Raw genomic sequence first — 56,572 nt, 5'->3', positions numbered from 1 at the left:
ATATACCACATAAAGAGGTTCTGTCTGGAAAACACAATGTATAAGATTAATGTCTTGCTGTGATCCAAAAATAGATTCTGAATACATACATTACCTGCTGATATGAGTAATTTTAAATATCAAATTTAAACATCAAACTATGAAAAAAGTATTACTCGTTATTCTTGTAGCATTTATTATCATCCAGTTTTTTCCGATCGATAAAACCAATCCTGCCCCTACTCCGGGGATGGATTTTATTAAAATTAAAAATACCCCGCCCGAAGTTGCTTCAATCCTGAACCGTTCCTGCTACGACTGCCACTCCAACGAAACGCGTTATCCATGGTATTCCAACATCGCTCCTTCTTCGTGGATCTTAAAAAACCATATTGATGAAGGACGTAAAGAACTCAATTTCTCCACTTTTGCTGTCTATGAACCAAAAAGACAGGCACATAAATTGCAGGAATGTATAGAAATGGTGGAGAAAAAAGAAATGCCTCTGCCATCTTATTTTATCGGCCATCAGGATGCCAAGCTGACTGATGAACAAAGAAAGATCCTGACGGATTATTTTAAACGGGAAAAACAGGAAACAGAGCGAAAAATGGCGCTTTAAAAATAAAGATATGGAAGGGAACTGGCAGGATAAGCATATTGTATTTTTCGACGGAGACTGTGGAGTCTGCAATTTCTGGGTACAGTGGATTCTGGAAAGGGATAAGAAAGACCAGTTCAGGTTTGCTTCCCTTCAGTCGGATTTCGGACAGGAATTTTTATCTGAGAGAGGTCTGGATACGAAGGTTTTCAACACCATGTATCTCTGGAAACCGAACCAATATTATCTGGAAAAATCCGCGGCCGTTCTGAAAATAGCCAATCTTTTAGGCGGAATTTACAAGCTTTCAGCCATTGGAAAAATCATTCCGAAATTTCTCAGTGATAAGATTTATGATAAAGTTTCGGAAAACAGGATGAAACTGGCAAACCAGAAATGCTACCTGCCGACTCCTGAAGAACGGAAAAAGTTTATACAGGTTTAATGGTGGGAAGCGGGAAGATAACAACAGGAAGCTTTTCCAATATTATGGCTTATCATTTTAAAAATCAGACAATATATTATCAAGTAAACAGAAGACTGCTCTTTGAAAGCAGTCTTCTGTTTTTATGATTGGATACCAATTACTGGTTTAAAGACCAGATCGAATAGGAATTGGGCGGGCATTGGATTTTCACCCATTTGTCGCCCTGCGTCGTTGGATACCACGAGGAATTTCCGGTAAAATCTTTGATCTGCTGGCTGGTCCAGTTGGTCTGAATCCATCGTTCCTGCCAGCTGGAAGAGCTGTTGATGTAGACTATCAGACCCGGATTCCCGTTATAGCCGTTTCTCCGGGCAATGTATTCATCATTATCGGTGTATAAAATCGAAGTCGTTCCCGTAGCTTTGTTGTTGTGAATCCAGATGAGGTTGTTCAGCCTTTCTTTATTCAGCCATTCTTCATAATCCCTGTAGAAAATGGTAGGATACCCTTCGTGGGTCAGAATGTAAGCATACGCCGGCATTTTGTTATAAATGATATCCGTATCATGGTTGGCAACAAAAGTTACCGCTTTAAAAGGGTTTCTTTTCCACATCATATCATCGTTCAGGACATTAAGGTTTCCGTTATCAAAGGCTTCATCCATTTTATAATAGGCTGCAAAATCGAATACCGAACTGTTGGCGTTGTTTGCCCAGGATTCCAGGGTATTGACGTTGGAATCCCATAATTCTCCGACTGAAAAGCCGCCGACACCGGAATTCCAGCTGTTGACGACCCAGGCGCCGAAGCCTTTAACATAATCGAACCGCCAGCCGTCAAATTTCATTACGTTCTTATAATACTTGCCTACAGAATCGTCCCTGCCCCACAGCCAGTCCTGCACATACGGGTTGGCGTGGCATAAATCGGGAAAGCCTCCGAAGGCCCCTTCGTCATTATTCCCGTAAGCATTTTTATAGAAATCATTGTAGCTTCTCTGAAATTTCCCTGAAGCGACTCCTGAAAAATTGGTCCAGGTATTGGAACCGACGTACGGATTGTATTCCGACTGTCCGCCGCTGTTGTGGTTAATCACGATATCGGCATACACCTGCATATTTTCCGCATGGGCCTTGGTAATCAGCGCCTCAAGTTCTGCTCTGGATCCGAAACGGGTCTCGATACTTCCGTTCTGGTTATAATTTCCGAAATCGTAATAGTCCGTCGGGTCATATCCCATGGAATAGGCACCGTTCTGTGCTTTGGAAGCCGGAGGAAGCCAGACGGCACCGATTCCCGCGTTCGACCAGTCGGTGAGTTTTCCTTTAACGGTATTCCACCAGTTGCCGCCATCCGGAACATCCCAGTAGAAACCCTGCATCAGCACGCTCCCGCCCTGCCCCGCAACGAATTTTCCTGTAGAGGAAGAAGATCCTGTACTGAAAGGACGCCCGTCGTGATGGGTAACATTTACAATCTGATCATGAACACCCGGGTCTTTTTGATCCCCGGCAACCATCTCGTCACTGGTCCGGCAGGAATGAATCAGCACCAGCCCAAGTACTGAAAGCAGGTAAGGTATTTTTTTCATAGGATAAAATTTTAATTATTAATGTGTTAACTAATTTACATTTTTATTGATATAAATTCCATCATCAGAGAAATATTTTTTGGTATTGCTATGAAACCCATGGTAAATGCCACCGGAAAAGATTCATTAAAAAATCATAAACTTTTAAGATTTTCAGCACAATTTTTCTATTAATCCATATATTTGCAGACTATGGAATACAATACCCAAAAAACTCAGCTTCATTTGCCGGAATATGGCAGAATTATACAACAGTTGGTTGAACGTTGCAAAGAGATTCCTTCAAGAGAGGAAAGAAACGAAATGGCAATGGCAATCATTGATTTTATGGGTCAGAGAAACCCTCAGCTGCGAGACGAAGAAAATTATAAACATAAACTTTGGGACCATCTGTATATTTTAGCCGATCATAACCTTGATGTGGATGCTCCCTACCCTTTTCCTACCAAGGAAGAGCTTGAGGAAAAGCCGAAAAAAATGGAATATCCCAAACTGCAGGGTGATTTTAAATTTTACGGAAAAAGTATTCTTCAACTGATTGAAAAAGCAATCGAACTTGAGCAGGGAGATGAAAAAGAAGCCCTGATCGAGGTAATTGCCAACAATATGAAGAAATCCTATAATGTATATAATAAGGAACATGTAACGGATGATGTGATTTTCCGCCATCTGAAGGAACTTTCGGAAAACAGGCTGGACCTTACCGGAATCGATACGCTTGAAAAAAGTAAGATCTACTATACCACGAATAACAACAACCGGAATAACCAAAACAACAACCGGAACAACCAGAACAACAACCGGAACAACCAGAACAACAAGAGACGACACAATAACAACAATAACAATCATAATAAAAACAGAAAGTAAGCATGAGTGGAACATTTCAGATACGAGGAGGAAAAAGACTGCAAGGTGAAATTACTCCACAAGGGGCAAAAAATGAAGCCCTCCAGATTCTGTGTGCCGTTTTATTGACTGATGAGGAAGTAAGGATTAAAAATATTCCCGATATCCACGACGTTAATCGATTAATTGAGATTTTGGGCGACTTCGGAGTAAAGGTTACGAAGAATGCGCACGGCGATTATACTTTCAAAGCCGACAAGGTAAATTTTGATTACATCAAATCCAGCGAATTTAAAAAAGACGGAGCCAAACTGAGAGGATCTATCATGCTGATGGGCCCGATGCTGGCAAGATACGGCGAAGCCTATATGCCGACTCCGGGAGGTGACAAAATCGGAAGGCGACGACTGGATACCCATTTCCAGGGCCTTGTAGAGCTTGGTGCGGAATTTCATTATGATGAAGAAGAATATTTTTATTCGTTAAAGGCCAAAGAGCTGAACGGGAAATTCATTCTTCTGGAAGAAGCTTCCGTAACGGGAACGGCCAATATTGTAATGGCAGCTGCCCTGGCCAAAGGAAAAACAAGGATTTACAACGCCGCATGCGAACCTTATCTTCAGCAGCTTTGTAAAATGCTGAACCGTATGGGAGCCAACATCACCGGGATCGGATCTAATCTGCTGACCGTTGAAGGAGTAGACTACCTGCACGGAACCGAACATACCATGCTTCCTGACATGGTGGAGATCGGATCGTGGATCGGTCTTGCCGCCATGACCAAATCTGAAATCACCATTAAAAATGTGAACTGGAACCAGCTGGGTGTTATTCCGAATACTTTCAGAAAACTTGGAATTGAGCTTGAACAAAGTAATGATGACATTTTTATTCCTGCCCAGGAACATTATAAAATCCAGAAGTTTATTGACGGATCTATCCTCACGATCTCTGATGCCCCGTGGCCGGGATTTACACCGGACCTGCTGTCGATCATCCTGGTTGTTGCTACCCAGGCCAGAGGCAGCCTTCTCATTCATCAGAAAATGTTTGAGTCAAGACTGTTCTTTGTAGATAAACTGATTGATATGGGGGCACAGATCATTCTTTGCGACCCGCACCGGGCAACCGTAATCGGATTAAACCAGGAAACCCCGCTAAGAGGTACCACGATGGTTTCCCCGGACATCAGAGCAGGAAATGCCCTTCTGATCGCCGCCCTTTCCGCCGAAGGAAAATCCATTATCCACAACATCGAACAGATCGACAGAGGATATGAAAATATTGATGGCCGACTGAAAGCCATCGGTGCCGATATTGAAAGAATCTGATGATATCTGATTATACTTAAAACCGCCTTTAAGGCGGTTTTTTTATTTTACGTGAATTCGAATTTATTCAACTTACAGTCAGATATTTAATCAATTCAAAAAATTCTTCGTAGGATAAATTAACCAGTCAAATTTCCGTTAGGATTTTATCGTATCCTGTAATAAGCCCTTCTTTCAGGACTTTAAGACCATACCAATTTGATTGCTTTCAATTTATATCCAGTCTCTTATTTAATTAAAATAAAATTAAGGCGGTTTTATTCAGGATTTTAGACAGAATGACTTTTTGATAGACTAATAAATATGCGGTTTGATCAACTTTGATCCTTTTTTTGACAGAAGAAACTTCCGGCATCCGGCATTCCTCTTCCAGCCTTTTTATCCGAATTCTACTTCGCGTTTACGTTAAAATAAAACGGCCGTCATGAACCGACGGCCGCTTTCTGTAATTAAAACCAATATGAACTCACTTAAAAATATTTCCGGCAGGTATAGGCCACCGTGGTATTCAAAAGCTTATTTTTATTCAGGTAAAATTCCAGCTGTTCAAAATCATCCGGATAGACATTGATGTACAACTGAACCGTTCCGAAATTCCTTCCGTTCACATATTCTACATTTGCCGACAACACTTTATGACAGATCCCGAACTGATGGTAAATCGCATTCATCAGCTGTTCGAACTTTATTTTTCCGTTCAGTTCTATTTCCAGTACCAGTTCTTTCTTAGAAAGGTTTAGCGTATTCTGCAAAACCTGAATTCCGGGAGCAGGGATTATCATATTTAACATTTTAAAGTTGGACATACATTAAGAGATTCCGTTTCTTCAACGCTTAGCTATGACAAAAATATAAAAAATTATTAGTCTACAAAATTAGTAGGGTAATAATTTTCAATTTTAACATTTTAATTTTAAGAATAGAAATTCAGGAAGATCTAAAAATAGCGTGAACCGTAGTAGAATTCGGATGAAACAGCCGGAGGAGTGATGATGGATGCCGGAAGCTCTTTCTGTCGGTTGCTTTAAATAATGTGAGTCCGACCGTATCATCATCATATTCAGCCGATTATTTAATTCAAAAATAAAAATGAAAGTGATTCAGTTGGGATTTTAAATAATACTCATTTTGCCGGAACAAATACACGGTTTATGCTTCTGATAGGATTTTATCCTATTCTGTACTAAGCCGTCCTCTCAGGACTTTAAAAATAAGAGAAACTAGTTCCTGATTGAAAAAAAAGCCGGTTATTCAGGATTGAATAAGAACTCCTCTGATAAAAGCGATAACCTATTCAGTTTGATGATCAGGACCTTTGATCCTATGTCTGACAAGAGAAACTTCCGGCATCCGGCTTCCCTCTTCAAGCCTTTATTTACGGTTTGTACCTCGAATTCACGTTAAAATAGTACTCCCGAATTTACATTAGAACATATCGTCGGTAAACAGGAAGCATATAATATTACTAATTATTAATTGCCCTACCCATCATTTCAGTTCCATGATCCGGTCCAGTTTATCGGAGGCTGCCAGACCGTTGGGATTGCAGCCGGGTTCTCCTTCCGGGACTTTCAGGTTTTTTTTCTGATAAAATTCTTCCCAGAAGGCATTGGTTTTTCCGGTTTTCGGATCGATGAAAGTCATGGGTTCCAATTTGAAAATACGGTTATCCCTAAATGCCCTTTCAACAAAATCTGAGCAGTAATACGAATTTTCATCCAGGATATAATTAAAATTGTAGGGTTTCCCCAGCATGGAATTGGCTTTACGTACAGCAGCAGGAACAGCCTTCTTATACTGAGGTTTCAGGCGGTAAACCATTACCCGCTGTCCGTCATTCTTCCGGTCTTTCAGAAAATCCTTCAGGCTCTGTTTCTGCGAACCCCTTTTTGGTGCGGCATGAAGCACGAAGTTACCGGCCCTGTTTTTTTCCAGCATCCCGATGTGGTCAAAAGAAGCATTTTCCTGTTTGCGGGTCACATTATTGATGGCTCCGGAAAGCCCGGTTTCTTTAGCGGTTACAAACAACAGATCGCCGTTTTCGAGCCCGGAAACCGGTGTGCTTCTGCAGCTGGTCATCAGATTGAACAAGAGAACAGCAACAGCCAGGTGCCGCAGAAAATCATTTCTTTTTAAGATTCGTTTCATAAATATCAATCCACTCTTCAACAGTCATTTTTTTACTCAGTTCCGCTAACAGTTCCAGCGGAATATCATCCATCTTTTTGAAGCGGATGCAGGATTTCCCCATATCCGGCTTTCTTTTTGAATATTTCGGATAGGCTGTCACAAACCAGTCCAGCAATTCGGGCTTCGCATACATTCCCATATGATAAAGCGCAATAAAGTTTTTCTGGGAAGCAAGACTGATGAAAGGCAAAGGTAAGCCCGGTGTACAATGATAGCCTGCAGGATAGGTTTCCAGAGGAACCGCCCAACCGATCATTCCATAACTCATACCCTGGCAAAACCCGTCGGGAAGATTATCGTTAATCGCGTCAAAAATTTTCCTGAAAATCTCCTGCCGGTTTCCGGGAATCCGTGAGAGGTAGTCATCAATGGAAGCGGATGTTATCTGCATTATCGTAGTTTTTAATCATTGTCCAAATTAACAAAATTTAAATGAAACCTGATTTTATTCAGGCAAAAAAAACAGCTGAACTTGTGGTCCAGCTGTTTATCAGATCTATAGGAATCTGAATTATTTCTTGATGGCTTTTGCCGTTGACCGGGAACCGTCTTTATAAGTTACCGATACCAGGTATACGCCTGCATTCAGTTCGGTTAAATGCAATTCGTTTCCAGGATTTTCAAGCGTCTTCACCACTCTTCCTGAAACGTCTGCTACAGAAACCGATTTGATTTCCTTTGTATCGGAGATATAAAGAACATCTGTAAACGGATTCGGATAGACTTTGATTTCATTTTTCTTTACAGCGGTTTCAGCGGTTGCCAAGGCACCGGTTACTTCAAATTTAAAATCAATAAACTCTCCTCTTGTTATCGCTCCGCATGAATTGGAAGGTGCTGAAGTATTGAAGTCGGTTAGTACTCTCATTCTGTAAACTCCCGGTGCCGTTCCGGCCGGTACCGCAATGGATCCTGAAGTAGAGGTTACATAACCGGTAGTAACAAACACTCTTTCTGTTGTTTCAAAGGTAAGATTATTGTTCCAGTCTACCCAGACTGCAAATCCGCACGTAGGACCTCCTGCCGTAAAAGATACCGCAGTACTTGATCCCGCAGCGTTGGATATTTTGTTATTTGTTGAGGTTAAATTCTGGTATCCGCCGGCTGCGCCCGCAGTTGATGTGTATGCCATATTGGTAACAGCCCCTGTAGAACTGAAAGCCGATACCCAGGAATTCTGGTTGGAAGACGAAGGCAAACAATATCCTGTTCTTATCGTCAAAGGATCGGTCCATATACTGGTATCGCTGCCGATGCATTTTGATCTGACAAATATGTAGTAATTGGTATCAGGCGTTAAATTCATCAGTGTTGCAGAAGTACCTGTAGCCGATACGGAATTGGTGGCATCTAAAACAGTCGCAGATGTTGGAGGTGTACTGCTTGTGCTGTAATAGACATTATATCCATTGGCAGGGGCCGGATTAGGAGCCGTCCAGTTTACTGTTGCTGAGGTTGTCGTTACAGTGGAGGTGGTAACAGCGGTCGGCTCAAGACATGAAGGGATGCTTTGCACGGTAATATTATCGATATACATCCCCTGATTGATAGCAGCCATCCCATGTTTGAAAGCAAGCTGAAGATCTGAACCTGCAGGAATATTTACGGTATACATTCCGTAAGTAGCGGTCAGAGCCAAAGGAGATCCGATCGGTGTGAATGAAGCAGGATCCGTAGGGTTTGACAAAGTACCTACCGATAAAGTAGTAGTGGTTCCCGATGATGCCCTGGCATAAAATCTCACCCGCTTGGTACCGTCTGAAAGGCTCACGGTAGGAGGAGAAACCAGCATCTGGCCACCTGTAACACCGCTCGAGTTATATAAATAATAACTGTTAGGTGAAGAATATGGCGTTGATGCACTCACATATCCGTATCCTGCAAACGAAGCACTTTCCAGATAAGACCAGCAGCTCGGTGCGTTATTATTTGTTGAAGAGCCTGTAGTGGTGGCATCGAAATTCTCCGTATAAGGAACCGTGAAGGTTGAACATGCCGTCTTGAAGGTTCCCCCGAAAGACCATACGCTCTGGCTTGTCGCAGTACTGCAATTGGTTCTTACCCAGTAATAGTAGTTGGTGTTGGAAGTAAGACCTCCGATGGTCGTATTGGTACCGGTAACTCCTGCATAAGTAGGCGTTGTTGTGTTTGTAGGTGTTGTATTGGAGGTACTGTGATAAACATCATAGCTTACGACACTGCTGGTAGGCGCCGTCCAGGATACCAGTGCGGAAGTGGCCGTGATGCTGGCGGGTGCCTGCAGAACCGGAGGTGCACAGGTTGAATAGGCATCGGCTGAGAAGGCAAAAATATTCGGGAGACCGGAACCGGCAGTCTTTGTAACCGTCGCGCTCTGTATCGCTTTTGTCTGATTGGCAGCATCAATGGCCATCTCGAACTGATACAGCCTTGGATTCGTACCGCCTTCCGGTGAAGGGGAATCATCGCCGGTAGCAGGTGTTGCTCCGGGCTTTTTAATCCGGCCAATGCCCTGAATAGCGTAGTTGGTTCCACCATACCAGTCTGAAACACTGACGCCCGTGAATGTTTGTGATGTACCGTCCGTAAAGTTCACTACCACACTTACCGTTGAAGCACCGCTTCCGCTAACGGCAAGCATATACAGCTTGGTAGCTGCTTTTGGTGTTGTAAAGGCTAAAGTTCCCGCATCATTTACAGCAGCCAGCCTCAACGAGTTGTTAGCGCTTAAACTTGCCAGCTGATAACTCAGGCCCGGAGTAGCAGCTACTGCAGAACTGATAAGTCCATTTGTAGGAATCCCGTATGTAAGAGCAGTACTGGAAGAAGTCAGCTGAAAATCACGGGCAACAAATGCGTACGAAACACCGTCTACGTCATTATTGGTAGAAAGTGCCGAGGATCCTATGCCATTAGCAATCACATCTGCATTAAAACCTGAAGAAACAGGCATCTGCTGATAATTTTGTGCAGCCACGGAACAGGCTGCGAACAGAGCCATCGTATTGACAGCTCCAAAAAGTAATTTTAATTTCATATTTACTAAGTATTACAAATGTAAATTTATAAAAAAACCAATACAAAAACTAATTTAACTAAATTTTTATATTTAAATTTTAAAAACATTAAAAATTAAATATTTAGTCACTTTTTTTTGAAATAGTAATTCCATATAATAAAACTCTTATACCATCTATATATTCATCAATAATGCTTACCGATTGCCTATCCGGAAAAAAGGACTTCAATCTTTCTTTGAAAGCTTTATTTTAATATTGAAAAATTAAATCTTATTTTTGCCATACAAATTTTTTGAACAATGCCGAATATTTCAAACAGAGCACTACACATGCCGCCGTCGCCGGTAAGAAAACTGGTCCCTTTTGCCCTAAAGGCCAAACAGAGAGGAACCAAAGTCTATCACCTCAACATCGGGCAACCCGATATTGAAACCCCGGAAACGGCACTGAATGCTTTAAAGAATATCGATCTGAAAGTATTGGAATATGCGCTTTCCGAAGGAAACATCGAATACAGAAGAGCCCTTACGGAATATTACCATTCTCTGGATTTTACGGATCTTACACCGGATCATTTCATCGTCACCAACGGAGGGTCGGAAGCTTTGAATTTTGCCATCTCCACTTTATGTGACGATGGTGATGAGGTAATTATTCCTGAACCGTATTATGCCAATTACAACGGGTTTACCAGTACTTTTAATGTAAATGTAGTGGCAGTGCCTTCAACTATAGATACCGGCTTTGCCCTTCCTCCGATCGAAGAATTCGAGAAAAAAATAACGGCTAAAACCAGAGCCATCGTCATCTGTAATCCCGGAAACCCTACCGGTTATCTTTATACCCGGGAGGAACTTCATCAATTGGCGGAAATTGCTCTGAAGTACGACATTGTTGTGATTTCCGATGAAGTATACCGAGAATACGTATATGACGGAAAACAGCAGATCTCCATGCTGGCTTTCCCTGAGCTGGCGGAAAACTGCATCATCATTGATTCCGAGTCCAAAAGATATTCGATGTGCGGCGTGAGGATCGGCTGTATGATTACCCGTTCCAAAAAGATCCATGATGCGGCGATGCTTTTTGCACAGGCAAGATTAAGCCCTGTTTTATTGGGGCAGATTGCGGCAACGGCAGCCCATAAAAATGACGGTGCATACATCCGTTCTGTGAGGGAAGAATATACCCACCGGAGAAACGTCCTGGTCGATTCACTGAATGCGATCCCGGGGGTTATCTGCCCGAAGCCCAAAGGTGCCTTTTACTGCGTAGCGGAACTTCCGGTAGATGATACCGAAAAGTTTGCCCAGTGGCTTCTGGAAAGTTATTCCAATAACAATGAAACGATCATGGTAGCTCCTGCCGGAGGTTTCTACAGTGATCCCGAACTGGGTAAAAAGCAGGTACGGATTGCTTATGTTTTAAAAGAACAGGATCTAAAGAGAAGCGCAGCCATTCTTAAAGATGCACTCGAAAAATACAAAGCGGAATTCAGCCTTTAATATAAAAAAACGATAGATGTCAGCAATAAAATATCACGGTCTGAAAATTTTCTCATGCCTTATTTTATTGCTGATTTTTATTTCCTGCAACCCAAAAGAATCCTCATCTGCAAACGGAGATCCCAACGGAATCATTTCGATCAGCTATTCGGAAATCGGTGGACCTCTGGGAAACTACAGCATGGTAAAAGTAACCCAAGATTCCATCTATGCGGAACAGGGAGTTACCAGGAACAGGACCCACAAAGAGTGGAAGTCGGCCATCAGTCTGCAGACCTGGAAAAGACTGACCTCAAATATTGACGTCAAAACTCTTGACAGGATAAAAAGCTCTCCCAGCCAACAGTCCGTCGATGGAATTGATGAGACATTCCAGATCCGGACGCCGAAAAAATACCATGCGTATGTGAATGCTTTTGTAGACACGGCCCACTACGGACAGCTGAAAAAACTGAAAGACCAGATCCGCGCCCTTCTGCCAACAGAATACAATTAAATCATGCACGAAAATTTTTCACTACAGTCCTACAATACATTCGGGGTAGATGCAAAAGCAAGATACTTTACCGAAATACATACCGTTGAAGAATTAAAAGAAGCCCTGAATTTTTCAGGTACCAAAGGCCTTCCTCTTCTATTCCTCGGAGGCGGAAGCAACATCCTGTTTACCCGGGATTTCGATGGTCTGGTGATCCAATTGAACCTGAAAGGAATCTCTCTGCAGCCTTTGAATGAGAATGAAGTGCTGGTTACTGCAAAATCAGGAGAAAACTGGCATGAATTCGTCATGTCCTGTCTGGATAAAAATCTGGGCGGACTGGAAAATCTTTCGCTGATTCCCGGTAACGTAGGAACATCCCCAATGCAGAACATTGGTGCTTACGGCACCGAAATCAAGGATATTTTCGACAGCTGCACCGTACTGAATCTCAAAACACTGGAAACCGAAGTTTTTGATCTCGAAAAATGCAGTTTCGGCTACAGGGATTCCATATTTAAACAGGAAGGCAAAGGAAAATACATCATTCTGGACGTTACTTTCCGGCTTACCACCCGAATTCACCGCATCAGCACAGAATATGGTGCCATCAAAACCGAACTGGAAAAATCAGGGATTGAAAACCCGACGATTCAGGAAGTCTCTCAGGCTGTCATCAGCATCAGGCGGAGCAAACTCCCCGATCCGAAAGAAACCGGAAATGCAGGAAGCTTTTTCAAGAACCCGACGATTCCTCTTACACAGTTTGAATCTCTGAAGCTGCAATTTGAAACAATACCGGGTTATCCGAACGGTGATTCTGTAAAGGTTCCGGCCGGATGGCTGATCGAGCAATGCGGATGGAAAGGCAAACAGATCGGCAACGTTGCTTCCCATAAATTGCAGGCGCTGGTGATTGTCAATGCCACAGGCGAAGCTTCCGGAGAGGAAATCTTTAATTTTTCAACCCAAGTCATCAATTCCGTAAAAGAAAAATTCGGGATCGAGTTGGAAAGAGAGGTCAATATCATTTGAGAGTATGTTTAAATTTTAACTCAGAAAATTCTGTCATCACTCTTAATTTTCTGAATTAAAATAAACTTTGTTTGTTCTTCTTTAATATAATGATTTCAGTGAATTAAGTAAATGCAGCCGGACAGCTAATCCTTGATTTCCATCTGCTAAAAAGACCTTAATTCCTTAATGTTAAAAAACAAAGGCCTAATTTAGAGATGCTCTGATAAAAAATTCGTCGAAGTTCAGAACTTTGTCAAGCAGTATCAACTTAAAATACAAAATATGAAAATCGCTATCCTCGGTGCCGGAAATATGGGCCTGTCTTTTTCAAAATCATTTTTGAAGTATGAACTGATCAAACCGGAAAATCTCCACCTGATTACAAGAAACGAATCTAAATTCCCTAAAATTGCGGAAGAATTTCCTAAATCCAGAATTTCCGCTTTTGAAGACGTGCCGGAGCTGGATGCTGACCTGATCATCATTGCAGTAAAGCCGCAGGATTTTGCCCATGCCGCGGAAAATTTCAGGTTTCAGCTGAAAGAAAAACAGATGGTCTTATCGATTATGGCGGGAATTAAAATCGGAAAAATCCAGAAACTGCTTGGCCATCCGTTGGTTGTAAGGGCCATGCCCAATTCTCCTACCCTGCTCGGAATGGGAATTACCGGATATACTGCAGCGGAAGGAATTTCCTTCAGCCAGCTCATCCATATCGAAAGGCTGCTGAATTCAACAGGAAGATCCGTCTATCTGGAAGATGAAAATTTGCTGGACAGTGTAACCGCCCTCTCCGGAAGCGGACCGGCCTACTTTTATTACATCGTTGATGCCATGATCAAAGCAGGAACTGAAATGGGAATCGAGGAAAATTTATCTCGGCTTTTCGTTCAGCAGACGATGCTGGGCGCCTATCACCTGATCAACAATTCGGAAAAAAGCCTTGAGGAACTGATTCAAGATGTTGCTTCAAAAGGAGGAACCACCGAAGCAGCCCTGAAAACATTTAATGACAGCCGACTGAAAGAACTTCTCAAAAACGGAATTCTGAATGCGGAAAAAAGGGCAAAGGAATTGAATGGATAGTCAATGGTAAACGGGAACCTGAAGCCACATTACCATCTTTAAAATCCGTGCCATCTGCGGGAGAATTTCACCACAAAAGCCACAAAAGATCTTAATGCTGTATAAAAGTTGAATACTTCATGATTAAAAAAGCACTTAAAAGTTTAAAAATCTTTGATTTTTATCTGTATGCTCTAAAATATAGGCAAACCATGAAAACTCTTTGTGCCTGATGTGCTAAAATAAGGCATTGTTCTCCTTGAGATCCGTAGAAGATCCATTTGCCTTTTACAGCAATTCACTTCACAAAATACCCAAACCTCTTTTCAATATTTTTTTTAATTAAGAATCCTAAAAAGACCCCAAACGTATTCAGGATCACATCATCCACTTCAAAAATCCCCATCCTCGAAAAATACTGCAGGGCTTCTACAATGGTAATGGCCGAAACAAAGGCAAACAGCAGGTCCTGAAGATTATTCAGCTTTGGAAACAGCCATCCCAGAAAACCGAAAGGCATGAACATCACAATATTTCCTGCAACGATCATGAAAGCATCTTTCCACGAAATACAGCCTTTGATGAAGTTGACGGTAGAAACAATAGGCGCCACCGTGAGCAGATGGTCATCCATCTGCCTGCGGCCCATCCCGAAGAACATAAGGTATAGCAGAAACAGGGTATAAGGAACAATAATAATCTTATAAAATTTCTTTAACATCGTTTACAAATGTATTCATTTCAAAAACATTAAATTTGTATATTAAAACAAATTCATGAAATACGTTTTGCTTACGCTCATTTCGGCGATGCTGCTCTCCGTTTCCTGGCCCACCTACGGGGTTCCGTTTTTTATATTTTTTGCACTGGTCCCTCTTCTGTTGATGGAACACGGCGTATCCAAATTTTCAGATTACAAAAGGAAAAGCTGGGTGGTTTTCGGACTCTCCTACCTGTGTTTTGTTATCTGGAATGCCGTAACGACCGGCTGGCTGTACGGTTCCAGAAACCCTGACGGCAGCCACTCGATGATGGCGGTGCTTTTTCCTGTTCTCATCAATTCTTTACTATATGCTTTGGTTTTCCAATGCTATCACTGGTACAAAAATGCACAGGGAACCTATTGGGGACTGGCTTTTCTAGTGGCCATCTGGATGAGCTTCGAGAAATTCCACCTGGGTTGGGAACTTACCTGGCCGTGGCTGAATCTGGGAAATGTATTTTCGGATTATCCCAAGCTGATCCAATGGTACGATACCTTGGGTGCTACCGGCGGAAGCTTTTGGATCCTGCTGATAAACGTCCTGATTTTCTATACGGTAAGAATCTGGCAGGCCGGAAGAAAGAGAAAAGATTTAATTAAGAACACCTCCATCGTAGCGGCACTGATTATTCTGCCGATGATCATTTCGGTGGTGAAATATAACAGCTTCGACGAAAAGCCCATCGGTAACGTGAATGTTTTAATGCTTCAGCCGGACCTCGATCCTTATGCCGAAAAATATTCGCAGGACAGCCTGACGATTGAGAACGATCTGCTCAGCCTGGCCGAAAGAAGCTCAAAAGGAAAAATAGATTACTACATTGCTCCTGAGACCGCACTGCCGGGAAACGGATCCATTTCGGAAACCGCTTTTGAAAAGAGTGTCATCATCAATAACGTCAGAGGATTTCTTTCAAAACATCCCGGCTCTGTTTTCACGACAGGGATTTCTTCCCATCATTTCTATACTTCGGAAAACAACCTCCCGCAGGAGGCCTATCAGATCAATCCGGGACTTTGGGTAGAGCGTTTTAACTCGGCCATCCAGGTGACTCCGAATCAGAAAGTGGATGTTTACCACAAAGGAAAACTGGTTCCGGGCGTTGAAATATTTCCGTATATGAGCTATCTGAAACCGCTTCTTGGCGATGCCATGATCAACCTGGGCGGAACTGTAGCCTCCCTGGGAACCGATAAAGAACGGACTGCATTTTCCAACCCGTTCAACAAAGGCAAAGTAGCCCCGATTATCTGCTACGAAAGCATTTACGGTGAATTTACGGGCGAGTATGTAAAAAAAGGAGCTAATTTCCTGGCGATTATGACCAACGATTCCTGGTGGGGCGTTACGGAAGGCCACAAACAGCTTTTATCATACGCACGGCTGAGAGCCATTGAAACAAGAAGGGAAATCGCCCGTGCAGCCAACAGCGGTATTTCAGCGCATATCGATGCAAAAGGTGAAATGATGGAAGATACTTTTTACGGGGATAAAACAGCATTGTATGCCAAAGTAAACCTTTATGATGGGATGACTTTTTATACAAAAGCCGGCGATCTTCTTTCCAGGTTTTCCATTTTTGCTTTTGGGTTCCTGCTGTTTTATTTTTTAATTAAAAGGTTTCAGGAAAAAACGAAGAAATCCTGAGCATGTAAATTCAGCGGCCAAAGGAAAAGTATTCAATACCTGAGGCACTTACCTATATTAAATCCCATACTTCCGGCGGCGGCATGAATCCTAAAATCAGGATGATGACCGGTAAGTTATTTATAAATAATTTTGTAAAAGATTTGTCTATCTGAAAAATTCTTCGTTATTTTGCACTCTCAAATATTATAGTACAAATAAGAACATCGAGATATGTCAAGAATTTGCCAAATAACAGGAAAGCGTGCAATGGTTGGTAACAACGTTTCTCACGCTAATAACAAAACGAAGCGTCGTTTTGAAATTAACTTATTAGAGAAGAAATTTTACCTTCCGGAGCAGGATAAGCACGTAACACTGAAAGTATCAGCTCATGGATTGAGAGTGATTAACAAGATTGGAATCGAGGAAGCTATTGAAAGAGCGACTAGAAACGGATTGATTAAAAAGAACTAAATCATGGCAAAAAAAGGAAACAGAGTTCAAGTAATCCTTGAATGTACAGAGCATAAAGAAAGTGGTATGCCGGGAATGTCCAGATACATTTCTACAAAAAATAAAAAGAACACGACAGAGAGATTGGAATTGAAAAAATACAACTCTGTTCTTAAAAAGGTAACCGTACACAAAGAAATCAAGTAATTTATAAAATATAATTTACCATGGCAAAGAAAGTAGTAGCAACCCTACAGAGCGGACAGTCTAAAAAAATGACTAAAGTGGTGAAAATGGTGAAGTCTTCTAAATCAGGAGCTTACGTTTTCGAAGAAAAAGTAATGAATGCAGACGAAGTAGACGGTTATTTGAAGAAATAATCTCCGCTTTATTTACAATATAAAAAACTACTCATCTTTTGGGTAGTTTTTTTGTTATCTTTGCTTTTAATCTCGCCGGAAGTCCGGGACCGGAAGCTTGAAGACCATGCCGATTGTGCGCTTCAGGCCTTTTCCCGTCTTCCTTCATTAATTAAATTCCATAATTCATAAGATGAGTTGGTTTAAAAATATTTTTAAAAAAGAAGAAAAAGAAACGTTAGACAAGGGATTGGAAAAATCCAGCCAGGGTTTCTTTGAAAAAATGACGAAAGCCGTAGTCGGTAAAAGCAAAGTAGACGATGAAGTACTGGATAATCTGGAAGAAATACTTATCGCCTCCGACGTCGGTGCCTCCACCACCATCAAAATCATCGAAAGAATTGAAGAACGCGTTGCCCGGGATAAATACGTAGGTGTAAATGAACTGGATAAAATCCTCCGAGAGGAAATTTCGGGATTGCTCCTTGAAAATCCGCATGCCGGAACCGGAAATATCGATACTTCCAAAAAGCCTTACGTTATCATGGTGGTCGGCGTAAACGGCGTGGGAAAAACCACTACCATTGGTAAGCTGGCCCATCAGTTCAATACAGAAGGAAAAAAAGTCTTTCTGGGAGCAGCCGATACTTTCAGAGCGGCAGCCGTAGACCAATTGGTCATCTGGAGCCAGCGGGTAGGTGTACCGATCGTAAAACAGGAAATGGGCTCCGATCCGGCGTCCGTAGCTTTTGACACGGTACAGAGTGCCGTTGCACAGAATGCCGATGTTGTGATTATCGATACGGCCGGAAGGCTTCATAATAAAGTGAACCTGATGAACGAGCTTTCAAAAATCAAAAGGGTGATGCAGAAAGTAATTCCTGATGCGCCTCATGAGATTTTACTGGTTCTTGACGGATCTACCGGGCAGAATGCATTTGAGCAGGCCAAGCAGTTTACTGCAGCTACGGAAGTGAACGCCCTGGCTGTTACAAAACTCGACGGAACGGCGAAAGGAGGAGTGGTCATCGGCATCTCAGATCAGTTCCAGATTCCGGTAAAATATATCGGGGTCGGAGAAAAGATGCAGGACCTGCAGTTGTTTAATGGTACAGAGTTTGTAGATTCATTTTTCAAGAAAAGATGATGTCTATCATGTTTTCCCAATAATGAACCAAATTAATATTAACATTAAAAAATGCAACTATGGGATTTATTACATGGATTATTTTCGGACTATTAGCCGGTGCCATTGCTAAAGCAATCATGCCAGGAAAACAGGGAGGAGGAATGCTTATTACGATGATTTTGGGAATCATCGGAGCCTTTATCGGAGGATCAATCGGCGTTTACTTACTTCACTGGGGAGATGTAGATTCTTTCTGGAACTTCAGAAGCTGGATTCTGGCCATCGGAGGTGCTTTAATCGTTCTGTGGATCTATGGAATGATGACCAGGAGGGCTTAACCCGGTACAATAAAAAATTAAAACGGCGGATTTGAATTTCAAATCCGCCGTTTTTGCAATATAATTTAGTTTAGTTGATCTTAATCTGATAAGGCATTTCCATCTTTACTTCAGACTGCAGTTTTCTTTCCTCCACAATCTGTTGCAACAGCTGGTAATTCGCTTTTCCGATCTTATTCTGTACGACCCTTGCCGAAATATCATCCTCATTGAGGTCTTTAAAGATCTGCTCAAACGGAGTCATCCTTTTCGGATATGAAACCACGTTATAGGATTTCATACCGGCTTTCTGAGCGGCAAATTTCACCGCATCATTTAAAGTTCCCAGTTCATCTACCAGGCCGATCTGTTTTGCCCTTGTTCCGCTCCATACTCTTCCACCACCCACACTGTCGATCTGCTCAAAGCTTTTTTTCCTGTTCTGGGTTACGAAGTGTACGAATCTTTTGTAGGTTCCTTCCACGCTTTTGGTAATCATGCTCACACCATAGGGCGTTACTCCGTTTAATGAAGAGTAATATTGGGAATTGGCGTTGGTGGCGACAATGTCTGACCGGATTCCGTTTTTATTTGCAACATCCTTAAAATAAGGAATCACTCCGAAAACACCGATGGATCCCGTCAGGGTATTGGGCTCAGAATAGATTTTATCTGCAGCCATTGCAATATAATACCCTCCGGAAGCCGCATAATCTCCAAAGGAAATAACCAGTGGCTTTTTCTTCTTCAGCTGCTGCAGCTCAAATAGAATCTCATCGGAAGCATTGGCACTTCCTCCCGGAGAATTGATTCTGAAAACAACGGCTTTTACTTTATCATTCTCCTGAAGGTCTCTGATATATTTGATATATTTTTCCGAGTGGATATCATTATAATCATTTCCTCCGTTGATCGAACCGGAAGCATACAGAACCGCTACCCGATCTCCCGAACCTTCATCATCTGAATATGAAGCGATATATTTCCCTAACGAAATTTTATTCAGTTTATCATCTTCCTTTATATTCAGTTTCGAACGGATGATTTTGTCATATTCCGTTTTCTGGATTAATTTATCCGCCAGTTTATATTTCAGTCCTAAATCCGGAATCATCCCGTAAAGGCTGTCCACTACCGTTCTGAACTGCACCGTATCAATCTTCCGGGAAGCAGCTATTCTGGAAGATGTATTTTTCCAGATATCATTCAACAAAGTACTCAGCTGCTCTTTGTTTTCAGGAGAAATATCATTTCTCAGGAAAGGCTCCACTGCAGATTTGAACTTTCCGTGACGGATCACTTCGATGCCGATTCCGTATTTATCTGCAAAATCCTTGTAAAAAGCAACTTCTGTAGCCAGACCTTTCAGCTCGATCATGCCCGCCGGATTCAGGTAATACTGGTCTGCTACGGATCCTAAATAATAAGCAGACTGGGAAACGGCGTTCCCATAGGCGTACACGAATTTTCCGCTTTTCTTAAAATCCTGGATGGCATTCCTCAGGTCGTCGATCTGGGTAATTCCTGCATTCATAAAATCAGTCTCGATGCTGATGCCTTTGATGTTGTTATCAGTTTTCGCTTTATTGATGGCTTCGATTGCATCATAAATCAAAACGTTTTTATCCTGATCGCCGATATCAAACAGCCCTTTCCGCTCTTCCGTTGGGCTGTCCATGATATTGGTCTTTAAATTAATGGTAAGAACGGAGTTCTTTTTTACCACCACCGACTTCTCGCTCCCCATTGCACTGAACACAAGCATTATGATAAAAAAGAAGAAAAACACGACGCATAAAATGACAATAGCCACTATATTTGCCAGTACACTTTTAAAAAAACTTTTCATATATCAATCATTTTTCAATATGTCGCAACATAGAGTCGTTTTGTTACTGGGAAGTAACCTCGGAGACCAAAAAAAAAATCTGGAAACCGCAATAAAAAAACTGGAGGAAAGCGGAAATGAAGTATTAAAAATTAGTGAATTTTTAACATCGGAGCCCGTAGAATTTGCCAGTTCCAATATTTTTTGTAATATTGCATTGATAATATTTACCGGCCATTCGCCTGTTCAGCTGCTGAACGACATTAAGCGCATTGAAAAGGAAATGGGAAGAGTAAACGATTCTATGGCATCAGGCGGATATACTGACCGGATAATCGACATCGATATCGTAACCTTCAACGGTTTGAATTTCAGCTCGGAAAGATTGGAAATCCCTCATCGAAAGCATCTTTTTGACAGAGAATTTTCCAGAATATTATTAAAAGATTTTATCTGACATAAAACATAAAACATATTGTATGAAATTAGGTTTATTATTATTGGCCACATTGCCTATTGCTACTTATGCACAGGATAGTATAGCTGTTACTTCAAATGATAAGTACCCGAATACCTTCTCATCAGGTTCTGCCAATGTTCAACCTTTTAACAACAAAGCCAAAAGATTCAACGACTGGTCTGTATCAGTGGGGGGTGGAGCTGCCTTTATGGTACATTCCGACCTAAAGTCCATCTATGATAAAAAGATCAATTGGGGGTACAATGCGTATGCAAGTTTAGACAAGCAGATTACGCACGTTTTTGGATTAAGCCTTATCTACCAGAGAGGTGAAACCACCCAAAAGGCTCAGTTGGAAGGTGCTGCCGGTATCGCTGCCGGAGTTGCGACAGCAAACACAAAGTATAACCAGGTCGGTTTGATCGGAGACATTAATTTATCAAATCTTTTACGAAGAGTTGACAACCATTCTCCGTACAGATGGGCATTACACGGTTATGCCGGTGCCGGTTTCATGAATTACAAGACGTCTTTGTATGACAACAATGAATTCAGATGGAGCAACGATCCTAAAAGAATTCCATTGTTTATGGAGCAAAAACTGGCCATCAACTCTCTGTATTACCAGTTTGGTGCAGGAATCAAGTACAACGTTTCGAAACTGATCGACATCGAAGCCAGAACCATGTATATCATGAGCGGTGATGATGAATTTGACGGTGGCGGATATGCAGGTCCCGGCGATTATGACCCGTCTTCGAAAGTATCGAAGTACAACATGATCAACAAAGGAAGATCTGATAATGCATGGACGGTGAACTTAGGGGTTTCTTTCAAACTTGGAAAACACGAAAGCCACCTGGCTTGGCATGATCCTTTACAGGAAGCTTATTACCGTGCTAACGTTCTGGAAAACCAAAGTACCGAGCTTGTTGTATGTGAAAAAGGTGACCTGGATAATGACGGCGTATGTGATGATTGGGACAGACAGCTGGATACTCCTGCCGGGGCAAGAGTAGATGGCGCGGGAATTGCATTGGATATGGACCTGGACGGAGTGATCGACTTATACGATAAGTGTGTGACGGTTCCGGGGCCGGTAGAAAACCAAGGTTGCCCTACCACAACAAAATAATAAATCATTTAATTAACTAAATAAAAAATACACTATGAAATTAAGTTTAGCAATTGTTGCATTGGCTTTAACCGTACCTACGGTTGCTTTTGCACAAGACTCAACTGCAGTGGCTTCATCAGGACAGTATCCGAATACATTTTCTTCGGGTTCTGCAAATGTTTCCCCGTTTACCAATAAATCAAAGAGATTTAACGACTGGGCAATTTCAATCGGTGCGGGTGTACCGTTGGTACAGTCTGCAGACTTAACGTCTATTAAGAACGGTAACGGTAACAATCTTTTCGGATATTCTGCTTATGTAAGTATCGATAAAGCAATTACCCATGCTTTCGGCTTAAACCTACAATATGACAGAGGTGAAACCAGACAAGGATTTTTCTATACGAAAGATGCTGCCCCTGCGAATGCATCCGTAACACAACAGGTAGGAGCAAGAACACAGTATGATGCGATCTCTTTATTGGGAGACATCAACTTTTCAAACCTTTTGAGAAGGGTGGATAACCACTCCCCTTTCAGATGGGCGCTTCACGGATATGCAGGTGTGGGAGTTTTAGCTTACAGAGCATACCAGAAAGATGAAATGGGACAGAGATTGGTAACGGAAATTAAGCCGTTTGAATTGGGATCTATGTTTGCTCAGGCTGGTGCCGGTCTTAAATTCAAAGTAAACAGAAGACTTGATATAGAAGGTAGAGTAATGTATGTAGTAACCGGTGACGATCAATTCGACGGTGGAGGTGCCAAATACAGCGCCATCAACCAACGTGAAGAGCAGGTTTCCGATAACTTCGTCAACGCAACTCTGGGTATCTCATTAAAACTTGGAAAACACGAATCTCACTTAATGTGGCATGATCCACTTCAGGAAATCTATTATAAACTTGATGTATTGGCTAACAAAAACCAGGATATCGAAGTTTGTAAGAAAGGAGATCTTGATAATGACGGTGTTTGCGACGATTGGGACAGACAGCTTGATACGCCTGCAGGTGCAAGAGTTGATGGTGCCGGTGTAGCTCTTGACACGGATCTTGATGGTGTAATCGACCTTTACGATAAGTGTGTAACGGTTCCGGGACCTGTTGAAAACCAAGGTTGTCCTACAACTGCTCCTGCAACTCCAGGATTGGTTAATGAGCAGGAAACAAAATTAGACGGTATTGAATTTGATCTGAATTCAGACCGGATCTTACCTTCGAATACTCCTATCCTTAACAATGCTGTTAACTACATTAACTCTTCAACCGGTACTTATACCGTAATCGGTGCTACCGATACAAGAGCCTCTGAAGCATACAATCAGAGATTATCTGAAAGAAGAGCAAACAACGTTAAAGATTATCTGATTAAAAACGGAGTTCAATCCGGTAAACTTGATGCCATCGGTAGAGGTAAAAAAGACCTTAAATACCCTGAGTGTGACCCTGCTACTAAATGTCCTGAATGGAAAAACAGAGCAAACAGAAGGGTTTACTTCGAAGCTAAATAATAATTTTATCTTTAAATTATAATAAAGCCATGCAATGCGTGGCTTTTTTTATTATATTACTTTTAGTATTTTTATCCCATGATTTCCCAGCAAGATTTTCAGGAGCTGAAGTTTAAGACACTAAAGCATTTTTGGGGTTATGATCATTTCCGTGACGCCCAGGAAGCTATCATTGATTCGGTAATCAATGCAAAAGATACGTTGGTGCTGCTGCCGACAGGTGCCGGAAAGTCTTTATGCTATCAGCTTCCTGCCCTGCTCAGGGAAGGGACCTGCCTCGTGATTTCACCGCTGCTGGCCCTGATGAAAGACCAGGTAAATCAACTGAAGGCCCGTGGAATAGAAGCAGAATATTTATCTTCGGAACTTGATGAATACGATGCGGAAACCATTTACGAGCGTTGTAAGGAAGGCCTGACGAAAATACTCTATATTTCTCCGGAGCGGATTACGAACAAACAGTTTATCCAGCATATTGAAGAAATTACCCTCTCTTTTATCGCCGTAGATGAAGCCCACTGTATTTCGGAATGGGGACAGGATTTCCGGCCCAGCTATCAGAATATAAAAGAATTCAGGAAAAACAATCCTGAAATCCATTGTCTGGCACTAACGGCAACAGCAACCCCGAAGGTACTTGACGAAATAAAGCTGAAACTCGGACTGGAAGACCCCAAGGTTTTTCAGAAAAGTTTTAAAAGAGACAATATAAAAATTTTTACGGAAGAGATTTCAGACAAATTCCAGAAGGTTTACGACATTCTGAAGTTTACCAATGAATCCGGAATCGTTTATGTAAGAACGAGGCGGGAAGCTGAGCAACTGAGCGAATTTCTGCGTAAAAATCAGTTAACCCATGTTGATTTCTTTCATGCGGGCCTTACTACAAAAGAAAAAAATACCCGCCAGCATGTCTGGAACACCAGCGATAATCATGTACTTATTTCCACCAATGCTTTCGGGATGGGAATCGATAAGGACAATGTCCGTTTTGTGATCCACTACTCCCCTGCTCCATCTATTGAAAACTATTACCAGGAAATCGGGAGATCCGGAAGAGACGGGAAAGAAAGTTTTGCTTTTCTGCTGTGGAATAAGCAGGAACTTCTGAACTTTGACCAGATCCTGAAAAACCAGATCCCGAATAAAGCGGAATTCCTGAAAATCATCAGTTATCTTTATTCTGTTTTTCAGGTGGCTGAATTTGAGCTTCCGGAAAGGGTTTTTCCTTTAAACATCAACGGTATCCAGAATTTCACCCGGCTGTCGAATGCAAAAATCAGGAATGTGCTGGGTTTTCTCCATAATCAGGAAATTATTTATTTTAACGATCATAAAAGCCTCTCTTCTTTACAGCTCATGATGGAAGCGGATGAAATCGACCAGATCCCGAAGAAAGATGCTTATTTCCTGGAATTGATGCTCCGTTCCATTTCCGGAGTAACGACCCATAAAGTGATGTTCAGCGAACAACAGGTGAGCGGGAAAATCGGGGTAAGCACCGAACTCATTAAAGAGCGGCTGAAAGAACTTCAGCAGAAAGGTTATGTAGAATATATTGACGGGGCATTATCGAGTGTTAAATTTTTAAAGCCGAGGGACGAAAGATTGAACAGCTCGGTCTACTGGAAGCTTTTTGAGCACATTCAAAAAAATAAGATCCAGAAGTGGGAAGAAATGAAGTTTTTCCTGGAAGACAGCCAGTACTGTAAAATGAAGCTGATCCTGAGCTACTTCGGTGAGAAGAATGCCAGAAATTGCGGCCAGTGTTCGGTTTGTGAAAAAAACAAACAATCCATTTTCGGAAAAAATATTTCCAATCAGATCCTGAATCTTTTGGTTAAAAGACCGGCAACCATCGAGGAACTTTCCATCCAGCTGAGCTTTCATTCAAAGGAAAATATTCTTGAAAACCTGATTTTCCTTCTGGATACCGGGAAAATAAAGATGCTGAACTTCAGAACGTACGCAATTGCATAAATTATGAAATGAGCAATGGGCAATGTGTAATTGTTAACAATATTTTTTAAATTTTTAAACTTTTCGTAAAGAGCTTATCTTTGCAGCATGAAATCATTGAAAGTCGTATTTTTAGGAACTCCGGAGTTTGCGAAAACGTCTCTGGAAGCCATTCATCAGTCGCATCATAAAGTTGTCGGTGTCGTAACGGTTGCGGATAAAGCAAGCGGACGCGGACAGAAGATCAACCAGTCGCCGGTAAAAGTTTTTGCCGTAGAAAACAATCTTCCGGTTTTTCAGCCTGAAAAACTGAGAAATCCTGAATTTCTGGAAGCGTTGAGAAAGCTGGATGCTGATGTATTCGTAGTTGTTGCCTTCCGGATGATGCCGAAGGTTTTGTTTGAGATGCCTAAAATGGGAACCTTCAACCTTCATGCCTCCCTTCTTCCTGATTACAGGGGTGCAGCACCGATTAATTATGCCATTATCAACGGTGAAGAAAAATCCGGAGCCACGACGTTTTTTATCAATGAAAAAATTGATGAAGGAAATATCCTGCTGCAGGAAGAACTCACCATTTTACCTGATGAAAATGCAGGAAGCCTTCATGACCGGCTTATGGAAATGGGAGCGAGGCTGGTGGTAAAAACCCTGAACGGACTTGCAGAAAATTCAATCGTTGAACAACCTCAGCCGCAGGTAGAGCATCCAAAAAATGCCTTTAAAATCTTTAAGGAAGATACCAGAATCGACTGGACAAGACCTTCAAAAGAAATCCATCAGTTTATCCTGGGAATGTCGCCTTATCCGGCTGCCTTTACGACATTAAAAATTGGAGAGGAAGAAAAAGGGCTGAAAATTTTCGGAGGCAGATTTGAAATTTCAGAACATGGGAAACCGGCCGGAATCCTTGAGATTTCAAAGAATGAGTTTAAAATCTATACTGCAGACGGAATCTATTTTCCTGAAGAGCTGCAGTTGGAAGGCAAAAAAAGAATGAACATCAAAGATTTCCTGAACGGCTTCAGGAGCTTTGAACAAATAAAAATGGCTTGATCTTCATCAAGCCATTTTATTTGTAAGTCAATGGTCAATTTTGCTCCGCAAGTGAATGGTCAATTTTAAAATCAATAGAAAAATTGACAAGCATTGCGAATTCACTATTCACCATTCACTTTATAGCTGCACCATTTCCGTTACCTCAACATCATATCCTCCAACCTGAGGTTTAATATTCGGATTCTGGGTGATGACTTTAAATTTATTGATTCCTAGATTCTTCAGGATCTGTGTACCGATTCCGTAGTCCCTGTAATTAAACGCAAGGGTCGGATGCTGTTGCTGTCCGTCCTGATAGTTCAGGAACTGCTGTAATTTTTTCAGCGTATTTTCAGAATTGGAAACGTTGTTGATAAAAATAATAGCCCCTTTTCCTGCTTCATTCACCATACCGGTTACTTTTTCAAGCAAAGGCTTTTCACCGTTATTCAGTCTGGTCAGTACATCAAAATAGGAATCAGAAGACTGTACCCTTACCAATACCGGTTCGTTTACCGTCCAGCTTCCTTTTGTTAAAGCAAAATGGATCTGATCGTTGGAAGTTTCCCTGAACGCATAGAAATCGAAATCGCCGTAAGCCGTTTTTACCTTTCTTTCTTCCAGCCTGTCAATCAGGTTTCCTTTTTTAAGCTGATAATGGATCAGGTCTTCGATGGAAACGATCTTCATATCATGTTTCTGCGCCAGAGCATAGAGTTCCGGAAGACGCGACATGGATCCGTCTTCGTTCATAATCTCACAGATCACGCCGCCCTCTTTAAGACCGGCCAGACACGTTAAATCGATGGCTGCTTCGGTATGTCCTGCTCTTTTGAGAACACCTCCCTTTCTTGCGCGAAGCGGGAAAATATGTCCCGGTCTCATAAAATCGGTCGGTTTGGAATTTTCATCCATTAAAGCAAGAATAGTTTTCGCCCGGTCGGCTGCTGAAATTCCGGTAGAGGTTCCGTTGCCCAGCAAGTCAACCGAAACCGTAAAAGCGGTTTCCTTCGGATCGCTGCTTCGGCTTACCATCACTTCAAGGCCCAGTTCATCACATCGTTTTTCAGGAAGCGGCATACAGATCAGCCCTCTTCCGTGAAGTGCCATGAAATTGATAATTTCCGGAGTCGTCAGTTCGGCAGCACAAAGAAAATCACCTTCGTTTTCTCTGTCCTCATCATCTACTACTATGATTATCTTACCATTTTTAAGGTCTTCGATGGCCTCAGGAATAGTATTTAACTTAATATCAGACATTTTTACTTTTTAAATTTTCACAAAGATACTTATAAAAACAGGCATCTTCCAATTAATATAAACTCTTTATTATTCGCCGGATACAGCGTTTTTTGCTTTTCTGAAAATATGATAAGATGCCAGCCTTTTCTGATGGTCGTAGATATGGGAATTGATTATCAGCTCATCCACACTGAACTTTTCCTGGAAGCTTTTCAGCTGCTCTTCAATTTCAGACTGATCCCCGATCAGGGTATACCGCAGCTTCTGCAGCACCATTGATCTTTCCATCGGCGACCAGATGTCGTCCATATTATCCACCGGCGGGGCAAACGGCTTTCTGTCGTTCCGGATGATATTGATGAACGCCTGGAATAATGTTGTGGACATTTTATGCGCTTCTTCAGAAGTCTCTGCGGCTACCCCGTTGATGCAGGCCATAATATAAGGCTGATCCAGGTATTTGGACGGCTCGAAATGTTCCCTGTAAATATTGAATGCCATGTCCATCTGTTCCGGTGCAAAGTGTCCCGCAAAAGCATACGGAAGTCCTAATTCTGCTGCCAGAAAAGCACTGTCGGTACTCGACCCGAGAATATACAGCGGAATATCCAGCCCCTCTCCGGGAATGGCACGCACCAAAGCATTTGAATTTTCTTTGGAGAAGTATTTCTGTAATTCCAGGATCTGCCTCGGAAACTTTTCATTGATATTCGCGGGATTTCTTCCCAGTGCCTGGGCCGTCAGACCGTCCGTTCCGGGAGCTCTGCCCAAACCGAGATCAATCCTTCCCGGGAAAAGGGATTCCAAGGTTCCGAACTGTTCCGCAATAACTAAGGAGCTGTGATTCGGAAGCATGATCCCTCCCGATCCGACTCTTATTTTTTTGGTTCCGTTGGCAATAAAGCCGATCAGTACCGAAGTGGCCGAACTGGCAATACTTTCCATATTGTGGTGTTCGGCAAGCCAGAACCTTTTATAATCCAAACTTTCAGCATGGCTGGCCAGAGACAGGCTGTCCTGAAACGTATCATGAACCGTTTTCCCCTGTTTTACCGGCGCAAGATCCAATACTGATATTTCAAAATTTTTCATACGATCTATTTTAGTTTCAAAAACTGAACAAAGATAAGGCTAATAAAACGCATTAGTTACTTTTTGTAATTGATAGGATTAATGGTGATGGAAAGGGAAAAGCTATTAGCTAATTCGGCAATCTATAATCTCTTTCTGTAGTAATTTCATTATTGTATATTTGATGTGTATTTCGACTTAGAATATAACCATGAAAAAAAGATTCCTTTTACTTATATTTTTAATTTTTGCAGGGAAAATTCTTTCCCAGAAAAATTTCAATATTCCTGCTAAATTTCCAACTCAATACGGAACATTCACGTTTCCATTAGGTTCCAAAGTAGTTTTGGAACTAAAAGAAAATGGCAATACATACGAATATCGTGTTTTAAGTATGGAACCTTACAAAGACTATTATCCATTAAGTAAAAAGAAAAATATTTTTTCAAAAGATATAAAAGAAAATACGATTGAGATTTTTTTTACAGGTGCTTACTACAACGATGGAAAAGAAGATAAAGAATGGAAATCTCTTTTATCATTAAAAAGCAATGTAAAAACACCTTTAATCTACAAGGCAGATATAAAATATTATTTCAAAAATGAATTTGAAAACACTTCAATTTCCGGGATTTTCCCCAATGCAAAAATAAATGAAATATGGGGTCATAAAATTGATTTCATTACTTTATATGACTTTGAGAAACTAAAGAAATAAACTACCCTGCTTGAAAATCGCCACCTTGAACATCGACTGGGCCAGGAAAAAGAATCCCCAGAAAACCCCAGCATTCCTGAATGGGTTTGATTTCGATTTCCTTATTCTGACCGAAGCCATCGATCTGGATCTCTGCACGTTTCCCTATAAATATCCCTGCTCGCCCATCCCGGAAAACACGGTCTATGAAAACCTCAACTATACGGAATACCTGAAAGGTGAAAAAGCTTTCCGAACGATACTCTATTCTAAAATTCCCTGCTCGAAAAAATATCCGGTGACGGATGACAAAACCAATCTTGCTTTGGAGTTTGAAACGGCATTTGGGAATATCGTTTTTTACTGCACCATTATCGGAACCTGGTTTAAGCGCCAGCCTTTTGCGGATAATGAATTGCGCAATACCATCTCGGATTGCAAACGGATTTACGCAGAGAACCCCAACCTCTTTCTTGTCGGTGATTTCAATACTTCCTTTAAAACAGGGGAAGAAAGATTATCCATCAGTTCCGGAATATCGGAATCCCTGAAGAATCTTTTTCTGGATTTAAAATTAAAAACTATAACTTTAGAAATCGAGCAAAACATTGATCACATTGTAGTTCCTGAAAGTTTTACAGGCTATACGGTTGAAACCGGAATTTTTGCGGAGAAAAACATGATCAGCGATCATCAGGGGATTTTTATTTCCATTTTATAATCACAAAATCAATGGGACGAAATACTGAAATTTATATTTTTAACAAGGAAAAAGCAAAGCAAAATTTACTTCCTTTTATCAGTAATCAGGTTTTAACGGAACAATCCTTTATTCAGTTTTTAAATGAAAGAGAAAAAGAATATGGATCAGTATTGAACACTTCAGCAGATCAGCTTGCCCTTGTTATTTCTGAAGACATCAATTACGTCAACCCTGATAATTTCCTGGAGCTCATGCTTTTTCTCAGTAACGAAATTATTTACCCCACTCCTGTTCCGGGAAAGGATATTGAAGATTACGGAATAACACTGCTGTATGAGCTTCCTACGACCACCGTATGTGCGGGCTACATGTTCCAGTATGGAAATTATACCCATCATTATCCGGTTGAAGACCTCGGCGAGTCAGATTGCGGAGTCAATATCTCTGCAGAAGACTTTTCAGGGTTTAATGCCTATATGATCCTGCTTACCCGGAAAATAGTAGACAGCGGAATTGACGGTGATGCATATACAGAGAATGATTTTACGGATTCCGAAAGAAAAATATATGAAGAGATCCGCCTGAAATTTTCAGAAGATGAAAAATTTCAAAACATTGTCGAAGAAGAGTTCCTATATCTTAAAAAAAGTTTCATAAACGATAACAGCGGGCCGGATGCACAGACGATTTATTATGCCTCAACCTTTTTTTCAACATCCATTATGATGCATCAAAAAATCACCCGGCAGAACAGGGTGGTGATCCTGGATTATTAACCTTTACGAGTCCGGAAATAATCGTTTAAAATTCAATGAGTCAATAAAAGAAGCAGAAATGTTTTATTGATTCTTCTCCTTCAGATATGTAAAGTGATTAATCAGAATCCTGATTTCATTAAACTCAAAATGGCTTGGGAGCGCATTTTTCCATTCCGTTAAAGTTTCTTTCGGATCTTTGTAGAAAACTTCTTCAAAAGCTTTGATCTTATCCGAGGTGATCACCCTTGAAATATCCAGCAGGCCCTGTTCGGCAAATTTGGCCAGGTGCCCGATTACCGTTTCTTTTACCAGGCCTCTTTCCAGAGCGATTTCCGCAATGGTTTTTCCCTGCTCAAACAGCTGGAACGTAAGAACCTGGGACGGAACTTTGGCAATCTTCATGCTTACTTCCTGGTTATTCTTTTCATCCAGCAATTTGGTCTCCAGCAAATGGATATCCTTCAGGCTGTTCAGGTATTCCTCGATATCTTCCAGCCACACCCGGAATTCTTCATTGTACTGCTTCAGTCCTTTGGTTCCTTTGATCTCCGCATAAAAATCCTTCAGCGGACTAAAGACTTTATCCCGGATCCCGGTAAAAAAGAAATTAACGGCACCTTTGGTCTTGCTTTCAATCTCCGACCATTCTTCTTTCTGTTCAATAAAATTGTTAACCTTCTGGGAAATCACCCGTTGCAGCTTTTCGTAGATTTTTCCCAGGTTTACAATTTCATGCTTCAGCTGAAGATAAAGCTGGTTGGCTTTTACCTGATCGATGCTCTTGGTAGCCACCGATAGCTTATTCCACTCCTCCACTTCATTTAAAAACCACAGGCAATCCAGTGTACGAAGGACTTTTTTGATGCTGTAGTCGTATTTTTCGTTATTGAGGATGGCTTCCACTTTATCATTGGCCACCGTATCGCTGTGGAACGACAGGATCCGGTTATCTTTAAAAATAACTTCCGGCGTAATTCTGGATTTTAGGACAATCCCTTCCAGGGTCCGGCAGCGCGAAAGGGCAACATACACCTGTCCGGCGGTAAAGCTTTTTCCGGCATCAATGATCACCCGGTCGAACGTAAGCCCCTGGCTTTTATGGATAGTTACCGCCCAGGCCAGCTTGATCGGAAACTGCTCGAAGCTTCCCAATACTTCTTCCTTGATATTTTTATCGGTATCCAGGAAGTATTTTTTCTGTTCCCAGACTTCCCGTTTTACGGTAATTTCCCTTTCGCTTCCGTCGAGGATGACTTTGATTTCATTTTCATCCAGCGCGGAAATTTCACCCAGCTTGCCGTTGAAATACCGCTTTTCCCCGGAAATATCGTTCCGGATAAACATGATCTGGGCACCGATCTTGAGGTCGAGGAACTGCTCGTTTGGAAACTGGTTTTCCCTGAATTCCCCGAACAGCTTGGCTTCATAGGTCTTGGCCGTTACTTTGATTTCTTCCAGCTTCTCCTGGTTGATATCATCCGCCATTTTATTGTGTGAACACAGGTAAACGTAAGGTTCATCTTCTGAGCTGAAACCGGGATCGTATCTTTCGTTCAGCTTTTCAAAATCGATATTGGCTACGTCACCGTCCCGGATCGCATTTAAGATCGCCAGGAAATCCTCGTCGGACTGCCGGTAAACCTTCGTCAGCTCAATGGTAACCAGCGGAATTTCCTTGATGGCGTGGCTGTCAAAAAAGAACGGGGACTGGTAATACATTTTTAAGATATGCTCATCCCGCACCACCGGCGGAAGCTGATACAGATCGCCGATAAAGAGCATCTGTACCCCACCGAAACGCTGGTTGTTCCTGCGGATGAACCTCAGGGAGAAATCCATCATGTCCAGGACATCGGCCCTCAGCATCGAAACCTCATCGATGATGATGATTTCCACTTCGCGGAGAAGCTTCAGTTTATCTTTCCGGTACTTGAAATGCGGCATCAGGTCGGCAATGTTGTTGGCCATACTGGTGTCGATCCGTTCGGTGGTCGGCAAAAAGGTTCTCAGCGGAAGCCCGAACATCGAATGGATGGTAACGCCGCCTGCATTGATCGCGGCGATCCCGGTCGGGGCAACGACAATGTGTTTTTTCCGGGTGCGTTTTACAAAATCATTAAGGAAAGTTGTTTTTCCCGTTCCTGCTTTTCCGGTTAAAAATACGCTTCGGTTGGTGTGCTCTATTAAGTCAAAAAAATGATTGTTCATCGCCGTCAAAATTACGGAAATGAATCCTAAAAACCTTACCTTGGCATAAGTTTTGAAAATTTTGAACCAGATTAAGTTATTATGTTAAAAACGATCCCGTGCGTTTCCGCTGTTCTCCTGGGTTTTGCTCTATTTGTTTCCTGTGGCTCTGCAAGAGAGGTGGATGCCCATCTTCCGAAAGACATTTCGGAACGGCCGAAGGATGAAAGCAGCCAGAAATATGAACAGGCACAGCTGGACCAATTGAGAGCCTCCATCGAATCGGAAGTGACCAGAGAAAAATGTACGAGCGCCGGAGAATGGGCCTTTGCACCGATGGGAGCCAAAGCATGCGGCGGCCCTCAGCTTTATATTGCCTATCCGAAAAAAATGGAAACCAGTATTCTGGAAAGGATCAAGGATTATACGGAAAAAGTAAAAGCATTCAACCAGAAATACGGAGTTATCTCTGATTGCATGATGGTGAATGAACCTACCGGAATCAAGTGCATCAACGGAAAAGCCGAACTGATCAACCCGTAACACACTAATTTATATAAATTCCTACAGGATTTTTTCGCTAAGGAAAAAAGCATTGCCGGATAGAGCAATGCTTTTTTGTGAACGGTCGGTTCCTTCAGGATCAATGGTCAATTGATTATGTTTAACAATTTACTTGCAAGACAAAATTGACTAATCACTATTCACATCTTACCATCAATAGTCAATTTCAATTTATATAAAATTACCGTTAACCGCCACATTCATTTGCTCCGGAGGAGCAATATCTGTGTAGTATTAATGTATAAACCAATACCAGAACTCCGTAGGAGTTTTATCTTCAGTACTACAGACAGCACACCTACGGCGCGCTAAGAAATTATTCGATTTTCGGCTACTACACAGATCATATGCCTACGGAATATTTTGCAGTAGTTAATCTCAGGGTTCAACGAAGGTTCATTTGCGAAGCAAAATTCACCATTCACCATTCACCATTTACCATTCATTTCTTTCACGTTTTCCTTATACCAGGAAGAATATTTTACGTAATTGTCTGCAATCCGGTTGACTTCCCCTTCCAGCAGCTGGGAGTTGATGTCTTTGATTTTCCGTGCCGGAACGCCGCCCCAGACTTCCCCGGATTTGATATGCGTTCCCTGGGTTACTACGGAACCGGCGCCTACGATTGAATTTTCCTCCACCAGGCAATCGTCCATGACGATGGAACCCATTCCGATCAGAACGTTGTCTTTGATGGTACAGCCGTGAACAATGGCATTGTGGCCGATGGAAACGTTATTCCCGATATTCAGCGGATGCTTCTGGTAGGTACAGTGCAGCATAGCGTTATCCTGAACATTCACTTTGTTTCCCATTCTGATGTAATGCACATCGCCGCGGATGACCGCATTGTACCAGATGCTGCAGTCGCTTCCCATCGTAACATCACCGATAATGGTAGCCGTTTCTGCTAAAAATGTATTCTCTCCTATCTGCGGTGATTTTCCTAAAAGTTCTTTGATCAGTGCCATATGTTTAATTTGAAAATTTGATAAATGTATTAATTCGGAAATTAGTTTTCTCCTGCGACCTGGCCTTTTAAATGATGCCGATAGCAAAAATCTAACTTCCGATACCTGCCTTCTAATTTCTAATTGCGTATTTTTGTATCTCAAATTTAAAGAAAAAATGCGTACTATACTTATAGAGCCTACCGAAAACCCGAAAGTGATGAAATTTGTGGCGGATTATAACCTGATCCCCGGATCTTTGGAGCTCGACCGGACTTCAGATGTTTCAGAAATTCCCCTGGCACAGGAGCTTTTCAATTATCCTTTTGTTGAAAAGATATTTATCACCGCCAATTTTGTGGCTGTGGCCAAACAGGATACCATCGAATGGGAACATGTAGCGGAAAGCCTGAAAAACGTTATTGAAGACGAACTGCTGGCCAACCCGAGAATCTATCTTCAGAAGAAAAAAGAGCTGTATCAGATCTATGCGGAAATGACCCCGAATCCGAATGTGATGAAGTTTGTTTCCAATAAATTGCTGCTTGAAGGTTTTGTAGAAGTAAAATCAAGGGAAGGTGCGGAAGGCATCCCATTGGCCCTGGCCATTTTCAAAGAATTTGATTTTGCCAAGGAAGTTTTCATCTCCGATAATTTTGTGGCTGTAACGAGGGATAATTCCGTGGAGTGGCATGAGGTGATGATGGCCGTCCGTGCACTGATCGCAGAGTATCTGCAGAATGGTGGCGAAATTTCGAACATCGAAGCCCAGAAGCATGAAAACCCGGTGGAGAAAATCATCAACAGGGATTACACCGACGATGAGCAGAAAATTTCCGATATTTTAAATGAATATGTGGCTCCGGCGGTGGAAAATGACGGCGGAAAAATTTCCCTGATGGAATACGACAAAGAAAACAAAACTGCAAAAATGCTTTTACAGGGCGCCTGCTCAGGATGCCCCAGCTCAACAGCTACACTGAAGGGGGGAATTGAAAACATTTTAAAGCAGTTCGTACCCGATCTTGTAGAAAGAGTGGAAGCCGTAAACGGATAAAAACACAGACGATGGGTAATATGTTTATAGCTTATTACCCATTGCCCATTACTTATTATTATGAAAGGAATTTTATTAGTAAACCTGGGATCACCAAGGTCAACGGCAGTAGAAGATGTAAAAGAGTATCTGGACGAATTCCTGATGGATGAGCGGGTAATCGACTACCGCTGGTTCTTCCGTGCCCTGCTGGTACAGGGGATTATTCTGAAAACAAGACCCAAAAAATCGGCGGAGGCCTATAAAACGGTATGGACGGATGAAGGTTCGCCCCTGATCGTGATTACCCAGAAAATCCAAAAGAAGCTGCAGCAGATCGTTGATGTACCGGTGGAAATCGGGATGAGGTATGCGCAGCCCAGCATTGAAGCGGGAATCCGGAAGCTGGTAGACCAGGGCGTGTCGGAAATCGTCCTTTTTCCTTTGTATCCGCAGTATGCGATGAGTACGACGGAAACGGTTATTGAAAAAGCGGAGGAAGTACGGAAAGAGAAATTCCCGAAAGTAAAGATCAATTACATCCAGCCTTTCTACGACCGGGAGATTTACATCAATTGTCTTTCGGAAAGCATTAAGGAAAAACTTCCTGAAAATTTCGACGCTTTACAGTTTTCATACCACGGGGTTCCGGAAAGGCATATCTATAAAACCGATCCTACAAAAACCTGTAACCTGAACGACTGCTGTTCGAGAGAGAGCAATCCCAGCCACAAGTTCTGTTACCGCCACCAGTGTTTTACAACCACCAATAAGGTGATTGAAAAACTCAATATTCCGAAGGAGAAAACCATCGTTTCGTTTCAGTCGAGGTTAGGGAAAGATAAATGGATCGAACCTTATACTGACGAGACCCTGGAAACCATTCCGGGAAAAGGGGTAAAAAACTTAGCCATTGTTTGTCCGGCTTTCGTATCGGACTGCCTGGAAACACTGGAAGAGATTTCTGTGGAAGGAAAGCATCAGTTTACCCATGCCGGGGGAGAAACCTTCCATTATATTCCTTGCCTGAACGATGAAGACCGTTGGATCCAGGTAGTAAAGACCCTCTGTGAAGAAAAACTTAATGAATTTTATTTAGTATAAACCATAACCTCCTACCTTGGAGGTTATTTTTTTTCAATTTCAAACAACACCCCCTTAAATTCAAATCATTTTAATTTAAAATAAATTAAATTTTAAATACACCCCTATTATTTTCAATTAAATTTATAAAAATTAAATATTTTTATTACCTTTACCCCATCAAAATGAAATCATCACCCTTTAAAAATTGAAAATGATGAATGCAACTGCCGAAATCCTGAAAAGTAAAATTGAAAATTTCAATCCTGAAACCCTTGAAGCCTTTGCACGAATGATCGAAAGCTTTGAAACAGAAACATCAACGGCCATTTCCCGGTTTCACCTGGATGAAATTCTATACCGTATTCAGTTTCATCGTGAAAATCCTGCTACCAAACTGGATTTCTACAAAAACATCACGGAGCTGAAAAAATATTGTGCTTAGTATGAACGTACTGCTCTCTTCCATTGCCAAGAACGACATCAGGCTGCTGATGAGGGTTTTTAATGCGGAAGAGGAAAAAAGGGGAAACCAGTTCCTGGAAAACCTGAAAGAATCTATTGACGGGATTCTTCAACATGATCAGGCAAAAGGCAGTGAAATTTCGGTAATGCCCATGCAGGAATTCCCGGTAAACATCCATTACGTTTTTGAGGATGGAGAAACCCTGCTGATTACAGCAGTCTTTAAAATTTAAATCGGTTCTACTATTATTATATTGGACCTCGCAGGAATTTTCCTGTGAGGTTTTTTATTGGTAGGATGCCGTGAACTAAACCTCATACGTTTTTGAATCTATGAGGTTTACATTATCTAACCGGGGTTCTGAATTCCCCATAGCCCATCAGCCCGTCGTAATTCCTGCCGAACGGTGCATAATACAAAAAGGCCTGGTAAAGGTTTTCCGTCTGCCAGAAATTTCCGTTGACTTCCCCGAAGTTCAGGGTTCCGCCTGGATTTTTAGTCGCTAAAATATAGTTATAAAATCCCTGTTTCAGATAAATCCGGGCAACATATTTCTTGGTGGCCTCGTCATACTGCATCCGGTTTTCTTTGGTCGGCAGAAAATTATTAAAGCCGCCCAGCACATAAATTTCTTTATCCACCGGCTCGGAATCCAGGGAGAAATGCACCCATGAATAATCGGCTTCCCTGGAAGCATCCCTTTCACGGCCCAGATCGTTCCTACGGTAATACCAGGCTCCGTTTACGTCCGGCTGATACTGGTAATTCAGCGGAAATGCCCAGACCGGATGAAGGTAGGTCTGGTTTACCCCGTCGATCTGCTCGGCAGCACGGACCATATCAGCCGCCATATTCATGTTTTTATTGTCGAAATAGTAGAATTCGTTATTTCCCGGGAATACCAGCGACATCTGCTGGAAAAGCAGTTGGTTTCCAAGGGTAGTGCTTGGCCTCAGATTATTTACCGTTATATTCGGGTTGTTGTTCTGCATCACTTTCAGCGTCATAGAATTGACATTGGACGATAAATCCCCGCCTGCCGGGACAGCTTTTACTTCTACCCGCTGCTGGGCTTCCGGGTTCCGCGCATCAGCAAAACGGGAGACACCTACAGCCAGGGTAGCTCCGTTCTCCACAAGATAAAACCTTTTAGTAAACAGCGGCTTCTCTGCAGAATCTTTATAGACAATCAATTCGAAATTTCCGGAGATTTTCGGCTGGATTTTGTCATTCGGAAATGTCAGGGTATAATGGGTATAAGCCTGCAGGGTGTTGAAGGAATACTGGAATTTATCCAGCAGGCCGTTCATGCTTCCGGTTGCTATTTCCGTAAAAAACAGATTGTCATCTTCCCAGTTGCGGTTATAATGCTTGATCGTATAGCGGTAAATTTCACTTGCATTGGTAAGATCATCAAAGCTCAGTACCAGCTGCTGGCCGAAATTAATGACCGGCGTTTCATCATTGGTCTGAGGATTAAACAGCTGAATGCTCTGGATGTTCTGCCCGAAGACCAACCCGCTTAACGAAAGTAAAAAAAGTCGCAATGTTTTCATTATGACGAAGATAAATAAAAATCATTTTTAAACGGTAAAAGCAGGAGGTCTTTATTCATTAAAAGTTTATTAAAATTTCCCATCCGGACTTTTGTGCTTACCTTTGTTCCTATTAAAAATATTCAGCGTATGCTTCAGATCCAAGGTTTCGTATTCAATTTTGCAAGCGAAAACACCTATGTTCTTTATAATGAAAATAAAAAAGCGTGGCTCTTCGATCCGGGAAACCGGAATGAGCAGGAAACAAAATCTCTTGAAAATTTCATCCGGGAAAAAGAACTGGCCGTCGAGAAAATCCTTTTGACGCATGCCCACATCGATCATGTCCTCGGGCTGCAATGGGCTTACGACACATATCAGGTCCCTGTAACCATGCATCAGGAAGATAAGGAAGTGCTGGATATGTTTCAGATCAGCGGGATGAGATTCGGGATGCAACTCGAGCATATTGACGTAGAAATTGATTACATAAGCGAAGGGGACGAACTGGATTTTGATGGTGAGAAATTTAAAATTTACCATGTTCCGGGGCATTCTCCGGGAAGTGTGGTTTACCACAGTGAAAACCGGAAATTCATGATCTCCGGCGACGTCCTGTTTGAAGGCAGCATCGGCAGAACCGATCTTTACAAAGGAAACTACGAACAGCTGACCGACGGTATAAAAACAAAACTGTTTATTCTCGACGGCGACACGCAGGTTTTATCGGGCCACGGAAACCCTACGACGATTGGTCTTGAGAAGGAAAACAATCCGTTTTTTAAGTAATCCGGATTTTATTGTGATTGCCGGCATTTCCTGTATGTAAACGGATCATCTCAATTTAAAATTAGAAAAAGCTGTTCAAATCAAAGAACAGCTTTTCATATTTAAAATCGCAGGATTATAAAGATCCAGACAATTATTTCCATTTGATATTACAGCCCATGCTTGGCTTCTGGATATCCTCCTGCGGCTCACCCAGCAAAAGATTTTCAAAAGCGATAATCAGGTCCTCACCGGTTACTTCCTTATGGTTTCCGGGTCTCGAATCATCCATCTGCCCTCTATAAATCAGATCCAGCTTCTCATCGAAGAAAAAGAAATCCGGCGTGCAGGCTGCATCGTATGCTTTCGCAATGGCCTGGCTTTCATCATAAAGGTAAGGAAAATCGAAGTTTCTTTCGATCTGGAATTCAATCATTTTTTCCGGAGCATCGGCAGGATACTTTTCTACATCATTCGCATTGATGGCGATAAACTCGATTCCTCTTTCGTTATAATCTTCGTACAGCTCATTCAGCTTATCGATAACATGCAGAACAAACGGACAATGGTTGCACATAAAAATCACCAAAGTCCCTTTTTCTCCTTTCAGATCATCCAATGACTGAATCTCATTGCTTTTAGACGGGTTCGGCAGCTCAAAAAAAGGAGCTTTGGTCCCCAGTTCAATCATATTTGAAGGCGTATTCATAACTTTTTATTTAAGCACAAAGATAGAGATTTCTTTGATTATATAGGCAGGAAGATGGAAGCCGGATGCGGGAAGATGGGTGAAGGATAATTGAATAGAACCCGGTTCAAATTAAATATGACCGTAAGTTTTTACTTGACCTTTATTAAAAACGAAAGATCTGACAAAACTTCCGTCACCCATTCTCCCGGCTTCCAGCCTGTTTACAATCTGCATAAAAGTTAAACTTTACATTTTATTTGGAACTTATATTCAAAAGTTTGTAGTTTTGCTAACACTGTTAGATAAATAAAAAAATCATGGGTTTACATGAACGCCGTCAGAGAGAGAAAGAAAATATCCGCACCAGTATTCTGGACGCGGCATTTTCCCTGGCTAAAACCGAAGGGTGGGCTTCACTTTCCATGAGGAAAATCGCCGATGCCATCGAATACAGTGCGCCGGTAGTATATGATCATTTTGAAAACAAGGAAGCTATTCTTTATGAAATTTCACTGAACGGTTTTCACTGTTTGCACATTGAGCTTCTGAAAGCACAGCAGGCCCATGATACACCTGAAGACAAACTGAAGGCGATTGTGGATGCTTACTGGCAGTTCGCTTTCAGAAACAAGGAATATTACCAGCTGATGTTCGGACTGGGAATGCAGTGCAGCGGAAAAGGAATGATGAAACAGGAGTTTTCTTCATTTCAGGATATGCTTTATGAAGGAACACTGGAAATCATCAAGAAAAAAGGTTCAAATCCTGATAATGCCTGCCATTCATCGCACGCTCTTTTTTCAGCAGTACACGGGTTGATTTCCATCATGATGATGCGTAATGACGATATCCCTTCCACGATGAATAAAACCACTTTAGACGAAACGGTCTCGGCTTTTATTAAATCTGTCTAAATTTTTTTTGAACTGAAAATTAACACCGTTAGGAATATTAACACCACGTATCTTTTAAATATAATCTGAAGAATAAGATTATTTTTTACCTTATGATTAACACCGTTAGAAAACATAACACACCATATTCTATTTTCATACTATTTAATCTTTAAAAATTTCCATCATGAAAACAGCTGACTGAAATCCGTAATCTTCCTGTCTATTTTTGCCTTGTATGTTAACAGTGTTAGCAAATATAACAGGTTCAAATTAAAAAATTGCATTAAAATCTAACCCTACATTAAAAATTTAAACTCAACATGAAAATATTTGGAAAAACGAGGATTATCGTCCTGATCTCCAGCATCATCTTACTTCAGAATTGTACCCAGGCAGCAGAAAGCTCTAATGCTGCTCTGCCTGCTCCTGAACTTCCCGTCTATTCCGTCATCACCTCCCCTGCTACAGTTTACCAGGAATTCCCAACGGCCCTTGAAGGAAAAAACAACGTGGAAATCCGGTCACAGGTTGACGGCTACCTGGATAAAATCTATGTGGAAGAAGGGGCTTATGTAAGAGCCGGACAATCCCTGTTTAAAATCGATTCCAGAAGTTATGGCGAGCAGATGAATATGGCAAGCGCTAATCTGCAGGCCGCCAATGCCAATATCCAGAAAGCGAAAGTAGAAGTTGACCGGCTGGAACCTCTGGTTGCTGCAAAGGTCGTTTCGGATGTCCAGCTGAGAACGGCTAAGGCTAACTACACCGCTGCGGTAGCTGCTGCTTCACAGGCAAGAGCATCGGTAGGAAGTGCCAAAATCAATGTCGGATTCACCACCATTACCGCGCCGGTAAGCGGATATATCGGTAGGATTCCCCATAAAAAAGGAAGCCTGATTTCAAGAACCGATCCAAGCCCATTGACTCTGTTATCAGACATCAGCGAGATCTATGCCTACTTTTCTTTAAGCGAACTGGATTTCATTGCGTTCCAGAAAAAATATCCGGGAGCTACTTTAAATGAAAAGCTGAAAAATATGCCGATGGTGGAACTGGTGATCGCCGACAACAGCATTTACGCTGAAAAAGGAAAGATGAGCATTGTTGACGGGCAATTCGACAAAACCACCGGAGCTATCAGCGTCCGTGCCGTCTTCCCGAATACCGCAGGAATCCTGAGGACCGGAAACACGGGAAGGGTCCGTATGCCTCAGCTATTCGATAAAACGCTGGTAATCCCTCAGGAATCTACTTATGAGATTCAGGATAAAACCTACGTATACGTTCTCGGAAAAGACAATAAAGTAACGGGAAAGCCTGTGAAAATTTCAGGGAAGACCGACAGCTATTACTTTATTTCCGAAGGACTTGCTGCCGGGGATAAGATTGTATACACGGGATTGGGCACCCTGAAAGACGGGGTTTCCATCAAGCCGAAAGCCATTTCTTCCGACAGCCTTCTCAGAGCAAGGCCTTTATAAACTTTTACTTTTTAACCACAAAAGTCACAAAGCTTTTAAACACATGGGTTACATGAGGTTTTAAGTTTATAATATTGCGTATATCTTTAGAACACAGAAGAATAAAAATCAAATATTTTCATGAGGTTATGCCTGCTCTACATTCTCAGTTTGTCATCTTGAAAAGATATGAACTGCATTATTTAAGCGCTATTATCTGTGTAAATCCGTGAAATCAGTGGGAGAAATATAACTACAAAAGCTTTTAAAACAGTAGCGATTCATCTCTAAACCCGACGAAATATTTTGTGCCTTTTGTTGTAAAAACAAAAGCTCCATTAAAAAATAAACTTCTTATGTTAAAACAATTTATAGAAAGGCCGGTACTTTCAACGGTCATTTCCATCATCCTTTTGTTACTGGGCGCCCTGTCGCTCTTTAATTTACCGATCGCCCTCTTTCCGGATATCGCACCGCCAAGTGTACAGGTCACCGCTTTCTACCCGGGTGCCAATGCGGAAGTCGTGGCCCGCTCGGTCGCTACGCCGATTGAGGAAGCCGTGAACGGTGTGGAGAACATGACGTATATGACCTCCAATTCCAGCAATGACGGTACAATGACCTTAAGCGTATTCTTCAAGCAGGGCTCCGATCCGGACAATGCCGCCGTGAATGTTCAGAACCGGGTGTCCAAAGCAATGAGCCAGCTTCCCCAGGAAGTCGTACAGGCCGGGATCTCCACCCAGAAGGTACAGAACAGCATGATCATGTTTATGGGATTAACGAGTAATAATCCCAAGGAATACGATGAGTTGTTCCTTCAGAACTATTTAAAAATAAACATCATCCCGCAGATCCAGCGGATTCCGGGCGTTGCCCAGGCCCAGGTGTTCGGAACAAGGGATTATTCCATGCGGCTCTGGCTGAAACCGGACCGGCTGGCGGCCAACAACCTCTCTCCTCAGGAAGTCCTGAATGCGGTAAAAGACCATAATCTGGAAGCTGCCCCCGGACGTCTAGGACAGGGAAGCAAAGAAACCTATGAATATATCCTTAAGTACAAAGGAAAACTGAACAAGAACGAAGATTATGAAAACATTGCCATCAAAGCCAACAGCGACGGTTCTTTCCTGAGACTGAAGGATGTGGCCCGGGTAGAATTCGGATCGTATACCTATACTGCCGCCAACCGGGTGGATGGAAAACCGGTAGCCGGATTTGCTATCATGCAGACCGCCGGTTCCAACGCCAACGAAATTTTAACGGAAATCGAAAAACAGGTCGATCAGCTGAAAACTACGCTTCCACAGGGTGTGGAGCCGATTATCATGTACAATTCCAAGGACTTCCTGGATGCTTCCATTCATCAGGTGGTGGAAACCCTGGTGATTGCCTTTATCCTGGTGTTTATCGTGGTCTACATTTTCCTTCAGGATTTCAGGTCGACTTTAATTCCGGCGATAGCGGTTCCGGTGGCCATCATCGGTACTTTCTTTTTCCTGAATTTATTCGGATTCAGCATCAATATGCTCACGCTGTTCGCTCTGGTCCTTGCCATCGGTATTGTGGTGGATGATGCGATCGTGGTGGTGGAAGCCGTCCACTCCAAAATGGAACACACGGGCATGCCGGTGGAACAGGCCACCATGAATTCGATGAGTGAAATCTCCGGAGCCATCATTTCCATTACCCTGGTAATGTGCGCCGTATTTATTCCGGTAGGTTTTATGCAGGGTCCGGCAGGTGTTTTCTACAGGCAGTTTGCCTTTACCCTTGCCATTGCCATCCTGATTTCAGCGGTCAATGCTTTGACGCTGAGTCCGGCTTTATGTGCGCTGCTTCTCAACGATCCCCAGGGAGGACACGGCGAGCATGGCAAAAAAACAGGTTTCGGGGCAAGGTTCTTTAATGCTTTTAATACAAGCTTTAATAACCTGACCAAAAAATACATTTACAGCCTTAAATTTTTAATTAAAAACAAATGGGTTGCCGTCGGTGGATTGGCCCTTCTCATTGCCGCCAGTGTTTTCTTAATTAAAAAAGCACCATCCGGATTTATTCCTACCGAGGACCAGGGCTTCATCCTGTATGCGGTAAATACCCCTCCGGGCAGTTCGCTGGACAGAACCCACCGGGCCACCGAGCAGATCGATAAAATCATCAACGGTGAAAAAGCCAAGAACCACCTTTGGGTTTCCGACGGTCTGAACTTCATCAGCAATGCGAATGCATCCCCGTATTCTGCCGGGTTTATCAAATTAAAAGACCATGACCAGCGCGGTGCCGTGACCGATCCGGATGAGATTGCAGCGGGACTGACGGGGAAAGTATCCCAGGTAAAAGATGCGAATGCCTTCTTCTTCAACTTCCCTACCGTTCAGGGATTCGGAAATGTTTCCGGCTTTGAGTTTATGCTTCAGGATAAAACCAACGGTTCCCTGGAACAGCTGGGAACAACCACGCAGGCTTTTATCGGTGAGCTGATGAAACGTCCGGAAATTGCGTTCGCGTTCACAACATATGCTGCCGGAAATCCTCAGTTCACGATTGAGGTGGATAATGATAAAGCCAATCAGTTAGGTGTTTCCATTACCGAACTGATGCAGACGATGCAGATCTATTACGGAAGCAGTTTCGTATCGGATTTCAACCGGTTCGGAAAATATTACCGGGTAATGGCACAGGCCGATATCCCCTACCGTACCGATGCCAATTCCCTGGAAGGCATTTTTGTGAAAAACAAATCGGGTGAAATGGTGCCCGTAAAAACCCTGGTGACTTTAAAAAGAGCTTTCGGGCCTGAAACGGTAACCAGAAACAACCTGTTCAATGCCGTTACCATCAACGGGACCCCGAAGCCGGGTTACAGCACCGGAGATGCCATCAAAGCCGTGGAAGAAGTTGCGCAGAAGTCGCTGCCGAGAGGCTACGGTTACGAATGGACCGGAATTACGCGGGAAGAAATTAAAACCAGCGGGCAGACCGCCTTCATCTTTATGCTGAGTATCCTGTTTGTGTACTTCCTGCTGGCTGCACAGTATGAGAGCTACATTCTTCCGTTTGCGGTGATCCTCACGATTCCGACAGGGATTTTCGGAGTATTCGCTTTCACGGGACTGGCCGGAATCGATAACAACATTTATGTTCAGGTCGGCCTCATCATGCTGGTCGGATTACTGGCCAAGAATGCGATCCTGATTGTGGAGTTCGCCGTACAGCGGCGAAATGCAGGAAGGACCCTGCTGGAATCTGCGCTTCAGGCTTCAAGACTACGTCTGCGCCCGATCTTAATGACTTCCTTTGCCTTTATTGTCGGGATGCTGCCGCTTGTCTTCACCCAGGGTGCTTCCGCAAAAGGAAATCATTCCATCGGTTTCAGTACCGTGGGAGGAATGCTGACGGGGGTTGTATTCGGAATATTCATCATTCCGGTAATGTTCGTGATTTTCCAGTATCTGCATGAAAAAATGCCAAGCCGGAAAAAGAAAAGACTCCGGAAACAAAAACTTGAAGCGGAGCTTTTAACACCGGCGCATTAATCAAAATGGATAACAAGCTTTGGGGATTTCAACCACAAATCACACAAATATTTTCACGAATAAACCCTATTATCCGGGAAATCCGTGATACCTGTGGGAATTTGGAGATCAAGTATTCCATTGTTCATCTTCAATAAAAATTCCTCAAAGTTCTGTTATCAATAAAATTTTAGAAACTATGAAAAAAATAAAAAATATCATCATCACTTTTGCAGTAGCCTTAGGTTCGGTTTCCTGTGTGTCGAAGCTGGCTTACCAGGAACCGAAACCTGAGCTGCCGGAAACATTTGCCTACACCGCCACTGCTGATACTGCCAGTGTGGCGGATCTGGAATGGAAACAGTTTTTCAGCGATCCGGTTTTACAGGGTTTAATTGAAAAAGGGATTAAAAACAATTATGACCTGCAGATTGCCCTGAAGCAGGTGGCCGCTTCACAGGAAAGACTGAAACAGGCGAAATACCTTCAGTATCCTGATATCGGCTTCGGCGTTTCCGCACAGATTTCAAAGCCGTCGAAAAACAGCATGAACGGGCAGAGCTTAAATTTGTTTTTAGGCCAAAGCCATGTGGAGGATTACAACGCCGCCTTCAATTTATCCTGGGAAGCGGATATCTGGGGGAAAATCAAAAACCAGCAGGAAGTTTCGAGAATGCAGTACCTGCAGACCTATGAAGCGACAAAAGCCATCCAGACCCAGGTGGTAGCAGCCATTGCCCAGGGCTACTACAACCTGCTGATGCTGGACAGACAATTGCAGATTGCGAAGTCGAACCTGGAATTGAGCACCAATACCCTTTCCATCACGGAAAAGATGTGGCAGAGCGGCGACACGACTTCTTTAGGCGTACAGCAGGCCACCGCCCAGAAACAGTCTACCGAGCTTCTGATCACCCAACTCGAGCAGAATATGGCCATTCAGGAAAACGCACTGAGCATTCTGGTGGGTGAAAATCCCGGGAAAATCAGCCGGACGATTGAAATGTCCGAAACCTCTTTGCCACAGAATATTTCGGCAGGACTTCCGGCAGCCATGGTAAGCCGCCGGCCGGATGTAAGGCAGCAGGAGCTGGTCTTGCTGGAATCGAACGCTTTGGTGGGTATTGCCCAGGCCAATATGTATCCTGCCTTACGGATTACAGCCAACGGCGGGGTGAATTCATTTAAGATCGACAATTGGTTCCAGATTCCGGCATCGTTGTTCGGTTCCGTTTTAGGAGGCCTTACCCAGCCGGTTTTCCAGAAAAGACAACTGAAAACGGATCTGAATGTGGCTAAAATCCAACGGGAGAAAAACGTACTGGCTTTCCGGCAGTCTGTTTTGAATGCCGTGGGTGAAGTTTCGGACGCCCTGGTTTCCAATGAAAGCTTAAAAGTCCAGGAACAGAAAGCTTCCGAGCAGGTAACCACCCTTAAAAACGGAATCAAAAGTGCCGAAATGCTGTACAAAGGCGGAATGGCCAATTATTTAGAAGTAATAACCGCCCAGGGTAATTCCTTACAGGCCGAGCTGAATCTGGCGTCCGTCAAAAGACAAAGGCTCAGCAGTATTGTAGACCTGTACCGTGCCTTGGGCGGCGGCTGGAAGTAGTACATTAAATTATATTTGTTTTTGAATGCGGCCTTTCGGGGCTGCATTTTTTGTTTAAGGAAATTTAATTTCATCACGTGGGATAAAAAATCCTTTGATACAATTCAAATTTCTGATGCAGATCTGGATATGATTTTTGGTCTGAATCCCTGCTCCTTCATAAGCGGGACCACCCTCTGTAAAAATGCCCCTTGTGGTATCGAATCTTTTTATTTTACTGAATCCTTTTATCTTCTCATCATCTTTTATACCGTCTTCTATTTTTTGATGCAAATATTCGATAACCGCGCAATCCAGCTCTCTCAAAAGCAAATCTTTACGTGCATCTCTAGCCACATCTTTGTTTTTGGGAAGTGTTTTTCCTGCAACTTCCAAATCATCTTTTAATAACTGATGATATACGCTTAAAATATCAATAAATTTAGAATCTGTGAAATCCAGACAATAATCCAGTTGGTATACAACACCAACAACTGATGGTTTGATAATCGTTCCGCGTTTAAATTTGTCTTCTGACCATTTTAAAGCTCTCTCATAATTATTTTCCCAAATATAAAAGCCATGGCCAAGCCAATCGAATTTCTCCTGGCTTTTTCTAATTTTATTGGGATTGTTAATCAACTCATTTCTGACAGATTCATCGCACCCATGAAACCCTATCATTAAATTTGGCCGGCTACTGTAGATCATCCGAAATCTTTATTTATTAATTACGACTCTTCCCAAATTGCTGTAAGCCGCAGTGAAATTTTCATTTTTGGTAAGTATCCCGGCAGACTGTAAAGATTTTATTACTTTTACTCTATCTTTCTTCTCTGTTTTAATATTTTTAGCCAAAGCTTTTAATAATTTAATCTGATCATTTTCCATTGTTTTTATTTTTAGTTAAGTAATATTCTTAATAAACAAAATAACATATTTTTTCGATATAAAACAACAATGCTAACATCTAATGACGTAGATTACCAATTATTTAAACGTCAGCTTATCATTAAGGTAATTCAATAGCCTATTAAAATCCTCCTGCGAATACCCCAACGGCAGATAATGAATATCATCCGCTTTCCGGTACCAGGTCAGCTGGCGCTTGGCATAGCGGCGGCTGTTTTTCTTGATTTCGGAAACGGCAAAATCCAGGTCCCATTCGCCATCGAAATATTTGAATAATTCTGAATAGCCTACGGTGTTCAAAGCCGTCAGGTGCCTGAATTGTTCAAGTCTTGTGGCTTCCTCCAGCAATCCGTTTTCCATCATCAGGTCTACCCTTCTGTTGATCCGGTCATACAATTCTTCCCTCGGTGCTTCGATTCCGACGCGGAGGGTTTTAAAATCCCGGGAATCCTGGGATACGGCAATCTGCTCAGAATACTTTTTATTGGTCTGCCAGATGACATCAAGGGCACGCAGCAGCCTTCGGTGGTTGTGAAAATCAACGACGGCAAAATATTCCGGGTCGAGTTCCTTCAACAGTTCCTGAAGTTTTTCAATGCCTTCCTTCTCCAAAATAGCCTGTAATTTCTTTTGGTTGCCTTCATCCGCTTCCGGCAGGTCGTTCAGGCCTTCGATCACTGCTTTTTCATACATCATGCTTCCCCCGACCAGAATTACGGTATCGTAATCTTCAAAAAGTCCGTTAAGCTTTTTGAGAGCATCTTCTTCATACTGCCCGATGGAGTAATAATCCTGCACCGAAAGGTTCCCGATAAAATGATGCGGAGCTTCCGCCAGTTCTTTGGATGAAGGGGAGGCCGTTCCGATTTTCATTTCTTTAAAAAACTGCCTTGAATCGCAGGAAACAATCTCCGTACTGAAATGTTTCGCCAGATCAATGGCCAGCCTCGTTTTCCCGATTCCGGTAGGTCCGACCACAGAAATTAAATTTTTACTTTTCACAGGGCAAATTTACGAAAATGGGATTATTTAAATTTTATCAAAAAATAGCATTCGACAAAAAGATTCTCCTTAATTAACGTAAACCCGAAGAAGAACGGAGTTAAGAGGCTGGAAGAGGGATGCGGGATGCAGGAAGTCTCTCCTGTCAAAAATATCATGAAGGTCTTCATAATCAAACTAAAACATTTTGGCATTCTATCAGAGGAAATTCTTATCTGATCCTCAATAAACAGCCTTAAACCAAGGTCTGATTTATATTGTTTTCAGAGTCTCAAAGGGATGGCTTATTACTGGGTAGGATAAAATCCTGTCAGAAGCATGAATCGTTTACTCATTTTACTCAGAGGAATTCTGTTCATAATCCTAATTGCATCAGCCTTGGTTTTATTTTAATTAATTAAGTACCTGAATATGATATTGATATGACCGAATTCACGTTAATTATTTTATGGTTAAAAGTAAATATAGAATAAAACAGTCCGCTGAATTTCATTTGTAAAGGATGGACTTAAAATGTTTATCTTTGTACTACAATAAAAAACTATGATTTTATCAATGACCGGCTTTGGTAGGGCCGAAGGTGTTTTTGAAGGGAAAAAGATCACGATCGATATCAAATCGCTGAACAGTAAAAGCTTCGATTTGAATATCAAGATCCCGCTCCGGTACAAAGAGAAGGAATTCGAGATCCGGAAGATTCTCAACGACCGGATTATCCGTGGGAAAGTAGACTGCTACCTCAACCTGGAGAACCTGGAAGAGTCTACCGATGTGAAAATCAACAAAAGCCTTATTGATTCCTATATCAGCGAACTTAAAAGTGTGGCCTCTGACGGACCGGATTTCGAGTACCTGAAAATGGCGGTACGGTTCCCGGATGCGATCACCTCAAGACCTGATGAACTGTCTGAAGGCGAATGGGAAGCCCTGGCGAAAATCGTCCATGCAGCAGTTGACCGCTTCGAAGAGTTCAGAAAAACGGAAGGCAATATCCTGCATGAAGAGCTGGAAAGAAACCTTAAGAATATTGAGAAAAACCTTGCCGAAGTGGTTCCTTTTGAGGAAGAACGGATTGTTGCCGTAAAAGAACGTTACCAGAAATCACTGAAGGAATTTGAAAATGTGGACGAAACCCGTTTCTACCAGGAAATGGCTTATTTCACAGAGAAGCTGGATATTTCGGAAGAGAAGGTAAGGCTTTCGCAGCACCTGAAATATTATAAGGAAGTGATGGACCATGAAGATTTCAACGGGAAGAAGCTTGGCTTCATCTCCCAGGAAATCGGCCGTGAGATCAATACACTAGGTTCAAAAGCCAACCATGCAGCCATTCAGAAACTGGTGGTGATGATGAAAGATGATCTGGAAAAGATTAAAGAACAGACGTTGAACGTTCTTTAAATTCAAAGTTCAATGTTTAGAACTCAAGGTTAACAGGCTTTGAAAAACAAATGATCTCTACATGACGGACTTAACTTTTTAAACTAAAAACTTTGAACACTAAAGTAATCATATTTTCCGCACCGTCGGGAAGCGGAAAAACAACATTGGTAAAGCATGCGCTGGATATATTCGGTGAACTGCAGTTCTCGATTTCCTGTACTACGAGGCAGCCGAGAGGCAGTGAAGTGCATGCGGTGGATTACCATTTTTTAACCCCTGATGAATTCAGGCAGAAAATTTCGGAAGAGGCATTCGTGGAGTTTGAAGAGGTATATACCGATAAATATTACGGAACCCTGAAATCCGAAGTGGAAAAAATCTGGAGCCAGGGAAAAGTAGTCATCTTTGACGTGGATGTGAAAGGCGGGATTTCCCTGAAAAAATACTTCGGAGAACAGGCTTTATCGATTTTTATAGAGCCGCCATCCATTGAAGAACTGGAACGGCGATTGATTTCCAGAGGAACCGATGATACAGAAACCATCCGGATCCGTGTTGCCAAGGCAGAAGAAGAAATGTCTTATGCAAGGGAATTTGATAAAATCGTGATCAATTCCGATCTGAACGAAGCAAAAAAAGAAATAGAAAGTTTAATACAACATTTCATCGGAAGCTAGGTTTAATTTTTGACTTATGATTTCCGATAAACCAAAACATTAAGGTGGATATGAGTACCGAAACATTAGAAAAAGCCAAATCTGCAATTCCGGTAAGGGGATTTTTAGATATCAAAGATCTTGTTATCCCTGAAGGCGAGGAGCTTGTAAAAGCAATTCTTAAGCTGAAAGAAGAAAAAAATGCAGTGATTTTAGCGCATTATTACCAACCCGGAGAAATCCAGGATATTGCCGATTTCCTTGGAGATTCCCTTCAGCTGGCAAGACAGGCAAAGGATACCGATGCTGATATGATCGTATTCTGTGGGGTACATTTCATGGCCGAAGCGGCAAAAATTTTAAATCCGACCAAAAAAGTAGTCCTTCCCGATACCATGGCAGGATGTTCTTTGGCAGACGGCTGTTCAGGAGAAGGCCTGCGGAAAATGCGCGAACAGCATTCCAACGCACTCGTGGCGACTTACATCAACTGTAATGCGGAGACAAAGGCAGAAAGCGACATCATTGTGACCAGCTCCAATGCGGAAACCGTTATCGAAGCCCTGCCGAAAGACCGGCCGATTATTTTCGCACCGGATAAGAACCTGGGGAGATACCTTTCGCAGAAAACAGGCCGTGATATGATCCTGTGGGATGGCAGCTGCATAGTTCATGAAGCTTTTTCCATGGAGAGAATTGCCAAACAGCTTGCTGATAATCCGGATGCCAAACTGATTGCCCATCCGGAAAGCGAAGAAGCCGTATTAAAACTGGCGCATTTCATCGGTTCCACTTCTGCCCTGCTGAACTTTGTAGAACAGGACGACTGCCAGAAATTCATCATTGCCACGGAAGAAGGCATTCTTCATGAAATGAAAAAACGTGCCCCTCACAAGGAACTGATTCCGGCATTGGTTTTCGATGAAAGCTGCAATTGTTCCGAATGTTTCTATATGAAACGGAATACGATGGAAAAGCTGTATCTGTGCATGAAATATGAGCTTCCGGAAATCCTGATGGATGAAGATTTGAGATTAAAAGCATTAAAGCCGATTGAAGCGATGCTTGAGCTTTCCAAAAGCATTAAATAAATATAAAAGGCACTGCTTAAAGCAGTGCTCTTTTTATTTATTATTCAATACAATCCGCACTTACATCCACACATCTCTGGCAGTTCTGAGACAGTGCAAAATATTGGGCGCACGTATTGGAATATTCGGGTCCTGTTCCGTAGTTGTTATTCACAGGGCAGCCTGCACAACTCAAGGAACCTTTGATTGATTTTAATTTTGACCTGGATAGTTTTTTCATAACATCAGTTTTATTAATCCAGAGAACATTCGTAGCTTAACAATACTTTAGATTTACAGCACGCCGGAAGCGCATCATAATCTGCACAGGATTTCGGAAATCCGGGTCCGTAGGGTCCGGGAGGACAAACGTAGTTACACGTAGCGCCTCCATGAATTGCCTTTAAGGTTTCTCTGTTGATTCTTTTTAAATTTTTCATGTGATGATCAAAGTTTAATTACGGATTAATATCCGGACAGCTGCCTGGATTTGCAGGATTATAAAAGTAAAGACACACCCTGTGCCCTTTCAGATCGGTACATACCGCACATCCCAGTGGACCGCAATCCAGGTCTACGACGCAATTGTCTTCAATCCCTCCGGTAATTGATTTTAAATTCTGCCTGTCCAATTTTTTCAGGTTTTTCATTGAGTTTGTTTTTAAGGTTAATAATTAAAAGTTAACGGCTACTGAGGATTGGAGTTGACACAGTCTACGCTTACGAAAACACAGCTTTTGCAACGGCCTGGAAGCACATGATAATCTTCGCAGGAATGGTCGAAACCGTTGGATGTTCCGCCCGGCTCGTATCCTCCTGTCGGGCACCCGGCACAATTGGCCGCTCCGTTGATCTGATAAAGCTCTTTTCTGTTTAGTTTTTTAAGATTTTTCATAATTTATTAATGTTTCGGTTTATATATTCAGGATTTATTCAGGATTCGGATCAAGGCAGAAAGGATAGTCGACTGAACGCAGACATAGTTTACGTCCACGCACTTCAGTACACCATGCACAGCCTTTTGGTCCGCAATCGAGGTCGATATTACATTCATCTCCCGCCCCGCCGGCAATGGCTTTTAAACTTTTTCTGTTCAGTTTCTTTAGGTTTTTCATAATAATTTAATTTTTTGTTTGACATTTAAATATATTACTTTTGTTATATACAACAAAGCTATGAGTAAAATATTTCTCGAAAATGTGAAAATTTACGCTTACCACGGGGTTTTGCCGGAAGAAAACCTCATCGGCACCTATTATATTCTTAATGCAGAGCTCCATACGGATTTATGGAAAGCAGCAGCATCCGATGATCTGGACGACACCATCAGCTATGCGGCCATCAATGATATCATTCATAAAGAAATGGAGGTTAAATCCAAATTGCTGGAACATGTGGCCGGAAGGATCATTTTCAGCCTGCACACGGCCTTTCCGCAGATCGATTACATCAGATTAAAGATTACCAAAACCGCTCCTCCTATGAAAGGCGAAATGCAGGGGGCAAGTATTGAACTGGAAAGGAGTTTTAAACCTGAAAATTAATCTGGCCGCCTTCTCATTTATTTAAATCAAATTCTTTTGAAAATCATTAAAGTATTATTTCTCATGGTCTTTGTCAATGCTTCTGCACAGAGCATCCCTGAGAATCAGATTCCCGGTTACAATTTTCCGAAAGTGAAGTCGAGCATCACGATGCCGGTTACCATCCCGCTTTCGGAAATCAGCAATCTGATCAACGCTTCGGTAAAAGACCTTATTTACCAGGACGATTCCTATACGGATAACAACAATGACCAGTTTAAGGTAAAAGTCTGGAAAACGAGGCCGATCCGGCTGGTAGGAGGTACAGAGCAGAATATCCTGATTGAAGTGCCTTTGAAAATCTGGGCAGAAAAAGGCATCGGGACATTAGGCGTTTATACCTACCAGAATACCACCTTTGAGACGGTAATGTCTTTCAGCACTACCCTTCACGTCCAGAACAACTGGACAGTAAAGACCGCTACTGAACCTAACGGTTTCAGATGGATGGTGAAGCCTGTCCTTGAATTCGGCAGAATTCGGGTCCCGATTACCGGATTGGTAGAAAAGAGCCTGATCGAACAACAGCAGAAGTTCAGCAAGACCATTGATCAGCAATTGGCCGCCCAGCTCAATTTCCAGCAATATGCGGTAATAGCCTGGAATGTATTTTCCAATCCGTTCAACATTTCGGAGGAATATAAAACCTGGCTGAAAGTAACCCCGATCAGCGTGAAAATGACTCCACTGAAATTTTATGGCAATCAACTCAATACCAATCTGGGAATTGATGTGTATTCGGAAACTTTCACCGGAAATCAGCCGGCTTCTTCCCAGCCTGTAAAAACCGCTGCAAGCTTCAGCTTTGTTCCTTCTGCATCCGATCGTTTCCTGCTTCAGACCACAGCCAATATTCCTTTTACGGAAGCAACGGAGATCGCCCGGAATCTGTTTTTAAACAAAGAATACGAGATCCGAGGGTCCGCCGTAAAAATTAAAGACATTAAAGTATATGGCGTAGACAACAGGGTTATGATCGAAGCGGACACGGAAGGTTATGTAAACGGGAAAGCTTTTATTTCGGGAATCCCTATTTATGATGAGTCTAAAAAGAAAATCGTACTGTCGGATACGAAATTCAACCTCAGAACTGCCAATATTTTACAGAAAACAGCCACCTTGCTTTTCCGGAGCCGGATCGTAAAGATGATTGAGAACGAATACGGAATTCCGACCCAGGAACTGGAAAACAGCTCCAAAAAGAGTATTGAAGACGCTTTTAATAAGGACTATTACAAAGGACTGAAGATGAGGGGAACAGTGTTCAACCTTAAACCGGGACAAATTCTGATGAATCCTTACGGCATTACCGCCGTTATTGATACGAGTGCATCCTTAAAGCTTGTTCTAAGCGGAATATGAACTCATTAAAAACAAATATAAATAACCATGAGAAAAATTCTTAAGATCGTAGAGTATAATAAAGCTACGAAGTGGCAGAGATTTGCCAACTATTTTATTGATAAGATTATTATTAATATTTTCTTCGCCATGATAGGCATTATTGCCGTAGTTACGGATGAAATTCTGGGGATCTATTATTTTTCGGAATTTGTAGACCGGCTTGGTGAAATAGGAAGATTAGCAGATATTATTCTTACGGCTTTTGTCTATTTTCTTTACTGCTTCCTGATGGAATATCTTACCGGCGGCAGAACAGTAGGAAAATACATTACAGGAACCAAAGTCGTGATGACCGACGGTCAGGCTCCCACACTTCAGGATTATTTTTTGCGCAACCTCTATCGGCTTATCCCTTTCGACGGTCTTTCGTTCCTGGGTGAAAACGGATGGCATGACAGCTGGAGTGATACCCGCGTTATTCACATTAAAAATTATGAGGCTGAAAGACAGGCCAAAAGCGATATTGAAAACATCGGCACAAAAGAATTTGCTTAAAAACTTTTGTTGAAAACGAAATTTTAGTATATTTGCACACCTCAAAAATGGTAAATGGTACTTTGGCCGAGCGGCTAGGCAGTGGTCTGCAACACCATCTACAGCGGTTCGAATCCGCTAGGTACCTCTGAAACCTCCGGTCTTTGACCGGAGGTTTTCTTTTTGAATAAATCCGATTAAAATTGAATGCATTCAGGATCATATGCAAAAAGGAATCAATTCTAAAACTTTAATTTCAGTAAGTTTTAAAGGA

At 42.2% G+C, this 56,572-nt stretch carries 59 protein-coding genes and 1 tRNA gene; 39 read left to right on the top strand and 21 right to left on the bottom strand.

The features are described from left to right. Positions 1 to 139 precede the first annotated feature (139 nt). A complete protein-coding gene (locus tag CHA01nite_RS14475; RefSeq protein WP_146942586.1) occupies positions 140 to 601 on the top strand; it encodes a heme-binding domain-containing protein in 462 nt (153 codons plus the stop codon). Between the two features lie 10 nt (positions 602 to 611). Continuing rightward, positions 612 to 1,025, top strand: a complete 414-nt coding sequence (locus CHA01nite_RS14470) for a thiol-disulfide oxidoreductase DCC family protein (RefSeq protein ID WP_146942584.1) — start codon at positions 612 to 614, stop codon at positions 1,023 to 1,025. 139 nt (positions 1,026 to 1,164) lie between these two features. Here the strand turns inward: CHA01nite_RS14470 and CHA01nite_RS14465 are convergent, their stop codons facing one another. Then, the gene (locus tag CHA01nite_RS14465) at positions 1,165 to 2,598 is read right to left on the bottom strand and encodes an alpha-amylase (protein ID WP_146942581.1); all 1,434 of its coding nucleotides are present in this window, start codon (positions 2,596 to 2,598) and stop codon (positions 1,165 to 1,167) included. Between the two features lie 192 nt (positions 2,599 to 2,790). On the opposite strand from CHA01nite_RS14465, the gene CHA01nite_RS14460 reads away from it, so the two are divergent. Then, positions 2,791 to 3,468 carry a DUF4290 domain-containing protein gene (locus CHA01nite_RS14460; RefSeq protein WP_146942579.1) on the top strand — a complete coding sequence of 226 codons (678 nt, stop codon included), beginning with the start codon at positions 2,791 to 2,793 and terminating at the stop codon, positions 3,466 to 3,468. A gap of 2 nt (positions 3,469 to 3,470) precedes the next feature. Next, the gene (gene murA / locus CHA01nite_RS14455; RefSeq protein WP_146942577.1) at positions 3,471 to 4,778 is read left to right on the top strand and encodes a UDP-N-acetylglucosamine 1-carboxyvinyltransferase; all 1,308 of its coding nucleotides are present in this window, start codon (positions 3,471 to 3,473) and stop codon (positions 4,776 to 4,778) included. Between the two features lie 470 nt (positions 4,779 to 5,248). Here the strand turns inward: murA and CHA01nite_RS14450 are convergent, their stop codons facing one another. From CHA01nite_RS14450 to CHA01nite_RS14435, 4 genes are all read right to left on the bottom strand, one after another. Then, positions 5,249 to 5,560 carry an NIL domain-containing protein gene (locus CHA01nite_RS14450; RefSeq protein WP_146942575.1) on the bottom strand — a complete coding sequence of 104 codons (312 nt, stop codon included), beginning with the start codon at positions 5,558 to 5,560 and terminating at the stop codon, positions 5,249 to 5,251. 706 nt (positions 5,561 to 6,266) lie between these two features. Further along, complete coding sequence (locus CHA01nite_RS14445) at positions 6,267 to 6,926, bottom strand: YiiX/YebB-like N1pC/P60 family cysteine hydrolase (RefSeq protein WP_146942573.1); 660 nt, start codon at positions 6,924 to 6,926, stop codon at positions 6,267 to 6,269. Next, positions 6,901 to 7,359 carry a DUF1801 domain-containing protein gene (locus tag CHA01nite_RS14440; protein WP_146942571.1) on the bottom strand — a complete coding sequence of 153 codons (459 nt, stop codon included), beginning with the start codon at positions 7,357 to 7,359 and terminating at the stop codon, positions 6,901 to 6,903. Before CHA01nite_RS14440 ends, CHA01nite_RS14445 begins: the two co-directional genes overlap by 26 nt. A gap of 120 nt (positions 7,360 to 7,479) precedes the next feature. Next, positions 7,480 to 9,984 carry a fibronectin type III domain-containing protein gene (locus CHA01nite_RS14435; RefSeq protein WP_146942569.1) on the bottom strand — a complete coding sequence of 835 codons (2,505 nt, stop codon included), beginning with the start codon at positions 9,982 to 9,984 and terminating at the stop codon, positions 7,480 to 7,482. 282 nt (positions 9,985 to 10,266) lie between these two features. Here CHA01nite_RS14435 and CHA01nite_RS14430 point away from each other — a divergent pair, with 282 nt between their 5' ends. From CHA01nite_RS14430 to proC, 4 genes are all read left to right on the top strand, one after another. Then, positions 10,267 to 11,472 carry a pyridoxal phosphate-dependent aminotransferase gene (locus CHA01nite_RS14430; protein ID WP_146942567.1) on the top strand — a complete coding sequence of 402 codons (1,206 nt, stop codon included), beginning with the start codon at positions 10,267 to 10,269 and terminating at the stop codon, positions 11,470 to 11,472. 16 nt (positions 11,473 to 11,488) lie between these two features. After that, positions 11,489 to 11,968 carry a hypothetical protein gene (locus tag CHA01nite_RS14425; protein ID WP_146942565.1) on the top strand — a complete coding sequence of 160 codons (480 nt, stop codon included), beginning with the start codon at positions 11,489 to 11,491 and terminating at the stop codon, positions 11,966 to 11,968. A gap of 3 nt (positions 11,969 to 11,971) precedes the next feature. Continuing rightward, positions 11,972 to 12,985, top strand: coding sequence for a UDP-N-acetylmuramate dehydrogenase (gene murB / locus CHA01nite_RS14420; RefSeq protein ID WP_146942563.1), 1,014 nt, complete (start codon positions 11,972 to 11,974; stop codon positions 12,983 to 12,985). Between the two features lie 264 nt (positions 12,986 to 13,249). Next, positions 13,250 to 14,053 carry a pyrroline-5-carboxylate reductase gene (gene proC / locus CHA01nite_RS14415; protein WP_146942561.1) on the top strand — a complete coding sequence of 268 codons (804 nt, stop codon included), beginning with the start codon at positions 13,250 to 13,252 and terminating at the stop codon, positions 14,051 to 14,053. A 277-nt stretch (positions 14,054 to 14,330) separates the two neighbouring features. On the opposite strand, the gene CHA01nite_RS14410 is transcribed toward proC, so the two are convergent. Continuing rightward, positions 14,331 to 14,753, bottom strand: a complete 423-nt coding sequence (locus CHA01nite_RS14410) for a VanZ family protein (RefSeq protein ID WP_146942559.1) — start codon at positions 14,751 to 14,753, stop codon at positions 14,331 to 14,333. Between the two features lie 55 nt (positions 14,754 to 14,808). Here CHA01nite_RS14410 and lnt point away from each other — a divergent pair, with 55 nt between their 5' ends. From lnt to CHA01nite_RS14380, 6 genes are all read left to right on the top strand, one after another. Beyond that, positions 14,809 to 16,443 carry an apolipoprotein N-acyltransferase gene (gene lnt / locus CHA01nite_RS14405; protein WP_146942557.1) on the top strand — a complete coding sequence of 545 codons (1,635 nt, stop codon included), beginning with the start codon at positions 14,809 to 14,811 and terminating at the stop codon, positions 16,441 to 16,443. Between the two features lie 213 nt (positions 16,444 to 16,656). Continuing rightward, positions 16,657 to 16,899, top strand: a complete 243-nt coding sequence (gene rpmB / locus CHA01nite_RS14400) for a 50S ribosomal protein L28 (RefSeq protein WP_002976757.1) — start codon at positions 16,657 to 16,659, stop codon at positions 16,897 to 16,899. 3 nt (positions 16,900 to 16,902) lie between these two features. Further along, positions 16,903 to 17,085 carry a 50S ribosomal protein L33 gene (gene rpmG / locus CHA01nite_RS14395; protein WP_056216154.1) on the top strand — a complete coding sequence of 61 codons (183 nt, stop codon included), beginning with the start codon at positions 16,903 to 16,905 and terminating at the stop codon, positions 17,083 to 17,085. A gap of 20 nt (positions 17,086 to 17,105) precedes the next feature. Then, the gene (locus CHA01nite_RS14390) at positions 17,106 to 17,258 is read left to right on the top strand and encodes a DUF4295 domain-containing protein (protein ID WP_002976755.1); all 153 of its coding nucleotides are present in this window, start codon (positions 17,106 to 17,108) and stop codon (positions 17,256 to 17,258) included. A gap of 172 nt (positions 17,259 to 17,430) precedes the next feature. Next, positions 17,431 to 18,384 (top strand): signal recognition particle-docking protein FtsY, encoded by a 954-nt coding sequence (ftsY, locus tag CHA01nite_RS14385; RefSeq protein WP_146942555.1) that lies wholly within the window; start codon positions 17,431 to 17,433, stop codon positions 18,382 to 18,384. 59 nt (positions 18,385 to 18,443) lie between these two features. After that, complete coding sequence (locus tag CHA01nite_RS14380) at positions 18,444 to 18,704, top strand: GlsB/YeaQ/YmgE family stress response membrane protein (protein WP_146942553.1); 261 nt, start codon at positions 18,444 to 18,446, stop codon at positions 18,702 to 18,704. Positions 18,705 to 18,774: 70 nt separating this feature from the next. Here the strand turns inward: CHA01nite_RS14380 and sppA are convergent, their stop codons facing one another. After that, positions 18,775 to 20,532, bottom strand: a complete 1,758-nt coding sequence (gene sppA / locus CHA01nite_RS14375; RefSeq protein ID WP_146942551.1) for a signal peptide peptidase SppA — start codon at positions 20,530 to 20,532, stop codon at positions 18,775 to 18,777. A 19-nt stretch (positions 20,533 to 20,551) separates the two neighbouring features. Between sppA and folK the strand changes: the two genes are divergently transcribed. The 5 genes from folK (at position 20,552) to fmt (ending at position 26,616) form a co-directional block, all read left to right on the top strand. Beyond that, positions 20,552 to 20,968: a 2-amino-4-hydroxy-6-hydroxymethyldihydropteridine diphosphokinase gene (folK, locus tag CHA01nite_RS14370; protein WP_146942549.1), complete on the top strand. Its 417-nt coding sequence runs from the start codon at positions 20,552 to 20,554 to the stop codon at positions 20,966 to 20,968. Positions 20,969 to 20,990: 22 nt separating this feature from the next. After that, positions 20,991 to 22,106: an OmpA family protein gene (locus CHA01nite_RS14365; RefSeq protein ID WP_146942547.1), complete on the top strand. Its 1,116-nt coding sequence runs from the start codon at positions 20,991 to 20,993 to the stop codon at positions 22,104 to 22,106. A gap of 34 nt (positions 22,107 to 22,140) precedes the next feature. Next, positions 22,141 to 23,601 (top strand): OmpA family protein, encoded by a 1,461-nt coding sequence (locus CHA01nite_RS14360; protein ID WP_146942545.1) that lies wholly within the window; start codon positions 22,141 to 22,143, stop codon positions 23,599 to 23,601. A gap of 78 nt (positions 23,602 to 23,679) precedes the next feature. After that, the gene (locus CHA01nite_RS14355) at positions 23,680 to 25,581 is read left to right on the top strand and encodes a RecQ family ATP-dependent DNA helicase (RefSeq protein ID WP_146942543.1); all 1,902 of its coding nucleotides are present in this window, start codon (positions 23,680 to 23,682) and stop codon (positions 25,579 to 25,581) included. An 87-nt stretch (positions 25,582 to 25,668) separates the two neighbouring features. After that, positions 25,669 to 26,616: a methionyl-tRNA formyltransferase gene (gene fmt, locus CHA01nite_RS14350; RefSeq protein ID WP_146942541.1), complete on the top strand. Its 948-nt coding sequence runs from the start codon at positions 25,669 to 25,671 to the stop codon at positions 26,614 to 26,616. Between the two features lie 120 nt (positions 26,617 to 26,736). On the opposite strand, the gene ribB is transcribed toward fmt, so the two are convergent. Together ribB and CHA01nite_RS14340 are read right to left on the bottom strand one after the other, a co-directional pair. After that, positions 26,737 to 27,858: a 3,4-dihydroxy-2-butanone-4-phosphate synthase gene (gene ribB / locus CHA01nite_RS14345; RefSeq protein WP_146942539.1), complete on the bottom strand. Its 1,122-nt coding sequence runs from the start codon at positions 27,856 to 27,858 to the stop codon at positions 26,737 to 26,739. Between the two features lie 69 nt (positions 27,859 to 27,927). Further along, positions 27,928 to 28,932 (bottom strand): LLM class flavin-dependent oxidoreductase, encoded by a 1,005-nt coding sequence (locus tag CHA01nite_RS14340; protein ID WP_146942537.1) that lies wholly within the window; start codon positions 28,930 to 28,932, stop codon positions 27,928 to 27,930. A gap of 190 nt (positions 28,933 to 29,122) precedes the next feature. On the opposite strand from CHA01nite_RS14340, the gene CHA01nite_RS14335 reads away from it, so the two are divergent. From CHA01nite_RS14335 to CHA01nite_RS14325, 3 genes are read left to right on the top strand one after another with little or no spacing between them, the layout of a single operon-like run. Next, on the top strand, positions 29,123 to 29,629 hold the full coding sequence (locus CHA01nite_RS14335) for a hypothetical protein (protein WP_146942535.1): 507 nt from the start codon (positions 29,123 to 29,125) through the stop codon (positions 29,627 to 29,629). Between the two features lie 10 nt (positions 29,630 to 29,639). Continuing rightward, complete coding sequence (locus tag CHA01nite_RS14330; protein ID WP_146942533.1) at positions 29,640 to 30,329, top strand: exonuclease/endonuclease/phosphatase family protein; 690 nt, start codon at positions 29,640 to 29,642, stop codon at positions 30,327 to 30,329. An 11-nt stretch (positions 30,330 to 30,340) separates the two neighbouring features. Beyond that, positions 30,341 to 31,087: a hypothetical protein gene (locus CHA01nite_RS14325; RefSeq protein WP_146942531.1), complete on the top strand. Its 747-nt coding sequence runs from the start codon at positions 30,341 to 30,343 to the stop codon at positions 31,085 to 31,087. Positions 31,088 to 31,150: 63 nt separating this feature from the next. Here CHA01nite_RS14325 and CHA01nite_RS14320 read toward each other — a convergent pair whose 3' ends face one another. Continuing rightward, a complete protein-coding gene (locus CHA01nite_RS14320; RefSeq protein ID WP_146942529.1) occupies positions 31,151 to 33,277 on the bottom strand; it encodes a helix-turn-helix domain-containing protein in 2,127 nt (708 codons plus the stop codon). Positions 33,278 to 33,358: 81 nt separating this feature from the next. Here CHA01nite_RS14320 and CHA01nite_RS14315 point away from each other — a divergent pair, with 81 nt between their 5' ends. Then, positions 33,359 to 33,799 (top strand): hypothetical protein, encoded by a 441-nt coding sequence (locus CHA01nite_RS14315; RefSeq protein WP_146942528.1) that lies wholly within the window; start codon positions 33,359 to 33,361, stop codon positions 33,797 to 33,799. Between the two features lie 449 nt (positions 33,800 to 34,248). Here CHA01nite_RS14315 and CHA01nite_RS14310 read toward each other — a convergent pair whose 3' ends face one another. Further along, positions 34,249 to 34,791, bottom strand: a complete 543-nt coding sequence (locus CHA01nite_RS14310) for a gamma carbonic anhydrase family protein (RefSeq protein WP_146942526.1) — start codon at positions 34,789 to 34,791, stop codon at positions 34,249 to 34,251. 157 nt (positions 34,792 to 34,948) lie between these two features. Here CHA01nite_RS14310 and CHA01nite_RS14305 point away from each other — a divergent pair, with 157 nt between their 5' ends. The 4 genes from CHA01nite_RS14305 to CHA01nite_RS14290 all read left to right on the top strand — a co-directional run bounded on the left by CHA01nite_RS14305 (position 34,949) and on the right by CHA01nite_RS14290 (position 37,587). Continuing rightward, complete coding sequence (locus CHA01nite_RS14305) at positions 34,949 to 35,827, top strand: NifU family protein (RefSeq protein ID WP_146942524.1); 879 nt, start codon at positions 34,949 to 34,951, stop codon at positions 35,825 to 35,827. 60 nt (positions 35,828 to 35,887) lie between these two features. Beyond that, a complete protein-coding gene (hemH, locus tag CHA01nite_RS14300; protein WP_373869028.1) occupies positions 35,888 to 36,910 on the top strand; it encodes a ferrochelatase in 1,023 nt (340 codons plus the stop codon). A gap of 193 nt (positions 36,911 to 37,103) precedes the next feature. Then, positions 37,104 to 37,334: a hypothetical protein gene (locus CHA01nite_RS14295; protein WP_146942520.1), complete on the top strand. Its 231-nt coding sequence runs from the start codon at positions 37,104 to 37,106 to the stop codon at positions 37,332 to 37,334. Position 37,335: 1 nt separating this feature from the next. Further along, complete coding sequence (locus CHA01nite_RS14290; RefSeq protein ID WP_146942518.1) at positions 37,336 to 37,587, top strand: hypothetical protein; 252 nt, start codon at positions 37,336 to 37,338, stop codon at positions 37,585 to 37,587. A 112-nt stretch (positions 37,588 to 37,699) separates the two neighbouring features. Here CHA01nite_RS14290 and CHA01nite_RS14285 read toward each other — a convergent pair whose 3' ends face one another. After that, complete coding sequence (locus CHA01nite_RS14285) at positions 37,700 to 38,911, bottom strand: type IX secretion system plug protein (RefSeq protein WP_146942516.1); 1,212 nt, start codon at positions 38,909 to 38,911, stop codon at positions 37,700 to 37,702. Between the two features lie 129 nt (positions 38,912 to 39,040). Between CHA01nite_RS14285 and CHA01nite_RS14280 the strand changes: the two genes are divergently transcribed. Then, positions 39,041 to 39,679, top strand: coding sequence for an MBL fold metallo-hydrolase (locus CHA01nite_RS14280; RefSeq protein ID WP_146942514.1), 639 nt, complete (start codon positions 39,041 to 39,043; stop codon positions 39,677 to 39,679). Between the two features lie 133 nt (positions 39,680 to 39,812). Here the strand turns inward: CHA01nite_RS14280 and CHA01nite_RS14275 are convergent, their stop codons facing one another. After that, positions 39,813 to 40,367, bottom strand: a complete 555-nt coding sequence (locus CHA01nite_RS14275; protein WP_146942512.1) for a thioredoxin family protein — start codon at positions 40,365 to 40,367, stop codon at positions 39,813 to 39,815. A 299-nt stretch (positions 40,368 to 40,666) separates the two neighbouring features. Between CHA01nite_RS14275 and CHA01nite_RS14270 the strand changes: the two genes are divergently transcribed. The 4 genes from CHA01nite_RS14270 to CHA01nite_RS14255 all read left to right on the top strand — a co-directional run bounded on the left by CHA01nite_RS14270 (position 40,667) and on the right by CHA01nite_RS14255 (position 47,835). After that, positions 40,667 to 41,263: a TetR/AcrR family transcriptional regulator gene (locus tag CHA01nite_RS14270; RefSeq protein ID WP_146942510.1), complete on the top strand. Its 597-nt coding sequence runs from the start codon at positions 40,667 to 40,669 to the stop codon at positions 41,261 to 41,263. 302 nt (positions 41,264 to 41,565) lie between these two features. Continuing rightward, positions 41,566 to 42,726 (top strand): efflux RND transporter periplasmic adaptor subunit, encoded by a 1,161-nt coding sequence (locus CHA01nite_RS14265; RefSeq protein WP_146942508.1) that lies wholly within the window; start codon positions 41,566 to 41,568, stop codon positions 42,724 to 42,726. Positions 42,727 to 43,061: 335 nt separating this feature from the next. Beyond that, positions 43,062 to 46,244: an efflux RND transporter permease subunit gene (locus tag CHA01nite_RS14260; RefSeq protein ID WP_146942506.1), complete on the top strand. Its 3,183-nt coding sequence runs from the start codon at positions 43,062 to 43,064 to the stop codon at positions 46,242 to 46,244. 178 nt (positions 46,245 to 46,422) lie between these two features. After that, on the top strand, positions 46,423 to 47,835 hold the full coding sequence (locus tag CHA01nite_RS14255) for an efflux transporter outer membrane subunit (protein ID WP_146942504.1): 1,413 nt from the start codon (positions 46,423 to 46,425) through the stop codon (positions 47,833 to 47,835). Between the two features lie 54 nt (positions 47,836 to 47,889). Here the strand turns inward: CHA01nite_RS14255 and CHA01nite_RS14250 are convergent, their stop codons facing one another. The 3 genes from CHA01nite_RS14250 to miaA form a co-directional block, all read right to left on the bottom strand. Next, the gene (locus CHA01nite_RS14250; RefSeq protein WP_228458422.1) at positions 47,890 to 48,525 is read right to left on the bottom strand and encodes a hypothetical protein; all 636 of its coding nucleotides are present in this window, start codon (positions 48,523 to 48,525) and stop codon (positions 47,890 to 47,892) included. 9 nt (positions 48,526 to 48,534) lie between these two features. Next, positions 48,535 to 48,705, bottom strand: coding sequence for a hypothetical protein (locus CHA01nite_RS20530; RefSeq protein WP_170234739.1), 171 nt, complete (start codon positions 48,703 to 48,705; stop codon positions 48,535 to 48,537). Between the two features lie 99 nt (positions 48,706 to 48,804). After that, entirely contained in the window at positions 48,805 to 49,728 is a 924-nt protein-coding gene (gene miaA / locus CHA01nite_RS14245; RefSeq protein WP_146942502.1) for a tRNA (adenosine(37)-N6)-dimethylallyltransferase MiaA, read from the bottom strand. A 543-nt stretch (positions 49,729 to 50,271) separates the two neighbouring features. On the opposite strand from miaA, the gene CHA01nite_RS14240 reads away from it, so the two are divergent. From CHA01nite_RS14240 to nadA, 3 genes are all read left to right on the top strand, one after another. Continuing rightward, positions 50,272 to 51,129 (top strand): YicC/YloC family endoribonuclease, encoded by an 858-nt coding sequence (locus tag CHA01nite_RS14240; protein ID WP_146942500.1) that lies wholly within the window; start codon positions 50,272 to 50,274, stop codon positions 51,127 to 51,129. A gap of 92 nt (positions 51,130 to 51,221) precedes the next feature. Continuing rightward, positions 51,222 to 51,788 carry a guanylate kinase gene (gene gmk, locus CHA01nite_RS14235; RefSeq protein WP_146942498.1) on the top strand — a complete coding sequence of 189 codons (567 nt, stop codon included), beginning with the start codon at positions 51,222 to 51,224 and terminating at the stop codon, positions 51,786 to 51,788. Between the two features lie 50 nt (positions 51,789 to 51,838). Further along, positions 51,839 to 52,858, top strand: coding sequence for a quinolinate synthase NadA (nadA, locus tag CHA01nite_RS14230; RefSeq protein WP_146942496.1), 1,020 nt, complete (start codon positions 51,839 to 51,841; stop codon positions 52,856 to 52,858). Positions 52,859 to 52,898: 40 nt separating this feature from the next. On the opposite strand, the gene CHA01nite_RS14225 is transcribed toward nadA, so the two are convergent. Genes CHA01nite_RS14225 through CHA01nite_RS14205 form a run of 5 tightly spaced genes read right to left on the bottom strand, consistent with a single transcriptional unit; the run spans position 52,899 to position 53,952 of the window. After that, positions 52,899 to 53,078 carry a hypothetical protein gene (locus CHA01nite_RS14225; protein WP_146942494.1) on the bottom strand — a complete coding sequence of 60 codons (180 nt, stop codon included), beginning with the start codon at positions 53,076 to 53,078 and terminating at the stop codon, positions 52,899 to 52,901. A gap of 13 nt (positions 53,079 to 53,091) precedes the next feature. After that, positions 53,092 to 53,277, bottom strand: coding sequence for a bacteriocin-like protein (locus CHA01nite_RS14220; protein WP_146942492.1), 186 nt, complete (start codon positions 53,275 to 53,277; stop codon positions 53,092 to 53,094). A gap of 18 nt (positions 53,278 to 53,295) precedes the next feature. Further along, positions 53,296 to 53,487, bottom strand: coding sequence for a bacteriocin-like protein (locus CHA01nite_RS14215; RefSeq protein ID WP_146942490.1), 192 nt, complete (start codon positions 53,485 to 53,487; stop codon positions 53,296 to 53,298). A 38-nt stretch (positions 53,488 to 53,525) separates the two neighbouring features. Continuing rightward, positions 53,526 to 53,732, bottom strand: coding sequence for a bacteriocin-like protein (locus CHA01nite_RS14210; protein ID WP_146942488.1), 207 nt, complete (start codon positions 53,730 to 53,732; stop codon positions 53,526 to 53,528). A 34-nt stretch (positions 53,733 to 53,766) separates the two neighbouring features. After that, a complete protein-coding gene (locus tag CHA01nite_RS14205; protein WP_146942486.1) occupies positions 53,767 to 53,952 on the bottom strand; it encodes a bacteriocin-like protein in 186 nt (61 codons plus the stop codon). Positions 53,953 to 54,012: 60 nt separating this feature from the next. On the opposite strand from CHA01nite_RS14205, the gene folB reads away from it, so the two are divergent. From folB to CHA01nite_RS14185, 4 genes are all read left to right on the top strand, one after another. After that, on the top strand, positions 54,013 to 54,381 hold the full coding sequence (gene folB / locus CHA01nite_RS14200) for a dihydroneopterin aldolase (protein WP_146942484.1): 369 nt from the start codon (positions 54,013 to 54,015) through the stop codon (positions 54,379 to 54,381). Between the two features lie 36 nt (positions 54,382 to 54,417). Further along, complete coding sequence (locus tag CHA01nite_RS14195) at positions 54,418 to 55,782, top strand: DUF4403 family protein (protein ID WP_146942482.1); 1,365 nt, start codon at positions 54,418 to 54,420, stop codon at positions 55,780 to 55,782. A 27-nt stretch (positions 55,783 to 55,809) separates the two neighbouring features. Next, on the top strand, positions 55,810 to 56,319 hold the full coding sequence (locus CHA01nite_RS14190) for an RDD family protein (protein WP_146942479.1): 510 nt from the start codon (positions 55,810 to 55,812) through the stop codon (positions 56,317 to 56,319). A 56-nt stretch (positions 56,320 to 56,375) separates the two neighbouring features. Continuing rightward, a tRNA-Cys gene (locus CHA01nite_RS14185) sits at positions 56,376 to 56,446 on the top strand. Positions 56,447 to 56,572: the final 126 nt, after the last annotated feature.

Origin of the sequence: Chryseobacterium hagamense, from assembly GCF_007991455.1 — a bacterium.
GTDB lineage: Bacteria > Bacteroidota > Bacteroidia > Flavobacteriales > Weeksellaceae > Chryseobacterium > Chryseobacterium hagamense.
Note: the sequence above shows the minus strand (reverse complement) of the source record. Positions and strands in the feature narration are given on the sequence as shown.

Bases quoted from the DNA above. Each gene is read 5' to 3' on its own strand.
- CHA01nite_RS14475 (WP_146942586.1), top strand. From the start codon at position 140: ATGAAAAAAGTATTACTCGTTATTCTTGTAGCATTTATTATCATCCAG.
- CHA01nite_RS14470 (WP_146942584.1), top strand. From the start codon at position 612: ATGGAAGGGAACTGGCAGGATAAGCATATTGTATTTTTCGACGGAGAC.
- CHA01nite_RS14465 (WP_146942581.1), bottom strand. From the start codon at position 2,598: ATGAAAAAAATACCTTACCTGCTTTCAGTACTTGGGCTGGTGCTGATT.
- CHA01nite_RS14460 (WP_146942579.1), top strand. From the start codon at position 2,791: ATGGAATACAATACCCAAAAAACTCAGCTTCATTTGCCGGAATATGGC.
- murA (WP_146942577.1), top strand. From the start codon at position 3,471: ATGAGTGGAACATTTCAGATACGAGGAGGAAAAAGACTGCAAGGTGAA.
- CHA01nite_RS14450 (WP_146942575.1), bottom strand. From the start codon at position 5,560: ATGATAATCCCTGCTCCCGGAATTCAGGTTTTGCAGAATACGCTAAAC.
- CHA01nite_RS14445 (WP_146942573.1), bottom strand. From the start codon at position 6,926: ATGAAACGAATCTTAAAAAGAAATGATTTTCTGCGGCACCTGGCTGTT.
- CHA01nite_RS14440 (WP_146942571.1), bottom strand. From the start codon at position 7,359: ATGCAGATAACATCCGCTTCCATTGATGACTACCTCTCACGGATTCCC.
- CHA01nite_RS14435 (WP_146942569.1), bottom strand. From the start codon at position 9,984: ATGAAATTAAAATTACTTTTTGGAGCTGTCAATACGATGGCTCTGTTC.
- CHA01nite_RS14430 (WP_146942567.1), top strand. From the start codon at position 10,267: ATGCCGAATATTTCAAACAGAGCACTACACATGCCGCCGTCGCCGGTA.
- CHA01nite_RS14425 (WP_146942565.1), top strand. From the start codon at position 11,489: ATGTCAGCAATAAAATATCACGGTCTGAAAATTTTCTCATGCCTTATT.
- murB (WP_146942563.1), top strand. From the start codon at position 11,972: ATGCACGAAAATTTTTCACTACAGTCCTACAATACATTCGGGGTAGAT.
- proC (WP_146942561.1), top strand. From the start codon at position 13,250: ATGAAAATCGCTATCCTCGGTGCCGGAAATATGGGCCTGTCTTTTTCA.
- CHA01nite_RS14410 (WP_146942559.1), bottom strand. From the start codon at position 14,753: ATGTTAAAGAAATTTTATAAGATTATTATTGTTCCTTATACCCTGTTT.
- lnt (WP_146942557.1), top strand. From the start codon at position 14,809: ATGAAATACGTTTTGCTTACGCTCATTTCGGCGATGCTGCTCTCCGTT.
- rpmB (WP_002976757.1), top strand. From the start codon at position 16,657: ATGTCAAGAATTTGCCAAATAACAGGAAAGCGTGCAATGGTTGGTAAC.
- rpmG (WP_056216154.1), top strand. From the start codon at position 16,903: ATGGCAAAAAAAGGAAACAGAGTTCAAGTAATCCTTGAATGTACAGAG.
- CHA01nite_RS14390 (WP_002976755.1), top strand. From the start codon at position 17,106: ATGGCAAAGAAAGTAGTAGCAACCCTACAGAGCGGACAGTCTAAAAAA.
- ftsY (WP_146942555.1), top strand. From the start codon at position 17,431: ATGAGTTGGTTTAAAAATATTTTTAAAAAAGAAGAAAAAGAAACGTTA.
- CHA01nite_RS14380 (WP_146942553.1), top strand. From the start codon at position 18,444: ATGGGATTTATTACATGGATTATTTTCGGACTATTAGCCGGTGCCATT.
- sppA (WP_146942551.1), bottom strand. From the start codon at position 20,532: ATGAAAAGTTTTTTTAAAAGTGTACTGGCAAATATAGTGGCTATTGTC.
- folK (WP_146942549.1), top strand. From the start codon at position 20,552: ATGTCGCAACATAGAGTCGTTTTGTTACTGGGAAGTAACCTCGGAGAC.
- CHA01nite_RS14365 (WP_146942547.1), top strand. From the start codon at position 20,991: ATGAAATTAGGTTTATTATTATTGGCCACATTGCCTATTGCTACTTAT.
- CHA01nite_RS14360 (WP_146942545.1), top strand. From the start codon at position 22,141: ATGAAATTAAGTTTAGCAATTGTTGCATTGGCTTTAACCGTACCTACG.
- CHA01nite_RS14355 (WP_146942543.1), top strand. From the start codon at position 23,680: ATGATTTCCCAGCAAGATTTTCAGGAGCTGAAGTTTAAGACACTAAAG.
- fmt (WP_146942541.1), top strand. From the start codon at position 25,669: ATGAAATCATTGAAAGTCGTATTTTTAGGAACTCCGGAGTTTGCGAAA.
- ribB (WP_146942539.1), bottom strand. From the start codon at position 27,858: ATGTCTGATATTAAGTTAAATACTATTCCTGAGGCCATCGAAGACCTT.
- CHA01nite_RS14340 (WP_146942537.1), bottom strand. From the start codon at position 28,932: ATGAAAAATTTTGAAATATCAGTATTGGATCTTGCGCCGGTAAAACAG.
- CHA01nite_RS14335 (WP_146942535.1), top strand. From the start codon at position 29,123: ATGAAAAAAAGATTCCTTTTACTTATATTTTTAATTTTTGCAGGGAAA.
- CHA01nite_RS14325 (WP_146942531.1), top strand. From the start codon at position 30,341: ATGGGACGAAATACTGAAATTTATATTTTTAACAAGGAAAAAGCAAAG.
- CHA01nite_RS14320 (WP_146942529.1), bottom strand. From the start codon at position 33,277: ATGAACAATCATTTTTTTGACTTAATAGAGCACACCAACCGAAGCGTA.
- CHA01nite_RS14315 (WP_146942528.1), top strand. From the start codon at position 33,359: ATGTTAAAAACGATCCCGTGCGTTTCCGCTGTTCTCCTGGGTTTTGCT.
- CHA01nite_RS14310 (WP_146942526.1), bottom strand. From the start codon at position 34,791: ATGGCACTGATCAAAGAACTTTTAGGAAAATCACCGCAGATAGGAGAG.
- CHA01nite_RS14305 (WP_146942524.1), top strand. From the start codon at position 34,949: ATGCGTACTATACTTATAGAGCCTACCGAAAACCCGAAAGTGATGAAA.
- hemH (WP_373869028.1), top strand. From the start codon at position 35,888: ATGAAAGGAATTTTATTAGTAAACCTGGGATCACCAAGGTCAACGGCA.
- CHA01nite_RS14295 (WP_146942520.1), top strand. From the start codon at position 37,104: ATGATGAATGCAACTGCCGAAATCCTGAAAAGTAAAATTGAAAATTTC.
- CHA01nite_RS14290 (WP_146942518.1), top strand. From the start codon at position 37,336: ATGAACGTACTGCTCTCTTCCATTGCCAAGAACGACATCAGGCTGCTG.
- CHA01nite_RS14285 (WP_146942516.1), bottom strand. From the start codon at position 38,911: ATGAAAACATTGCGACTTTTTTTACTTTCGTTAAGCGGGTTGGTCTTC.
- CHA01nite_RS14280 (WP_146942514.1), top strand. From the start codon at position 39,041: ATGCTTCAGATCCAAGGTTTCGTATTCAATTTTGCAAGCGAAAACACC.
- CHA01nite_RS14275 (WP_146942512.1), bottom strand. From the start codon at position 40,367: ATGAATACGCCTTCAAATATGATTGAACTGGGGACCAAAGCTCCTTTT.
- CHA01nite_RS14270 (WP_146942510.1), top strand. From the start codon at position 40,667: ATGGGTTTACATGAACGCCGTCAGAGAGAGAAAGAAAATATCCGCACC.
- CHA01nite_RS14265 (WP_146942508.1), top strand. From the start codon at position 41,566: ATGAAAATATTTGGAAAAACGAGGATTATCGTCCTGATCTCCAGCATC.
- CHA01nite_RS14260 (WP_146942506.1), top strand. From the start codon at position 43,062: ATGTTAAAACAATTTATAGAAAGGCCGGTACTTTCAACGGTCATTTCC.
- CHA01nite_RS14255 (WP_146942504.1), top strand. From the start codon at position 46,423: ATGAAAAAAATAAAAAATATCATCATCACTTTTGCAGTAGCCTTAGGT.
- CHA01nite_RS14250 (WP_228458422.1), bottom strand. From the start codon at position 48,525: ATGATCTACAGTAGCCGGCCAAATTTAATGATAGGGTTTCATGGGTGC.
- CHA01nite_RS20530 (WP_170234739.1), bottom strand. From the start codon at position 48,705: ATGGAAAATGATCAGATTAAATTATTAAAAGCTTTGGCTAAAAATATT.
- CHA01nite_RS14240 (WP_146942500.1), top strand. From the start codon at position 50,272: ATGATTTTATCAATGACCGGCTTTGGTAGGGCCGAAGGTGTTTTTGAA.
- nadA (WP_146942496.1), top strand. From the start codon at position 51,839: ATGAGTACCGAAACATTAGAAAAAGCCAAATCTGCAATTCCGGTAAGG.
- CHA01nite_RS14225 (WP_146942494.1), bottom strand. From the start codon at position 53,078: ATGAAAAAACTATCCAGGTCAAAATTAAAATCAATCAAAGGTTCCTTG.
- CHA01nite_RS14220 (WP_146942492.1), bottom strand. From the start codon at position 53,277: ATGAAAAATTTAAAAAGAATCAACAGAGAAACCTTAAAGGCAATTCAT.
- CHA01nite_RS14215 (WP_146942490.1), bottom strand. From the start codon at position 53,487: ATGAAAAACCTGAAAAAATTGGACAGGCAGAATTTAAAATCAATTACC.
- CHA01nite_RS14210 (WP_146942488.1), bottom strand. From the start codon at position 53,732: ATGAAAAATCTTAAAAAACTAAACAGAAAAGAGCTTTATCAGATCAAC.
- CHA01nite_RS14205 (WP_146942486.1), bottom strand. From the start codon at position 53,952: ATGAAAAACCTAAAGAAACTGAACAGAAAAAGTTTAAAAGCCATTGCC.
- folB (WP_146942484.1), top strand. From the start codon at position 54,013: ATGAGTAAAATATTTCTCGAAAATGTGAAAATTTACGCTTACCACGGG.
- CHA01nite_RS14190 (WP_146942479.1), top strand. From the start codon at position 55,810: ATGAGAAAAATTCTTAAGATCGTAGAGTATAATAAAGCTACGAAGTGG.